Origin of the sequence: Nibrella viscosa (assembly GCF_039541875.1) — a bacterium.
Classification (GTDB): Bacteria; Bacteroidota; Bacteroidia; order Cytophagales; family Spirosomataceae; genus Nibrella; species Nibrella viscosa.
The window spans coordinates 1,037,216-1,094,886 of the sequence record NZ_BAABHB010000001.1; the positions used below are offsets into that span (position 1 = coordinate 1,037,216).

50 protein-coding genes and 1 other RNA gene (2 of these 51 running past the window's edge) are annotated in these 57,671 nt (G+C 53.3%); 32 read left to right on the forward strand and 19 right to left on the reverse strand.

The window, feature by feature from the left end:
* On the reverse strand, window positions 1–273 hold the beginning of the coding sequence (locus tag ABD931_RS04415; RefSeq protein WP_345264330.1) for an ATP-binding protein. It extends 939 nt beyond the left edge of the window; only the first 273 of its 1,212 coding nucleotides appear in the window; it begins with the start codon at window positions 271–273; its stop codon lies off the left edge, out of view.
* On the reverse strand, window positions 257–1,099 hold the full coding sequence (locus tag ABD931_RS04420; protein WP_345264332.1) for an alpha/beta fold hydrolase: 843 nt from the start codon (window positions 1,097–1,099) through the stop codon (window positions 257–259). Before ABD931_RS04420 ends, ABD931_RS04415 begins: the two co-directional genes overlap by 17 nt.
* 280 nt (window positions 1,100–1,379) lie before the next feature.
* Here ABD931_RS04420 and ABD931_RS04425 point away from each other — a divergent pair, with 280 nt between their 5' ends.
* From ABD931_RS04425 to ABD931_RS04435, 3 genes are all read left to right on the forward strand, one after another.
* Window positions 1,380–2,279, forward strand: coding sequence for an oxygenase MpaB family protein (locus ABD931_RS04425; RefSeq protein ID WP_345264334.1), 900 nt, complete (start codon window positions 1,380–1,382; stop codon window positions 2,277–2,279).
* Window positions 2,280–2,337: 58 nt separating this feature from the next.
* Entirely contained in the window at window positions 2,338–3,900 is a 1,563-nt protein-coding gene (treA, locus tag ABD931_RS04430) for an alpha,alpha-trehalase TreA (protein WP_345264336.1), read from the forward strand.
* 386 nt (window positions 3,901–4,286) lie between these two features.
* On the forward strand, window positions 4,287–5,699 hold the full coding sequence (locus ABD931_RS04435) for a glycoside hydrolase family 30 protein (protein WP_370469308.1): 1,413 nt from the start codon (window positions 4,287–4,289) through the stop codon (window positions 5,697–5,699).
* Between the two features lie 11 nt (window positions 5,700–5,710).
* Here ABD931_RS04435 and ABD931_RS04440 read toward each other — a convergent pair whose 3' ends face one another.
* Window positions 5,711–6,910: an MFS transporter gene (locus ABD931_RS04440; protein ID WP_370469304.1), complete on the reverse strand. Its 1,200-nt coding sequence runs from the start codon at window positions 6,908–6,910 to the stop codon at window positions 5,711–5,713.
* A 268-nt stretch (window positions 6,911–7,178) separates the two neighbouring features.
* Between ABD931_RS04440 and mltG the strand changes: the two genes are divergently transcribed.
* The 6 genes from mltG (at window position 7,179) to ABD931_RS04470 (ending at window position 12,633) form a co-directional block, all read left to right on the forward strand.
* On the forward strand, window positions 7,179–8,216 hold the full coding sequence (mltG, locus tag ABD931_RS04445) for an endolytic transglycosylase MltG (protein WP_345264342.1): 1,038 nt from the start codon (window positions 7,179–7,181) through the stop codon (window positions 8,214–8,216).
* 53 nt (window positions 8,217–8,269) lie between these two features.
* Window positions 8,270–8,677, forward strand: coding sequence for an acyl-CoA thioesterase (locus ABD931_RS04450; RefSeq protein ID WP_345264344.1), 408 nt, complete (start codon window positions 8,270–8,272; stop codon window positions 8,675–8,677).
* Between the two features lie 36 nt (window positions 8,678–8,713).
* The gene (locus ABD931_RS04455; RefSeq protein WP_345264346.1) at window positions 8,714–9,682 is read left to right on the forward strand and encodes a YihY/virulence factor BrkB family protein; all 969 of its coding nucleotides are present in this window, start codon (window positions 8,714–8,716) and stop codon (window positions 9,680–9,682) included.
* A 168-nt stretch (window positions 9,683–9,850) separates the two neighbouring features.
* Window positions 9,851–10,894, forward strand: coding sequence for a glycosyltransferase (locus ABD931_RS04460; protein ID WP_345264348.1), 1,044 nt, complete (start codon window positions 9,851–9,853; stop codon window positions 10,892–10,894).
* A gap of 29 nt (window positions 10,895–10,923) precedes the next feature.
* Window positions 10,924–11,544: an L-threonylcarbamoyladenylate synthase gene (locus ABD931_RS04465; protein WP_345264350.1), complete on the forward strand. Its 621-nt coding sequence runs from the start codon at window positions 10,924–10,926 to the stop codon at window positions 11,542–11,544.
* Between the two features lie 48 nt (window positions 11,545–11,592).
* Window positions 11,593–12,633: a hypothetical protein gene (locus ABD931_RS04470; protein WP_345264352.1), complete on the forward strand. Its 1,041-nt coding sequence runs from the start codon at window positions 11,593–11,595 to the stop codon at window positions 12,631–12,633.
* 79 nt (window positions 12,634–12,712) lie between these two features.
* Here the strand turns inward: ABD931_RS04470 and ABD931_RS04475 are convergent, their stop codons facing one another.
* Window positions 12,713–13,591, reverse strand: a complete 879-nt coding sequence (locus ABD931_RS04475) for a lysophospholipid acyltransferase family protein (RefSeq protein ID WP_345264354.1) — start codon at window positions 13,589–13,591, stop codon at window positions 12,713–12,715.
* 128 nt (window positions 13,592–13,719) lie between these two features.
* Between ABD931_RS04475 and ABD931_RS04480 the strand changes: the two genes are divergently transcribed.
* The 5 genes from ABD931_RS04480 (at window position 13,720) to ABD931_RS04500 (ending at window position 19,687) form a co-directional block, all read left to right on the forward strand.
* The gene (locus ABD931_RS04480) at window positions 13,720–14,382 is read left to right on the forward strand and encodes a WbqC family protein (RefSeq protein WP_345264356.1); all 663 of its coding nucleotides are present in this window, start codon (window positions 13,720–13,722) and stop codon (window positions 14,380–14,382) included.
* Window positions 14,383–14,447: 65 nt separating this feature from the next.
* On the forward strand, window positions 14,448–16,973 hold the full coding sequence (locus tag ABD931_RS04485; RefSeq protein ID WP_345264358.1) for an ATP-dependent Clp protease ATP-binding subunit: 2,526 nt from the start codon (window positions 14,448–14,450) through the stop codon (window positions 16,971–16,973).
* A gap of 142 nt (window positions 16,974–17,115) precedes the next feature.
* Window positions 17,116–18,285, forward strand: a complete 1,170-nt coding sequence (locus ABD931_RS04490) for a hypothetical protein (RefSeq protein WP_345264360.1) — start codon at window positions 17,116–17,118, stop codon at window positions 18,283–18,285.
* 122 nt (window positions 18,286–18,407) lie between these two features.
* Complete coding sequence (locus ABD931_RS04495) at window positions 18,408–18,863, forward strand: hypothetical protein (protein ID WP_345264362.1); 456 nt, start codon at window positions 18,408–18,410, stop codon at window positions 18,861–18,863.
* Window positions 18,812–19,687, forward strand: coding sequence for a hypothetical protein (locus ABD931_RS04500; protein ID WP_345264364.1), 876 nt, complete (start codon window positions 18,812–18,814; stop codon window positions 19,685–19,687). The genes ABD931_RS04495 and ABD931_RS04500 overlap by 52 nt, the downstream gene beginning before the upstream one ends.
* Window position 19,688: 1 nt before the next feature.
* Here ABD931_RS04500 and ABD931_RS04505 read toward each other — a convergent pair whose 3' ends face one another.
* Window positions 19,689–20,435 carry a phosphatidylinositol-specific phospholipase C/glycerophosphodiester phosphodiesterase family protein gene (locus ABD931_RS04505; RefSeq protein ID WP_345264366.1) on the reverse strand — a complete coding sequence of 249 codons (747 nt, stop codon included), beginning with the start codon at window positions 20,433–20,435 and terminating at the stop codon, window positions 19,689–19,691.
* Window positions 20,436–20,595: 160 nt separating this feature from the next.
* Between ABD931_RS04505 and fabG the strand changes: the two genes are divergently transcribed.
* From fabG to ABD931_RS04590, 17 genes are all read left to right on the forward strand, one after another.
* Complete coding sequence (gene fabG, locus ABD931_RS04510; protein ID WP_345264368.1) at window positions 20,596–21,342, forward strand: 3-oxoacyl-[acyl-carrier-protein] reductase; 747 nt, start codon at window positions 20,596–20,598, stop codon at window positions 21,340–21,342.
* Window positions 21,343–21,454: 112 nt separating this feature from the next.
* Window positions 21,455–23,563 (forward strand): VWA domain-containing protein, encoded by a 2,109-nt coding sequence (locus ABD931_RS04515; RefSeq protein WP_345264370.1) that lies wholly within the window; start codon window positions 21,455–21,457, stop codon window positions 23,561–23,563.
* 93 nt (window positions 23,564–23,656) lie between these two features.
* Entirely contained in the window at window positions 23,657–24,637 is a 981-nt protein-coding gene (locus ABD931_RS04520) for a Smr/MutS family protein (RefSeq protein ID WP_345264372.1), read from the forward strand.
* Window positions 24,609–26,090 carry a DUF4403 family protein gene (locus tag ABD931_RS04525; protein WP_345264374.1) on the forward strand — a complete coding sequence of 494 codons (1,482 nt, stop codon included), beginning with the start codon at window positions 24,609–24,611 and terminating at the stop codon, window positions 26,088–26,090. The genes ABD931_RS04520 and ABD931_RS04525 overlap by 29 nt, the downstream gene beginning before the upstream one ends.
* Before the next feature lie 143 nt (window positions 26,091–26,233).
* An RNA gene (gene rnpB / locus ABD931_RS04530) (RNase P RNA component class A) lies at window positions 26,234–26,694 on the forward strand.
* Between the two features lie 79 nt (window positions 26,695–26,773).
* Window positions 26,774–28,282 carry an OmpA family protein gene (locus ABD931_RS04535; RefSeq protein ID WP_345264375.1) on the forward strand — a complete coding sequence of 503 codons (1,509 nt, stop codon included), beginning with the start codon at window positions 26,774–26,776 and terminating at the stop codon, window positions 28,280–28,282.
* A 123-nt stretch (window positions 28,283–28,405) separates the two neighbouring features.
* Window positions 28,406–28,972: a 30S ribosomal protein S16 gene (locus ABD931_RS04540; protein ID WP_345264474.1), complete on the forward strand. Its 567-nt coding sequence runs from the start codon at window positions 28,406–28,408 to the stop codon at window positions 28,970–28,972.
* Between the two features lie 74 nt (window positions 28,973–29,046).
* Window positions 29,047–29,628: a ribosome maturation factor RimM gene (gene rimM, locus ABD931_RS04545; protein WP_345264476.1), complete on the forward strand. Its 582-nt coding sequence runs from the start codon at window positions 29,047–29,049 to the stop codon at window positions 29,626–29,628.
* Window positions 29,618–30,298, forward strand: coding sequence for a tRNA (guanosine(37)-N1)-methyltransferase TrmD (trmD, locus tag ABD931_RS04550; protein WP_345264377.1), 681 nt, complete (start codon window positions 29,618–29,620; stop codon window positions 30,296–30,298). Before rimM ends, trmD begins: the two co-directional genes overlap by 11 nt.
* A gap of 125 nt (window positions 30,299–30,423) precedes the next feature.
* Entirely contained in the window at window positions 30,424–31,869 is a 1,446-nt protein-coding gene (locus ABD931_RS04555) for a carbon starvation CstA family protein (protein WP_345264379.1), read from the forward strand.
* A gap of 91 nt (window positions 31,870–31,960) precedes the next feature.
* Window positions 31,961–32,380 carry an enolase-like domain-containing protein gene (locus ABD931_RS04560; RefSeq protein WP_345264381.1) on the forward strand — a complete coding sequence of 140 codons (420 nt, stop codon included), beginning with the start codon at window positions 31,961–31,963 and terminating at the stop codon, window positions 32,378–32,380.
* The gene (locus tag ABD931_RS04565) at window positions 32,365–32,490 is read left to right on the forward strand and encodes a hypothetical protein (RefSeq protein ID WP_345264383.1); all 126 of its coding nucleotides are present in this window, start codon (window positions 32,365–32,367) and stop codon (window positions 32,488–32,490) included. The genes ABD931_RS04560 and ABD931_RS04565 overlap by 16 nt, the downstream gene beginning before the upstream one ends.
* A gap of 289 nt (window positions 32,491–32,779) precedes the next feature.
* Window positions 32,780–34,492, forward strand: a complete 1,713-nt coding sequence (gene kaiC / locus ABD931_RS04570; RefSeq protein WP_345264385.1) for a circadian clock protein KaiC — start codon at window positions 32,780–32,782, stop codon at window positions 34,490–34,492.
* A 33-nt stretch (window positions 34,493–34,525) separates the two neighbouring features.
* Entirely contained in the window at window positions 34,526–34,819 is a 294-nt protein-coding gene (locus ABD931_RS04575) for a circadian clock KaiB family protein (protein WP_345264389.1), read from the forward strand.
* Between the two features lies 1 nt (window position 34,820).
* Window positions 34,821–35,138, forward strand: coding sequence for a circadian clock KaiB family protein (locus ABD931_RS04580; protein WP_345264391.1), 318 nt, complete (start codon window positions 34,821–34,823; stop codon window positions 35,136–35,138).
* A gap of 5 nt (window positions 35,139–35,143) precedes the next feature.
* Window positions 35,144–36,430, forward strand: a complete 1,287-nt coding sequence (locus ABD931_RS04585; protein WP_345264393.1) for a sensor histidine kinase — start codon at window positions 35,144–35,146, stop codon at window positions 36,428–36,430.
* Window positions 36,431–36,852: 422 nt separating this feature from the next.
* Window positions 36,853–38,214 carry a sensor histidine kinase gene (locus ABD931_RS04590; protein WP_345264395.1) on the forward strand — a complete coding sequence of 454 codons (1,362 nt, stop codon included), beginning with the start codon at window positions 36,853–36,855 and terminating at the stop codon, window positions 38,212–38,214.
* A gap of 30 nt (window positions 38,215–38,244) precedes the next feature.
* On the opposite strand, the gene ABD931_RS04595 is transcribed toward ABD931_RS04590, so the two are convergent.
* The 11 genes from ABD931_RS04595 to ABD931_RS04645 form a co-directional block, all read right to left on the reverse strand.
* Window positions 38,245–39,891, reverse strand: coding sequence for a hypothetical protein (locus ABD931_RS04595; protein ID WP_345264397.1), 1,647 nt, complete (start codon window positions 39,889–39,891; stop codon window positions 38,245–38,247).
* Window positions 39,888–42,071: a hypothetical protein gene (locus ABD931_RS04600; RefSeq protein WP_345264399.1), complete on the reverse strand. Its 2,184-nt coding sequence runs from the start codon at window positions 42,069–42,071 to the stop codon at window positions 39,888–39,890. Before ABD931_RS04600 ends, ABD931_RS04595 begins: the two co-directional genes overlap by 4 nt.
* Window positions 42,068–43,291, reverse strand: a complete 1,224-nt coding sequence (locus tag ABD931_RS04605) for a BatA domain-containing protein (protein WP_345264401.1) — start codon at window positions 43,289–43,291, stop codon at window positions 42,068–42,070. The genes ABD931_RS04600 and ABD931_RS04605 overlap by 4 nt, the downstream gene beginning before the upstream one ends.
* 72 nt (window positions 43,292–43,363) lie before the next feature.
* Window positions 43,364–44,236, reverse strand: a complete 873-nt coding sequence (locus tag ABD931_RS04610) for a DUF58 domain-containing protein (RefSeq protein ID WP_345264403.1) — start codon at window positions 44,234–44,236, stop codon at window positions 43,364–43,366.
* Between the two features lie 62 nt (window positions 44,237–44,298).
* Window positions 44,299–45,273: an AAA family ATPase gene (locus tag ABD931_RS04615; protein WP_345264405.1), complete on the reverse strand. Its 975-nt coding sequence runs from the start codon at window positions 45,271–45,273 to the stop codon at window positions 44,299–44,301.
* Window position 45,274: 1 nt separating this feature from the next.
* Window positions 45,275–45,892 (reverse strand): DUF4159 domain-containing protein, encoded by a 618-nt coding sequence (locus tag ABD931_RS04620; protein ID WP_345264407.1) that lies wholly within the window; start codon window positions 45,890–45,892, stop codon window positions 45,275–45,277.
* 98 nt (window positions 45,893–45,990) lie between these two features.
* Window positions 45,991–47,340 carry a TldD/PmbA family protein gene (locus ABD931_RS04625; RefSeq protein WP_345264409.1) on the reverse strand — a complete coding sequence of 450 codons (1,350 nt, stop codon included), beginning with the start codon at window positions 47,338–47,340 and terminating at the stop codon, window positions 45,991–45,993.
* Window positions 47,341–47,426: 86 nt separating this feature from the next.
* On the reverse strand, window positions 47,427–49,067 hold the full coding sequence (locus ABD931_RS04630; protein WP_345264411.1) for a TldD/PmbA family protein: 1,641 nt from the start codon (window positions 49,065–49,067) through the stop codon (window positions 47,427–47,429).
* Between the two features lie 117 nt (window positions 49,068–49,184).
* Window positions 49,185–50,546: a TldD/PmbA family protein gene (locus ABD931_RS04635; RefSeq protein ID WP_345264413.1), complete on the reverse strand. Its 1,362-nt coding sequence runs from the start codon at window positions 50,544–50,546 to the stop codon at window positions 49,185–49,187.
* 127 nt (window positions 50,547–50,673) lie between these two features.
* On the reverse strand, window positions 50,674–52,314 hold the full coding sequence (locus ABD931_RS04640) for a TldD/PmbA family protein (RefSeq protein WP_345264415.1): 1,641 nt from the start codon (window positions 52,312–52,314) through the stop codon (window positions 50,674–50,676).
* A gap of 131 nt (window positions 52,315–52,445) precedes the next feature.
* Window positions 52,446–54,089 carry a TldD/PmbA family protein gene (locus ABD931_RS04645; RefSeq protein WP_345264416.1) on the reverse strand — a complete coding sequence of 548 codons (1,644 nt, stop codon included), beginning with the start codon at window positions 54,087–54,089 and terminating at the stop codon, window positions 52,446–52,448.
* Window positions 54,090–54,253: 164 nt separating this feature from the next.
* Here ABD931_RS04645 and ABD931_RS04650 point away from each other — a divergent pair, with 164 nt between their 5' ends.
* Window positions 54,254–55,144 carry an N-acetylmuramoyl-L-alanine amidase family protein gene (locus ABD931_RS04650; RefSeq protein WP_345264418.1) on the forward strand — a complete coding sequence of 297 codons (891 nt, stop codon included), beginning with the start codon at window positions 54,254–54,256 and terminating at the stop codon, window positions 55,142–55,144.
* Between the two features lie 27 nt (window positions 55,145–55,171).
* On the opposite strand, the gene ABD931_RS04655 is transcribed toward ABD931_RS04650, so the two are convergent.
* The 3 genes from ABD931_RS04655 to ABD931_RS04665 form a co-directional block, all read right to left on the reverse strand.
* Window positions 55,172–55,648, reverse strand: coding sequence for a response regulator (locus tag ABD931_RS04655; RefSeq protein ID WP_345264420.1), 477 nt, complete (start codon window positions 55,646–55,648; stop codon window positions 55,172–55,174).
* Between the two features lie 62 nt (window positions 55,649–55,710).
* On the reverse strand, window positions 55,711–56,997 hold the full coding sequence (locus ABD931_RS04660) for a sensor histidine kinase (protein ID WP_345264422.1): 1,287 nt from the start codon (window positions 56,995–56,997) through the stop codon (window positions 55,711–55,713).
* Window positions 56,998–57,095: 98 nt separating this feature from the next.
* Window positions 57,096–57,671, reverse strand: the final stretch of a protein-coding gene (locus tag ABD931_RS04665; protein WP_345264424.1) for a sensor histidine kinase. Its footprint extends 1,155 nt past the window's final position; 576 of the gene's 1,731 nt are visible here — the last part of the coding sequence; its start codon lies off the right edge, out of view; its stop codon occupies window positions 57,096–57,098.

The window sequence follows — 57,671 nt, forward strand, 5'->3', positions numbered from 1 at the left end:
CGGCACGTCTGCCTGTGTCTTGGTTTTCAGCGAAATAAATATTTCTTCGGCTGTTCCGTGGAGCTTAATGAGCGGAAAGAAATGAGTCTGGTAGAAAATGCGGCTGGCTATTGTAAGAATCGTTTCTACGTTTCGGCCCACCAGTTCCGAAACGGTAGACCCCAACTGCCGGGCCAGCGTTTGATTGATTTTTACGAGAATCCCCTCATCTGTAAAAGCAAAAAGGCCGCAGGGTATTACATCCAGCAAGTCGTCGTCAGTACTTTCCGTCATAAGTGTCGGCGATATTGGCGTTGGCCGAATGCAAATAGGAAGTAATGACCGCAATGGTTTCTTCCGGCGCACTCATATGCGGGCAGTGTCCGGTTGCCTGCATTACCCGCAGTGTGCTGCCAGGCGTATGTTGATGCATGTAGTTGCCAACCGCCATTGGTGCGATCAGATCATCGGAGCATTGCATAATCAACGACGGTACTTTTAATTTTGCCAGGTCTCTGCGGTTATCCGAAAAAAAGGTTACTTCGGCAAAACGCCGGGCAATGTGCGGATCGGTTGAACAGAAGCTTTCACTCAGCTCCTCACTCAACTCCGGCCGGTCTGTATTTTTCATGATGACCGGGGCCAGAAAGTTAGCCCAGCCGATATAATTTTTCTCCATCGTATCGAGCAGCTCATCAATGTCTTTTCGCTCAAAACCGCCGATATACGCTGTGCCCTCGTTAATGTATCGGGGAGATGGACCCACAAAAATCAGCCGGTCGAACAAGTGCGGTTCTTTTACAGCCGCCAGCAGACCAATCATGCTGCTGACCGAATGACCGACAAAAATAACGTGCCTCAGGTTTAGCGCCTGACAGATATCCAGTACGTCTTGGGTGTAGCCGTTCAGGTTGCTGTAGCGCTCGGCACTGTATGCGCTCAAATCAGATTTGCCGGAGCCTACATAATCAAACAGGACAATTTTGTATTTATTCTGAAACGATGGCGTTACAAACCGCCACATATTCTGGTCGCAGCCAAAACCGTGGGCAAAGAGCATCGGCTGGGAGCCGTTGCCAAACACCTTTACGTTGTTGCGGGCAATTACATCGTTATTCATTTTAGAAACGTGAGTAAGTAAACGAGCCACAATATACGTTTGAATTCAACAAAAGCAGGAACACCTTGTAGCCAACAACATTTTTTCAGGAATAAACTTATTTTGTGGGGTAGCCCGTATTTTTACACCCGATATGATGAACCAGCGATTCAGAACATGGCTCCGGCGGGTTGGCTGGCTCGGCTTTTTGTTCTTTTTGATCAAAGGCCTGCTCTGGCTGATTATACCGTATTTAATAGCGAAGGGCGTTTTATCCCGCTAAGCGTCCTATCGACCCTCTATGATACAGCCCGATTATCGCCGACGATTAGGAGTATTCCGGAACCCGGCGGTCCGGCACGAACTCCGCACCCTTGATCCCACCCGCGATTATGAGCGGATGGTGCAGCTCCTGATTGGGTATGAATTTCCGTTCGACATTAACCGGGCGCTTGAACTGGCCCTGTTTCATACCTACGCCAGTCCGCGGGTCTCGGCTCTTACCAACCGCACGGGCGAGTTTGAACAGCACGGGCAGCGCCGGTACGATGATACGGCTATTTTGATCGCTCGTTTTATTCAGCATGGGCTTGACAGTGATAGGGGCGCGCGGGCCATTGAGCACATAAACCGCATTCATGGGTTCTACCAGATTGCCAACGAGGATTTTTTGTTTGTGCTGGCGACCTTTATCTTTTACCCTATCGACTGGGTAAACCGGTATGGCTGGCGAAAACTAACCTCCAGCGAGGAGCAGGCTTTTTATTATTTTTTTCGGGAGGTGGGCCACCGAATGCACCTGCAGGCAATTCCCGGGAGCCTGGAAGCGTTTCGGGAATTCAACCGGCAGTATGAAGCCAACTATTTCCGGTATGCCGAAAGCAACCGACGGGTAGCCGACGCTACCATCCGGGTGGTGCAGGGCTGGTTTCCGCGTTTCCTGAGGCCGGTAGTGAAACAGGCTGTTGCCGGCCTGATCAGCGATTCGCTGCGGCAGGCGTTTGGGTATCCGCCACCCGCCCGCTTGGTCACGGCCCTCCTGAATGGATTGCTCTGGCTACGCAAATGGCCGCTGCGCTGGATTACGGTTAAGCCTTACCCGACACTGATCGAAAACAGCTACTACCATTCCTATCCAAACGGTGTGCCCGAGGTAGAGGCTATGGGGCCTGAAAAGCTTCTTCGCCGGATAAACAAATGAAGGGGTAAGGGGCTTTAGTAAAAATACTACCTTATTTTCAGCTAACCAGTAGCCCACTATGCGCCGACTCCTGCTTTTCTTTTGGTATCAACTGGCGGTTGGCCTGGTACAGGCTCAGGTCGCCACGCCCGTAGCGCCCGACAAAGTGTATGGGGAGCTGTTTGTGGATGTGCAGATGGCCAGAATCTTCCCCGACAGCAAGACCTTTGTCGACTGCATTCCCAAACGAGCCCCCATTGATATTATAAACGACTATCGGCAAATCAAAGCTAACCCGGCCATCCGCTTTTCGCTGGAGCGCTTTGTCCAGGAAAACTTTGAGCTGCCGGCACAGGTGGGTACTACCTATCAGTCTGACCGGAACGAGGATGTAAAAAGCCATATCCGGGAGCTTTGGGCGGTACTCAAGCGCACCCCTGACCAAATCAGCCCCGGCAGTTCCCTGTTGCCGTTACCGAATGCCTACATTGTACCCGGAGGGCGCTTTCGCGAAGTGTACTATTGGGATAGTTACTTTACCATGCTGGGCCTGCAGGAGAGTGGTGAGGAGGCTGTGGTCGAAAATATGATCCGCAACTTTGCCTATCTTATCAGCACCTATAACCATATTCCGAACGGGAACCGGACCTATTACCTCTCGCGGTCGCAGCCGCCGTTCTTCTCCCTGATGGTAGAGTTGCTGGCTGCCCGAAAAGGTGAAGGCGTGTACCAGGAATTCCTGCCGGCGCTGCGGCAGGAGTACGACTACTGGATGGATAATACCAAACTTACCAAACACGTGGTGCGAATGCCCAACGGTAGTCTGCTCAACCGCTACTATGACCAGGATGTAATTCCCCGGCAGGAGTCGTTCTACGAAGATTCCGTGCTGGCCCGAGAGAGTAATCCGGCCGACCGGGCGGCCCTGTACCGGCACCTTCGCTCCGGTGCCGAGAGCGGCTGGGATTTCAGCACCCGCTGGTTTGCCGACGGCGAAAACCTGGCTACCATTCGGACCACAGACATCGTCCCCGTTGATCTGAACGGCCTGCTCTATCATTTGGAGGTGACGCTCAGCCGGGCCTACGCACAAACGGGCAACAGCCGGGAGGCCCGGAATTTTCGCCGGCTCGCCTATAGCCGCCAAAAAGCCATCAACAAATACTGCTGGAATCCGCAGGATGGCTGGTACTACGATTATGTGCTGCCCAACCGTAGCCGCTCCCGCGAAATGACCATCGCCGGTATGTCGCCCTTCTTTTTTCGGATTGCCCCCCACAATCGAATAGGAACCGTTACGGCTGTGCTGGAGCAGAATTTCCTGAAACCGGGTGGAGTGGTTACTACCCTGAAAACATCAGGGCAGCAGTGGGATGCGCCCAACGGCTGGGCACCCTTGCAGTGGATGACCGTTCAGGGCCTGGAAAACTACGGCCGCAGTGATCTGGCCCGCGAAATAGCCCGGCGCTGGGCCGGCCTGAACATCCGGGTGTACAAAGCCACCGGTAAACTGATGGAGAAGTACAACGTCATCGACACCAACCTGGAAGCCGGTGGTGGCGAGTACCCCTCTCAGGACGGCTTTGGCTGGACCAACGGCGTGTTGCTGAAGCTTATGAACACGTATAAAGTAGGGGAGTGAGGAGACAGGAGTAACGGCCCGGTGGGTTTTGGTTCGTCATGGGCTTTCTGAACATGCCTGCCGGGTAGTGGTACAGGTCAAACACTTCCTGTTGACCAGGATTACACTTATTCGACAGAACTCGGTACAGCATAGAACAGGTAACCAGATACCATGCACCGAATACCGGCGAAGGTGGTCGGGGCGGTACCATCAACAATGCAGTATCGGATCCAGTCAGTAGAACCACCCAGGACATTGGATGGATACGTTCTGAAAACAGAGCTGGTTTTTGGTAAATGCCGCAGAAAGCCTACCTTTCGCCCACAAAATCCTATTAAATCGTGCACTTTATTCTCACCAGCTATTCTCTGGTGGCACTGCTGGCTGGTATCCTAACCAGCGGAATGACCAGTTGCCGCTTAAACCCGGAAAGCCTCGGTTTTCGGGACACCAATGCGGGTGGCCGGCAGGCGGCTCCTGCCCCAACCCTGGGCAATGTGGAATATTGGCTGACAAAGCCTGACAAATCAGCCCTGTTTACGAAGCAATCCTCTACTTTGGCCTTCAGCAACACCACCACTAAGGACCTGACCATCGACGTGGATACCACCCAGACCTTTCAGCCGATCGACGGATTTGGGTATACGCTCACCGGCGGCAGTGCCTATGTGCTTAACCGGATGACTGCGGCCAGCCGCGATGCGCTGCTAACCGAATTATTCGCTACTACGGGCAACGCAATCGGGGTAAGCTACCTGCGTCTGAGTATCGGCGCTTCGGATCTCAGCCAGTCGGTATTTTCGTACGACGATATGCCGGCCGGGCAGACCGACCCGAACCTCACCAATTTCAATATCAGTCCGGAGCGGGCAGACCTGCTGCCGGTACTGAAACAGATTCTGACCCTAAACCCGGCCCTTAAAATTGTGGCAACGCCCTGGTCTCCGCCAGGGTGGATGAAAACCAATATCAGCTCTGTCGGTGGGAGTCTCAAACCTGAATACTACCTGGCCTACGCCAATTATTTTGTGAAGTATATCCAGGCTATGAAAGCCGAAGGGGTTTCTATTGACGCAATCACTGTGCAGAATGAGCCGTTGAACCCCAACAATAATCCCAGCATGGTTATGACGGCTGCCGAGCAGGGCAGCTTTATCAAAAATAACCTCGGCCCCGCGCTGCGGAATGCCGGGCTGACAACCAAAATCATTTTGTACGACCACAACTGCGATAATCCGAATTATCCCATTTCAATTCTGAACGATCCGGCAGCCAAACAATACATCGATGGATCTGCCTTTCACCTCTACGCCGGAGACATAAGTGCCATGTCGCAGGTTCGTGCGGCCCACCCCGACCGGAACCTGTACTTCACCGAGCAGTATACCGGTACCAATGGTAATTTTGGTGGAGATCTGAACTGGCACCTGAAAAACGTACTCATTGGCGCTACCCGCAACGGGAGCCGCAACGTGCTGGAGTGGAACCTGGCTACCGATGCCAGTTACGGCCCCCGTACACCGGGTGGTTGTTCTACCTGCCTGGGTGCCCTGACTATCGGCACCGGCGTCACCCGTAATGTGTCGTATTATATCATTGCCCATGCCGCCAGATTCGTACGGCCCGGGTCGGTGCGTATTGCGTCCAACATTCCCGGTGCGCTACAGAATGTAGCGTTCAGAACATCGGACGGGACGAAAGTGCTAATCGTTTTGAACGAGGCCCGCAACACACAGACGTTTGCTATTCGGTTTCGGGGTAAAATTGTGTCGACCACCCTACCCAGTGGTGCCGTCGGTACCTATGTATGGAAGTAAGAGAAGCCGGCTTATTGCAAAACCCCGGCCACGCGATTTTTCTGCCACAGCCATAGCAGATACAGCGTAGCTACCAGCGCCAGCACCGCCGAGAGGGCAAAAGAGGCTTCCATGCCCAGGTCGAGATGATTGAACAGATACCCCGACAGTACCGCACCAATGCCGATACCCGCTTCGAGCGCAATGTACATGGTAGCCATGGCCCGGCCGCGGGTGTGTTCATCGCTTAAATCGGCGGTCCAGGCCTGAACCGTGGGGCTGTTCATTCCCCACGACATCCCGAACAGAATAGCGGCAGTGTAAAACAAAACCGGCGTATGCGCTATTGTCAGCACGGCCATACCCGCCACCAGCACCGCCGTAGAAATAGCCAGGACGGGTACCCGCCCGTAGCGGTCAGACGAACGCCGGAACAGGAGCCTGATCACCAGCGACGCAATAGTATATACGGTAAAAAACAGGCCTTTGTTGGTAATTCCCAGCGAACTGCTCAGGGCCGGAGCCAGCGTCAGCACTGCTCCTGAGGAAAACGATTGCAGCAGCAACACAAAGAACGGTTTGGTAGCCTGCCGGTCGAAGATCTCTTCCCGCTTCAGCTTAAACAAACGCAGGCGGAATGGCTGCTGATTGTCCAGCGTTTCGGGCATCCGCAACAAAATCAGGATCGACATCAGGGCAAACACAGAGGATACGTGAAACAGCGCGTCCATGGAGTAAGCGTCTGCCAGCCAGCTACCAATGGCCGGCCCCAGCGACATACCGGTGGCGGTAAACAGACCTAAAGCTCCCATAGCTTCACCCCGGCGCTCGACCGGCACTACATCGGCCACATACGCAGCGGTGGCGGTAGGCTTCGTGCCGGTCGAAAAGCCGTGAATCAGGCGGAGCATCAGAAAGCCCCAGACTGTAAGCAGATACGGATACAGGAACCCGCACAGAAAGCAGACGACCGAGCCAAACGCCATTACGGGTACCCGCCCGATGGTATCGGTAAGTTTGCCGCTGAACGGCCGGGAAATACCGGCCGTGAAGGTAAACAACGCAATTATCAACCCCACGTATTCCTGGCCGCCCAGCCTGGTCAGGTAATCCGGGAGTTCCGGGATAAGCATCTGAAAACTGGCCGAAAATAGAAAGTTACTCAAACATAGTAGCCAGAACGGAAGCGTATAGAGCGTCGAACGAGTGGTCGTAGAAGTAGTTGTAATCATTGTTCCCTGCAAAGCCAAAGCAGCATCATACGTACTATGGTTGGTCAACTTTACCCGAATAGCTTTAGTTTCCGGTTTGCCGCTGCTGTTTAGGAAACGGACAAAAAGTTTAGAAAAATCCAGCTCTATCTTTCGGTAATGCTATACGTTGGCCGGAAAGCAGAAATACCGATCGAGTCATTACCGGCGTTAGTCGGAAAGGAAGTATACCGTTTGGGTTTCCATTCCGGTGGGTTTACCGTACTTTTGTGCTCGAAATGTAAACTGTATGTCCCGTAATATTAAGATTGGCCTGTTTATTTTTGTTTGTGTGCTTGCGGCTTCGTTTTCATTTTACGCCTGGCAGGTATTTAAAACCCCTAACCTGCAGGTAGGTGAAAACGACCAAGCCTTTGAGTTATATATTCCCCGCGGTGCAACGTATCAGACGGTACTGGACACCATCAAAAAGCACGACGTTGTTCACGATGAGTTGTCATTTCGCTTTCTGGCCAAGCTGATGAAGTACCCGCAAAGTGTCAAATACGGCCGGTATGTGATCCAGCCGAAAACGGGTAACTATGCCGCGCTTGTCAAACTCCGCAGTGGCGACCAGGACCCCGTAAAGCTGACCTTCAACAGCATTCGCCTGAAAGACGACCTCATCAGACGCATAGGCAGCAAACTGGAGTTTGGCACCGACACGCTGGCCGACCTGCTGAATGATCCGGCCGTGACACAGCAATACGGTTTTGATACCACCACCATTGTCTGCATGTTTATTCCGGATACATACGAGTTTTTCTGGACCGTGAAGCCAAAGGATTTTCTCGACCGCATGGCGAAAGAATACAAAGGCTTCTGGACTGAAGAGCGCAAACGGAAAGCGGCTGCCTTGGGCCTGTCGCAAACCCAGGTGCAGATTCTGGCCTCCATCGTGGAAGGCGAAACCAAAAAGAACGACGAGAAACCCCGCGTAGCCGGCGTGTACCTGAACCGCCTGAAACGGGGAATGCGGCTGGAAGCCGACCCGACGCTGATCTTTGCTGCCCGTGATTTCACCATCCGCCGGGTGCTGAACGTTCACAAAGCCATCGACTCACCGTACAATACCTACCGCTATGCCGGCCTGCCGCCCGGCCCCATTTACCTGCCGCAGGAATCATCTATTGATGCCGTGCTGAACGCCGAGAATCACGATTACCTGTACTTTGTAGCCAAAGAAGACTTCTCCGGCTATCATAATTTTGCCCGCACCTATGCCGAGCATCTGGCCAACGCCCGCCTTTACCAGCGCGCCCTGAACCAACGGAAGATTATGAAATGAGTTAAGAGTTAAGAGGATGCGTAAGTAATAACTCTTAACTCATCACTGACCTTATGTTCACTTACACAGTCACCAATCTCCGCGTGCGGTATGCCGATACCGACCAGATGGGGTATGTCTATTACGGCAATTATGCCCGTTTTTACGAAATCGGGCGTGTGGAGTCGCTGCGAAGTGTAGGGGTGAGCTACAAAGAACTGGAAGCCTCGGGCGTGATGATGCCGGTATACGAAATGAAAACCCGCTACATCCGGCCCGCCCGTTACGATGATCTGCTGACCGTGCAGGTTAGCATTCCGCACCTCCCCGGTGCCCGTATTCTGTTTCAGTACGAAATTTTCAATCAGGAAGGCATTTTGCTCAATACCGGCGAAACGACGCTGGTCTTTCAACGGGCCGATACGGGACGCCTTTGTACGATGCCGGCCGAATGGCTCAGCAAGATAAAACCTTTTTTTTGAGGGATTAGTTAACCTCTATAGGTAAGGTACCGTACTATGTTAGATAAGCTGAAGAACCTGGAGTGGGTGCAGCGGATCATTCATCAGTTGAAGCACACCTATGCATTAAACTCCAGAACTACCTGGTATGATTTCCTGAAAGGAATGTCCAATAAAATTGTGGACAATGATACCAGCGAACGGGCATCGTCGGCTGCTTTCAACTTATTTCTCGCCATTTTTCCGTCCATTATTTTCCTTTTTACCCTAATTCCCTACATCCCCATCGAGAATTTTGAAACCGAGATATTTCTGTTTCTGGCCGAAGTGATTCCGGCACCTACATTTCAGGTGGTAGATACCACGATTCATGATATAATAAGCCGGCCGCGGGGCGGAGTGCTGTCATTTGGTTTTTTGTTTGCTCTCTTTGCGGCAACCAACGGCGTAATGGCGCTGATGAATGCCTTTAATTCATCGCACAAAATTGTTGAACACCGAAGCTTTTTAAAACGACGGCTGGTGGCCCTGGCCCTGACGTTTACGCTCACATTTGCCTTGTTTCTGGCCATAATGGTATTGGTGATCGGAGGGGTAGTCACCAGCTATCTTCAACGATTAGGTATCATTAGCGACGTGCTGAACCGAATCGTCACGCTGGGTAGCTACCTGGTTGTATTTGCTGTTTTTGTAGGTGTAGTAGCGGTCATGTACCGGTTTGGCCCTGACGTAAACATGAAATGGCGGCTTATTACGCCCGGTTGTCTGACGGCCTCAACATTGATTGTGCTGACGACCTACGGGTTTTCCTATTATGTTTCCAACTTCAGTTCGTATAACAAAGTATACGGGTCTATCGGAACGCTGATCGCGCTGATGATCTGGGTCAATGTCGTATCCATGATCCTGATTATTGGCTTTGAAATTAACGACTGCCTGTATAACCTGGAAGGCGAGCGGGATCCGCAGGTAGAAGAAAAGATCAGCCAGCCGAAAGAACCGGCCAGTATGGCAACGTCAGGCTAACACAAGCTGGCCATTGATTATTGGCTCATACTTAACGGTTTAGTTTTCCGTTTGCTAAAAAGATTGCGGGTAACTGGGTAAAATACTCTTACTTTTACCTGGAATTTATACGAACGCATATGAGAAATCACCGGAGCCGTTCGTTAGCAGCATGAGTCACAGAATCTGATGCAGTCAATCACCGGAAAAGTTAATAACCTGCCCATGTCGCCTTATCTAAACCAGATAAAACCATGGGTTTCCGTTATTTGTACCAGTTACAATCACGAATCCTATATTGCCGAAACGCTTCAGTCGGTTGTTTCCCAGAGCTACCCGAATGTAGAGCTAATTGTCATCGATAATGGGAGTACCGATCGCACCCCGGACCGCATCAGGGCATTTCTTAAAGAGCATCCGGACGTTGAGTTTATTCAGAATACCGAAAATGCCGGCTTATGCCAGGCGTTCAATCAGGGGCTTAAACGAGCCGGTGGCCGTTACGTCATCGACCTGGCAGGGGATGACATTTTACTGCCGGACCGCATAGCCCGACAAGTCGATTTTTTTGATCGCCTGCCGGATTCCTATGCCGTGGTTTTCTCCAATGCCCGGTACATCTGTCCGGGGGGTACGCTGCTCAACTACCATTATCCAATCAACGAAAAAGGGCAGGCGAAGATGAAGGTGCCTTCCGGCGATGTATTTCGGCATGTGCTGGAATCGTACTTTATCTGCACCCCTACCATGATGATGCGTAAAGAAGTTTTGGACAGCATCGGCGGTTACGACGAATCACTTTGGTTTGAAGACTTCGATTTCTGGGTACGTACATCGCGACTCTACCAGTACGCGTATATCGATGAGGTGCTGACCTACAAACGCATGCTGGCAGACTCACTGTCGCAGCAGGTAGTGCTAACCGATAACCGGCTTTTACAATCGACGCTCCAGGTTTGTCTTAAAGCGTTTGACCAGTGCGCCACCGCCGACGAATACCAGGCCCTCGCCGGCCGTATCCGGCAGTTTGTTCGCAAATGCTTTTATGCGGAGCAGTTTGACCTTGCTCTAAAATTTGGTGAACTACTACGTTATGTAGAGGCTCCCGGCCCGCTGACCACCGCTATTCTGATACTGTGCCGGATGCGCTTACCGGTCAATGCGGCTTATCGGCGGTATATTCACTGGCATCGGCAACGCCGTACGCTCAGTCTGCCAGCTAAAAAGCCCTGAGCATAGTTATATGATAAAAGACTGATGGTATGCCGGCCGAGTTTATTCGAATACACCCCCAAAATCCCGAAGAACGTAAAATACTGCATGTAGTGAATGCCCTCCGGGATGGAGCTGTAATTATTTACCCGACGGATACCGTGTATGGTATGGGCTGCGATATCCATAACACCCGGTCGGTAGAGCGCGTTGCCCGCGTAAAAGGTATTAAGCCGACTAAAAATGATTTTTCGTTTATCTGCTATGATTTAAGCCATATCGCCGATTACGCCAGGGTGGGTAACCAGACGTTTAAACTGATGAAGCGGCTTCTGCCAGGACCGTTTACGTTTATTCTTGATGCCAGCAACCGGGTTCCCAAAATTCTTAACGCCAATAAAAAAACAGTCGGTATTCGGGTTCCCAGCTGCGCTATCCCCCGGCAGCTCGTCTTTGAATTAGGCAATCCGATCATTACGACTTCCATCAAGGATGACGATGAAATTCTGGAGTATCCTACTGATCCAGAAGAGATTTTCGAACGATTTCAGCATCAGGTCGATATCGTGATTGACGGTGGCCCTGGTGGAAATATACCATCTACGGTGATTGACGCCACCACCGATGCTTTTGAAATTATCCGCGAAGGGCTGGGGGATTACTCGCTTTAAGTGTGACATTTTTTGTAAGTTTATCGCTCAACGGTTCTATTAATTCATATGATTTTTTCGAAATCCTTCCATTTACTCGTACTCTCAGCCCTGCTAGCCGGGGGCTGTCAATCCCGCTCAGCGCAGGAAACGGCACAGTCGGACCCCAACACATCGGCTGAAGCCGCTCCCGAAACCAGTAATACCAAATTGGCAGTAACCAAAGACACCGCCATTACTACTGCCGCAGCGACTACGGCAGCTACTGCGGGTAAAGAATTAACACCGTTGGATTCGCTGCGGATGATGGCTCCTAAAGTACCCGATCCTATTTTGCCCGATCGGCGAATTCTGGCTTACTACGGAAACCCGCATTCAAAGAAAATGGGCGTGTTGGGCGAGTACCCCAAAGATGAAATGCTTCGGCGACTGGACCGGGAAGCGGAAAACTGGCGAAAAGCTGATCCCTCAAAACCCATCCAGAAGGCGCTTCACTTAGTATCCATTACTGCCCAGGGCGCACCCGGCAAAGATGGAAAGTACCGTCTCCGAATGAGCGATTACACCATTCGGAAAGTAATTAAATGGGCAGCTGAGCATAACGCTATCTGTTTCCTGGACGTACAGGTTGGTCTGTCTACCCTACAGCAGGAATTGCCTTATCTGGAAAAATACCTGACGTTACCGTATGTCCATTTGGGTATTGATCCTGAGTTTTCGATGAAAACCGGTGCCCGGCCCGGCACAAAGATCGGAACCTACGATGCGGCCGACATCAATTATGCCGTAAACTTCCTGAGCCGCATTAAGCAGGAGCATAATTTGCCTACCAAGATTCTGGTGGTGCACCGGTTCACCCAGCGCATGGTGACAAACTACAAAAATATTAAACTTAACCCTAATGTGCAGATCGTCATGCACATGGATGGCTGGGGCGAGCCCGTGCTGAAACGAGATAGCTACCGCGACTACATCAAAAAAGAAATGGTGCAGTACACTGGTTTCAAGCTGTTCTACCACAACGATGTAAAGAAGGCCCCTCACCACCTGATGACGGCAGAAGAGGTGCTGACTGAAGACCCCAAGCCGATTTATATTCAGTACCAGTAAGAAAAGGCAATGCATAATGATGAATGATAAACGATAAACGACAGGATGAGCCAGTACATTTATCGTTTATCATTCATCATTATGCATTAATTTTCCCCCTAATCCTCCCCTCATACTCTTCCCGCTTGTGTTTCCAGCGTTTGTGTGACCAGAGCCAGTCGGCCGGGTTGCGGTGGATTGATTGTTCCAGCAGCAGGCGGTAACGTTCCAGAATAGCTCCGTTTGGCAGGTTATCGTACGGGGGCTCGGCAACAGGGTAGAAGGTTGCCCGGTAGTAGCCTCGGCCTATGCGTACCGTTTCCAGAAAAAAGACCGGCAGGTTAAAGCTGCGGGCAAGTCGTTCGGTGCCGGGGTAAAATGGCGTATCGCGGTGCAGAAACGGCATCCAGTACCCGTATTCGGGTTGGTCGGGAACCTGGTCGGCCACCAGGGCGACAATGCGGGGGGTATGTCGGCGGGCCGCCATTTCCCTCGGTATTTTTGTCATGGGTAGAGGATGGGCTCCAAACCGGGAGCGGATCAGCCGCATCAACTGCTCGAAAAATTCACTTTTCAGGGGTTTATACACACTGTCTGTTGGCATACCGTTCAGCACCGAAGCGGGCGGAATCCATTCCCAATTGCACTGGTGCGAAGCCATGCCGATAACAGCCCGACCCTGCCGAAGATACTTTTTTACCGGTTCATCGTTATAAAATACAACCCGGCGGGATAGTTCTTCGGCCGGCAGGCTGGGGAGTTTAATGGTTTCTACGATCAGGTCGGTAAGATTCCGGTAAAATCCCTTGACCAGTCGATTTATCCGGGTGGCCGGCAAGTCGGGAAACGAAGCCCTCAGGTTCTCGCGAATAGTCTTTCGCCGGTAGCGGATCAGGTAGGCAAGCAGTACGTAAAGAACATCGGCCAGGCGGTAGAGAACCGGAAGTGGCAGCCGCGACAGGAATCGAAAAAATACCATTTATAGGGCGATGAGGTGGCAACGAAGGAATCAAATCCGGCGAACGTCACCCAATAATTAATTTTTATTAAAAAAATTTGACTATACTACTTTTTTCCGTTACTTGGTAACCATTAACCCACTCATTATTGGAAAAATACCAAATAGAGCATAAACCGAATGAGCTGCTGATTGAACTTCATTTCCTGCCCTGTCTGGATTATATAGCGGGCCTGCTGATGTTTAATCGCGTTCGCATTGAAGCAAACGAACATTACCAGAAGCAAAGTTACAGAAATCGCTGCTACGTTCTGACGTCGAATAAGATTGATTGTTTGACGGTCCCGGTCCAGAATGGTACCCATAAGCAGCTTATTCGGGATGTCCGAATTGATAATGGACAGTCCTGGCAGGATCGGCACTGGCGTTGCCTGTGCGCGGCATACGGCAAAGCACCATTTTTCGAGTATTACGCACCGTACCTGGAGCCGGTTATCCGGAGAAAATCAGCATTTTTATTCGACCTGAATCTTGAGCTACTGACAATATGTCTGCATTTGGTAGGGGCATCGGTTCAGGTAAAACTGACAGAATGTTACCAAAAGCAACCTGATCCGGGGGTGATTGATGCCCGATCCCGGATAAGTGCCCATCTTGCCGGTGAGGGCCCTTTATTTTACCGGGAACGGGTGTATGCCCAAAATTTTGGCAACGTATTTGTGCCTAATCTAAGCATTATTGATCTCTTATTCTGCCAGGGACCAAGCGCTCTGGATGTGCTGAAAGAAAGCAAAATCCGGGTAGTATCCTGAATGAACAAACCTAAAAAAATTTGTGTTACGCTATTGTAACGCTTACGACTGGAGACCCAAAGCGAATGGAAGCAAAATTTTCAAACCGCGTTAAAGAAGTTATATCGCTGAGCCGGGAAGAGGCTCTGCGGCTGGGGCACGATTATATCGGTACAGAGCACCTGCTGCTGGGCATGATCCGGGAAGGCGAGGGCGTAGCTGTTGGCTTGCTGAAGAAACTGGGCATCTCGCTGGATGAACTGCGGGTGACTATCGAACAGGCAACCAAGGGAACGGCTACCAACAACGTAAAAAATCTGGCGAATATTCCCCTGACGCGGCAGTCGGAAAAAACGCTGAAGATTACCTACCTGGAAGCTAAGATTTTTAAAAGCCCACTGATCGGTACAGAACATCTGTTGCTTTCGATTCTGCGTGATGAAGATAATGTTGCTACGCAGATCTTGAATAAATTCAACGTTAACTACGAAGTCATAAAAGAGATGTTAGAGTACCAATCCTCGGGCTCCCGTCCGCACATGGGTCCCGAAACAGACGATGACGGCGACGACACCCGCAGCATGTTTGGTGGTGGATCAGGCTCTGGTAAGGATCCGAAGGGCGCTGAGAAATCACGGACCCCGGTGCTGGACAATTTTGGTCGGGATCTGACCAAACTGGCCGAACTGGGTAAGCTGGATCCAATTGTTGGCCGTGAAAAAGAAATTGAGCGCGTGGCGCAGATCCTGAGCCGCCGGAAGAAAAACAACCCGATCCTGATTGGTGAGCCGGGTGTTGGTAAAACGGCGATTGCGGAAGGTCTGGCCCTGCGTATTGTTCAGAAGAAAGTATCCCGTGTGCTGTTCGGCAAGCGGGTGGTGACCCTTGACCTCGCGTCGCTGGTGGCCGGTACCAAATACCGCGGCCAGTTTGAAGAGCGGATGAAGGCGGTCATGAACGAGCTGGAAAAATCGCCGGAAGTGATCCTGTTTATCGACGAGTTACATACCATCGTAGGTGCCGGTGGCGCTTCTGGTTCGCTCGACGCATCCAACATGTTCAAGCCGGCCCTGGCGCGGGGTGATATTCAATGTATTGGTGCCACTACGCTCGACGAGTACCGCCAGTACATCGAAAAGGATGGTGCCCTGGCCCGTCGTTTCCAGGTTGTAATGGTTGATGCTACCTCGGTTGAAGAAACCATTGAGATCCTGAACAACATTAAAGATAAGTACGAAGATCACCACCACGTCAACTACACCCCGCAGGCGGTAGAGGCAGCCGTGAAACTCTCGGAGCGCTACATCAGCGACCGCTTCCTGCCGGATAAGGCTATTGACGTTCTCGACGAAGTGGGTGCCCGTGTTCACATCAGCAACATTACTGTTCCCGACGATATTCTGAAGCTCGAAGAGCAGATCGAGAATATTAAGAAAGAGAAGAATCAGGTAGTGAAGAGCCAGAAATACGAAGAAGCGGCTCAGCTGCGGGATAAGGAAAAGCGCCTGATCGATCAACTGGAGCGGGCCAAGCAGGCCTGGGAGGAAGATACCAAAAAGCGTCGCTACACGGTGAACGAAGACAACGTTGCCGAAGTGGTAGCCATGATGACCGGCATTCCGGTAACCAGTGTATCCAACGACGAAGGCAGGAAACTTATCAACATGGCCGACGAACTGAAAGGCCGGGTGATCGGGCAGAATGCCGCCATTGAGAAGCTGGTGAAAGCTATTCAGCGGACTCGTGTTGGGCTGAAAGATCCGAAGAAGCCGATAGGTTCCTTTATCTTCTTAGGGCCTACGGGTGTTGGTAAAACGGAACTGGCAAAGGTGCTGGCAACCTATCTCTTCGATAAAGAAGACGCGCTGGTTCGGATCGATATGTCGGAGTATATGGAGAAGTTCTCCGTAAGCCGGCTGGTCGGTGCTCCTCCGGGTTATGTCGGGTACGAAGAAGGAGGACAGTTGACGGAAAAGATACGTCGCAAGCCTTACAGTGTGGTGCTGCTCGACGAAATTGAGAAAGCTCACCCGGATGTATTCAACATCCTGCTGCAGGTACTCGACGATGGTATCCTGACCGACGGTCTGGGCCGCCGGGTCGACTTCCGCAACACCATTATCATCATGACCTCCAACATTGGGGTTCGTGACCTGAAAGACTTTGGCTCCGGTATCGGTTTCGCTACCCGGTCTAAGTCAGAAAGTCAGGACGACCTGATGAAGAGTACGATTCAGAATGCACTTCGCAAGGCCTTCTCGCCGGAGTTCCTGAACCGTCTGGACGATGTAATCGTGTTCAACTCACTACAGCGTGAAGACATCCACCGGATCATCGATCTGATGCTGGGCAAACTGCTGGGTCGGGTAACCAGCCTGGGCTACAATGTTGAGTTGACCGATAAGGCCAAAGACTTTCTGGCTGAGAAGGGATACGATCCGCAGTACGGTGCCCGTCCGCTGAGCCGCGCTATTCAGAAGTACCTTGAAGACCCAGTCGCAGAGGAAATCCTGAAAGGCGAACTGGTCGATGGTGACGTCATCCTGGCCGATCACGATGGCAGCAGCGACCAGCTCACCATTACGACAGAAAGTCAGAAAGTGGTTGAATGATAATATAATAATTTGTAAGTTAGCCCCTATAGCACTGCTATAGGGGCTTTTTTTTAGGGCATTAAATAAATATACGTGAAGAACTAAATCCGCTTCCATACTTAAATCGTTCATTTATAAATTAGTTAACAAAACCAAGCGCATGAGAGCTATCACTACCTTTGTTAGCCTCACCTTAAGTTTGGGTACATTACTGGCCCAAACAGAGAAAGGTCGGGGTTTATGGTCTGGCGGCATTGGTGGTCAGTTGACAACAACGGAGAAATACCTGGAGCGTGGTCGGGATGCCAGCGTGCAGGTATTTATTAACAAAGGGTGTTTTGTGCGGCAGAGTGTGCTTCTGGGAATGGAAGTAGCGGCCTCTGGCAGTACCCTACACAATGAAGTAGGTATTGGGTACGACACTAAGAATGAGAAACTTGCTTTTACCTCGACCGTATCGCCGTATATCCGCCGGTACTGGGGCCGCCAGAACTGGCGGGTGTATCTGGGAGGGGGTCTTTTGTTTGGCTACGATAGGGCAAAGACCCAATCGCTTTCGACCGCAAACCGGGTAACGCAACAGCGCGAGCACCGGCTCCGGCTCAGCCCGGAAGTGCAGGCTGGGTTTGTTTATTTCGTCAATGACCGCTGGGGGGTAGAGGCTACCACCCGATCAACTGCTTTTCCGCTCACGATCAGCAACCTGGGCGTAGGTGTTGTAATGGTTACCGGTGGGCGTTTGCCCGCCCGCCCGCTTAAGGTACTGCCTACCCAAAACCAAGTGCTGGCTACCAACTGGATACTGGCCGGGGGCTTTGTGCTCAACGACAACTTGCGGCAACTTATCCCGAGTGAAAGCAAAGCAGAGGTGTTCAGGCAGGAGGTAAGCCGGGGAGTTTCGGTTAGTCCGTCCATAGGGTATCTCATAGCTGATCGGCTGATTATCGGAGTAGCGGCTCCTTTCTCGTACAATATTCTCACTGACGCTTACGTAAATACGCCTGGGCAGGCACAGGTCCGGGTCGAACGGCGGACCGCCGGTGTTCAGCCGTTTGTTAAGAAATACTTCACCACGCAGAAGCTGACACCCTATGCCGGGCTTCAGGCGTCCTGGCAGTGGCAGGAAGATGGCACCACTACTGATACCTACGGGCTTACCTTCAGCGCGGGTCTGGCCTATATGATCGGCACCCGGTTTATTCTGGAGGGTGAGTTGGGCCGAATTGGGGGTGGCTGGTCAAAAACCCGCGATGGCGAAATCAGGCAGCATTTTGGCGATATACGGGCAACTTTACGGCCAGGTTTTTCCCTTTCATATGCGTTTCTGTAAACGGCTGGGCGTTTATGGTGCCGTTGCCAAAGGAACCGGATGTTTTAACAAAATTTAAGGAACCCAATTGTTACTAATTTATCCTGAAGTGTTAGCTTACTGCAAACTTAACAACACTTCATATGAGGAGAATTCTGGTAGCTTCGTTACTGCTATCGGGCCTGCCGACTCTGGCTCAGACCGAGAAAGGGAGGGGGCTGCTTACGGGCAGTATCAATCTGACCTACACCCACCTGGAGCAGGGTACTCAGAGTACCCTTTCTGGGCGGGCACCGGCGCTGACTATAGCGTTGTCAAAAGGCTGGTTCGTGCGTGACAATTTTCTGTTTGGCGTTTCTGCCAGTTCGCGGAGCCAATGGAATCATTCGAATACCATCAATACGCTGGTTTCTGCTACTCCGGCTTACCAGTATTTTTCCGGGATTACACCTACGGGCTCAACGCCTTTGTGCGAAAGTACTGGGGCCGGCAGCAATGGCGGGTATTTGCGGGCGGAGGAGTTGGCGCTACCTATTCCCGATCCGACATGTTTAGTCAATCCGTTGAGGGGCAGCCCGGTTCCAGCAATTATCACCTGAACCGGTATACGAACTACAGTACGTCAACTACAGTAAATCCGTTCACCCAGGTCGGTGCGGTGTATTTTGTTACAGACCGGTTAGCGGTCGAAGCCTTTTCGCAATCGATAGCCTTTCCGTTTTCCTTTGGCGGCTTCAATCTAGGGTTGTCTTTACTTACGGGTGGTACCGCTTACAATCCGGCAGTTACGCAGGAGGTGAGTCCGCAAACCGAGCGCGGCCACTGGGTGCTTAGCGGCAGTTTTCGAGTTGCGGGTAATCAGCAGGGGAGTAGTCAGGATGTTGGTACGGCCGGCAGTGGCTCAAACAGCTATTCTTCCGACTCAAGGGCCAGCGTGTTTACTACCGCCCCGTCTGTTGGCGTATTTATCCGGAACAACCGGCTGTTGGGTGTAGCCATACCGGTGTCTTTTCAAAAGAGCAGGGTAATTAACCGTTCTGGCATAGCGGTTGCCGAAGAAAGCGAAACAAGTATTGGTGTTCAGCCGTATCTGAAGCAGTATGCAGGCACCCGACGGCTTCGGCCTTTTGTAGAAGGGCATGTCGGGTACCGGCAGGGAACCCTCCGCCGGGATAATACCGGGCAGGGTTTGCCTTCGTTCCGCATCGATCAGCGCTCCATTGAGGTAGGAGGCTCGGCGGGCCTGGCTTACATGCTGCGGGAGCGGTTTATTGTCGAGGCTACCCTGGGCAGTGCTGCGGCCACGCGTTTCACGAATGCTCCGCAGCAGGCCGATCCGGAAAACAGAAAGGCTGAAGGCTGGACCTTAACGGTTACGGCTACGCTGCAACCAGCTTTTTCACTGGTATATATTTTCCGGTGAGCTACCGCAGAAAGGCGGTAGCCTCGGCCACCTTATCGGTATTTATTACGTCAACGCCGAGTTTGCGGAGCTGTTTCCAGGCATTGGCATTGTCGGGAATAGCCCAAAACCGGATGGGTTTACCCTGGTCGTGGGCTCGTTTGATAATCCGTTTGAGCTTATTGCGATCGTCATCGGGTAAGTCACCGGTGCCGTTCCAGCGGGAGTAGTTGCTAAAATTATCGCTGATCAGCGCTACGTGCCGGAGGGTTTCGTCGTCGTACACCTCGCCCGGCCGGCCGTCAAATAGGATAAAGTGAGGGTAGTCGACATACTCATTAACCTTCGGCCGGTTTCCGCTGATGATCATCTGCACCGCGTTTGGGTTAACCTGCCGGTTAAAAACATCCATATTCTGGTGAATGATGCCAACCAGTATAGGCATGACGTCTTCGGCTTTATCTTTTATGTCGATGACCAGGTTAAAGGAGTACTTCCGGTCGGAGCTGACGCGTCCTTTATGCTGCTCAAATAAACGGAGAATGGGAGTGATATACAATCTTTCCAGGGTGCGGCTGGTGTCGATTTCGCTGCGGGTATGCGCCACAACCAGCTTACCGTTTACCAGGTAAACATCCGCTTCTATGTAATCGGCACGCTGCTCATACGCGTCGGTAAAAGGGCGCTGCTTTTCGTAATCGTTATGGGCGTGAATCTGCTGGCCAAAGCAGCAGGCGGGCAGGAGCAAAAAAAGCAGAAATCGAATCATGGTTGAGTTTGTTATCTTACTATATCCGGAAAGCAGAACTAAACAAATGTAACACGATCCGGTAATATATACTATGGTACCTGGTTTTTGTCTTACACCGGCAAAGGATTAATTTTGGGCCTTTCTAACAAATGATCTACCTTACCAGACAATTGATTCAATGAGTTTACTGCAAGGAAAAGTTGCGTTGATTACCGGTGCCTCACGGGGTATCGGGCGGGCCATGGCCCGGCGTTTTGCCGAAGAAGGTGCGCAGGTGGCCTTTACCTACCTGTCGAGCGTGGAAAAAGGCCAGGCGCTGGAAGAAGAACTGAGCGCGTTTGGGGGCAAGGTAAAAGGCTACCGCTCCGATGCCTCGGAGTATAAAGCCGCTGAAGAACTGGTGAACCAGGTACTAACCGATTTCGGTTCGCTCGATGTGCTGGTTAATAATGCCGGCATTACCCGCGATGGTCTGCTGATGCGGATGTCGGAAGAACAATGGGACGCCGTTATCAACGTTAACTTAAAGTCGGTGTTTAACCTGACCAAAGCGGCTATCCGGCCGATGATGAAAGCCAAAGCAGGCTCAATTATTAACCTGACGTCGGTGGTAGGTATCCGGGGGAATGCCGGACAGGCCAATTATGCCGCTTCCAAGGCAGGAATCATCGGGTTTACCAAATCGGTAGCGCTCGAACTGGGTTCTCGGAATATCCGCTCCAACGCGATTGCCCCCGGCTTTATCGAAACCGAAATGACGGGTGAAATCAACGAAAAGGCCCTTGAGGAGTGGAAACAATCCATTCCGATGAAGCGCGGAGGTCAGCCCGACGAAGTAGCCGATTGTGCTTTGTTCCTGGCTTCCGACCTGTCGAGGTACATCACCGGTCAGGTTCTACAGGTCGACGGCGGTATGCTAACTTAGAATAGTTTGAAGTTTGAGGTTTAAAGTTTGAGGTTTTGCGGGACTGCCTAACACCCGCTGTTGCCCTCTAACCAACCCCAAACTTTAAACCTCAAACCTCAAACGGACTTTAATGCGTTCTGATCTGTTTTTACAATCATCACCCTGGTGGATCGTGGTCTGCCTGCTGGTTGGCGCGGCCTACGCGGCTGCGATGTACCAGCCTTTGCCAGGTCGTTCAGTTCCTGGCGGATGGGGGAAGACGGCTAACTATGCCCTGGCTGCCCTACGGTTTGTCGTCGTTTCGGTGCTTTGCCTGCTGCTGCTGAATCCGCTGGTGCGGAGTATCCGATCGACAACCGAAAAGCCAAAGGTGGTGCTGGCGGTCGACAATTCGGAGTCGATGGTAGCCGGCGGGCGTGCCAAACTGGATCAGGCGCTCAGCACGCTGGAAACACTCCGCCGGCAGCTTACCGATCAGGGCCTGGAGGTGGCCGTACGGGTTCTGAGGGATACGGCAACCGATGCCAACCTTTCTCAATTGACATTTACCCAGCGCACCACCGATCTGGCGGACTTGCTCACGGGTATCCGCAACGATTACGAAGGCCGGCACCTGACTGATGTGGTGCTGGTATCCGACGGGATATTTAACCAGGGACTCTCGCCAACGTTCGGGCAGTATCCGTTTGCCGTGCATACGGTGGGTGTGGGGGATACCATACCCAAGCGGGATGTGCAGTTAAAGGCGGCATTGGCAAATAGGGTGGCGTATCTGGGCAACCGCTTTCCCGTTCAGGCCGAAATTGTCAGCAATGGCTATGCGGGTCAAAATGGGGTTGTGGTCCTGCGGCAGGGTGGGCGCGAAGTAGGCCGTCAAACGGTCAGCTTCAGTCGGACGGAAACCTTCAGCCAGGTAACGTTTCAGGCCTCAGCTAACCAGAAGGGTGTTCAGCATTTCGTGGTGGAGGTGCTGCCGCTGCCTGGTGAGTTCAGCACCCGGAATAACCGGCAGGATGTGTATATCGACGTAATTGACGGCAAAGAAAAAATTCTGCTGCTCGGTTTAGCTCCTCATCCCGATATTAAGGCGTTGCGGTCTATTTTGGAACGCAACCAGAATTACGAACTGGACATCCGCCTGCTGACCGGCTCGACGGACCCCAGTCCGCCGGCTGATAAAGTCTACGATTTGATAATTCTGCACCAGATTCCTGATAATAGTGGGCTAAGCAGTGGCATGGTGCAGAAGGTGCTGGCCCGTAATACGCCAGTATTGTTTGTACTGGGCAACCAGTCGGCTCCATCGGTGGTCAATACCCTCAACCCGGTGATGCAGATTACGGCGCAGGGGAACCAGACCGATAAGACCACGGCCCGGTTCGAAACCAATTTCCGGCAGGTGAACCTGGACCCGATCAAACTGGAGATGCTGGAAAAACTGCCTCCGCTGCTGGTCCCCTACGGCGATTATAAACTACAGCCCGGCAGTGAAGTGGTGCTGTGGCAGCAGGTGGGCTCCGTAAAGACGAGCAAACCCCTGCTGGCGCTCAATGTGACCGGTACCCGCAAAGCCGCTGTACTGGCCGGAGAGGGGCTGTGGCAGTGGCGACTGGAAGAATACGCCCTGACAGAAAAGCAGGAAACCGTTGATGAACTGCTGCAAAAGGTAATCCAGTTCATTTCGGTCAAAGAAGACCGGAGAAAGCTACGCGTGTATCCGATCCGGAACGAGTTCGTGGCCGGCGAGAAAGTGATTTTTGAAACCGAGCTGTACAACAACATTTACGAACGCATCTTCGACCAGCCTATCCGCCTGGAGATTACCGACGAAAAGAGTATAACGCGTACCTTCAACTATACGCCTACTTCGACCAACAGCCGCTTCGAAATCAGCCGCCTGCCGGAGGGTGTGTACCGGTACCGGGCAACGTCGACCATCAATAACCGATCTGAACAGGCTACAGGGCAGTTTATTGTGCGTGATTTGCAACTGGAAGCGGTAAACACCACCGCCGACCATGCCATGCTGCGGCAGTTGGCCCAACAAACGGGCGGTCGTTTTTACGGCCCTAACAATCTGGCTTCCCTGGCGAGTACCTTTACCAGTCAGCAAACACCCGACCGGCTCACCAGCACCGAAGAGATGAACGAACTCATCAACTGGCGGTGGCTGTTCTTTGTTGTACTGGTACTCATCGGGGCCGAATGGGGCCTGCGCAAGTTTTACGGGGGCTATTAAGGTAGTGATGAGTGATGAGTGATGAGTTGAGGAACTACGTTTTGGATGGTTCTCAGCTCTCCTGATTCATCGCTCATCACTCATCACTAAAAAATGAATATAGGCGATAGAGTACGGATGCTGAGGGCAAAGGAAGAAGGGGTTGTAACCCGATTTTTGTCCGGCAACCAGGTAGAAATTGAAATTGAAGATGGCTTTCGGATACCGGTCATGCGGTCGGAATTGGTGGTGGTGTCTCCGCTCGAAGCGGAGCGTTTGCTGAAACGCAATACGCCCGAACCACAGAAAGCTACTGCACCCTCTATTCTTTCCAATCAGGGTATTTATCTGGCTTTTATTCCGCAGAACGACCGGGAAATGTCGCTGCATTTTGTTAATAATACCGATTGGGATCTGCCGTTTACCATTGGCGAAGAGCGGGGAAATCAGGTGCGTGGCCTGCAAAGCGGGGTGCTGAAACCGAAATCGCAGGTGAAACTAAACGAACTGTATACCGTGGCTGGTTTTGAAAACTGGCCGACATTTCTGGTGCAGGCACTCTGGTTCCGGGCGGCATCTGTGGCGTTGCGTCCACCACTGGTAAAGCGACTGAAATGCCGGGCCGCTACCTTTTACAAGAGCAAACAGACCGTACCGGTGCTAAACCAGTCGGGGCATTTGTTTCAGTTGGATACGGATGAATCGCCCCCCGACGATGCCGGAGCGATTAAAAAGACGGTAGCGCCAGACGCCCTTAAACAAGAAATGCTTACCCCAAAAAGCGAACCTGTAGCGCTGGCAATTGAGCGCCCATCGGCGGTGGTTGATCTGCACATAGAGGCCCTGCTACCCGGCGGACCTGGTAAGCGCTCAAATAGTGAACTGCTGGAGATACAATTGCAGGCATTTGAAAAAAGTCTGGAAAACGCCATTGCCAGTGGCATGAGTGATATTACATTTATCCACGGCGTTGGTAGTGGAGCCCTGCGGAATGAATTACACCGCCGGCTGGGGCGGCATCCGCATGTTCGCTATTACGAAGATGCGCAAAAACAAAAATTTGGCTATGGCGCGACGAAAGTCACCATTCGATAATATATTACCCCCGAAAATCGGCCCATCGGCCGGTGTTCTCCTGTACCTGCTGCTGGTAACCGCCTGCCAGCCGTCAGGAACCCGCATTAACCCCCAGGCTCCCAAAGCCGCTTATTCCCGAACCACCATGGAGGTCCGTAACGAACAGTTTCTGTCGACCGTTAATGTCCCCGTTTCGATTTCTATTGCCGACATTGAACGTCAGATCAACAATCAGGTAAGCGGACTGGTTTTTGAAGACAATCAGCTGGACGGCTCCTCGCAACAGGGTAGCGGGAGCACACCCTACTGGATGAAAGTCTGGAAGCGGGGGAACATTGCCGTTAGGGCTGGTGTAGCCGGTACGCAGGACAGCCTGTTCCATTTTACCGTACCCCTGCGTATATGGGCAAAAGCCGGCATCAAGGTCTTAGGCTTTACCCGTTATCAGGAGACAGAATTTGAGCTGAATATGCGCTTTGCTACCCGGTTCAGTATTGATCCGGACTGGACTGTAACTACCCGGACGCAGGCCGATGGCTACGAGTGGGTAAAACGGCCGTCTACCAGTATCGCCGGCTTTGCTATACCCATTACCAGTATTGTCGGCCGGCTGATCGATCAGAACCTGGGGACTATGAGCCAGGCACTCGATCAGCAGGTTCATAAAAACGTCGACCTGCAAACGCCCGTGCTAAAAGCCTGGAACACAGTTCGGGAACCGTATCTGCTATCCGAAAAGTACCGCACCTGGCTGATGGTGGTACCCCGGCGAATCCTGATTACCCCGTTTCGCTTTGAGGGTAACCAGATACGGGCAACGATTGGCATGGAAGGGCATACGCTGACCACTACAGGCTCGAAGCCCGATGTAAGGCCGGCGGTAACCCTGCCGAATCTGGTTGTGGTGAAACAGATACCGGATAATTTCCAGATTGGTATCCTGAGCGAAGCAACCTACGAAGAAGCGGCAAAAATTGCCGCCGGCGAGTTTGTCGGCAAAACGTTTTCGTTCAGCAACGACAAGTACACTATTGCTATTTCCGACATTGATCTGTACGGGCAGAACGACAACCTCATCATCAAAGCCGGCCTAACGGGGAGTATTACCGGTAATATTTACCTGCGGGGAAAACCGTATTATGATGCCCAGACTAAAACCGTCTCGTTAAAAGACCTAACGTATGATCTGGATACCCGTAGCCTGCTGCAGCGGGCGGCCAACTGGCTGTTACAGGGTACATTTGCCCGGATGATGGAGAAGCAGTTTACCATTCCGGTGGGGGGGCAGATCGATGAAGTCCGGAACGCGGTTCAGGCCCGGTTAAGAAACAATCAATTAACGAAAGGCGTTATTATGAGCGGTAACATTGAGGACATCAGGCCTGATCAGGTATACCTGACACCAACCGCCCTGCTCGCCGTGGTGTATGCCCAAGGCCGCGTGAGCGTGAAAGTAGATGGATTGCAATAAAAATAGATGATAATTTTTGCGTTTGCTGGATTTTACTCAATAAATGCTAATTTTCTCCTGGTTTCATTTTTTGAGAAAGTAAGTATTTATAGATTTGCGGCAACCGCGTTGCAGCAACGCAAACCGAATTGTGCCAACCTAACGGTACAGGTTGTCTTATCGCTTCCCGGGTAACCGGGAGGAGGAAAGTCCGGACAGCACAGAGCACCATACTTCCTAACGGGAAGGCAGCCGTCTGGGAACGGGAGGCTGACAGACAGTGTCACAGAAAATATACCGCCTTGTTCAGTCAGCAGTGGGCAGTATACAGTAGGCAGAAACAGTCTGCAAACTGCCAGATGCCTACTGCTGACTGAACAGGGTAAGGGTGAAAAGGTGGAGTAAGAGCCCACCGCCCGGCTGGTAACAGACGGGGCACGACAAACCTTATGGGCTGAAAGACCAAATAGGCATTGGATGTGAGGCTGCTCGTCTCCGTACCCCCCGGGGGATGCCAATGCGGGTAGGTCGATAGAGGTTGCCGGTGACGGCAATCCCAGATAAATGATAAGAGTCCTGAACCTGTTTCAGGAAACAGAATCCGGCTTATAGGCCTGTACCGTTCGGGTTGTCACAACTCATTATCCTGGCACCATTAACTTATAGCACGGCAAAAGGCTTATGTCATTTAACCTTGTTTTCTCATGAAGAAAAAATCTATTCACGCTTCCCTGCTCTTTTTGCTGACGTTCACCTGCACGTACGCCCAAAACCGATCGTACGAAGGGGAGTACAAAATGAATACCTGGTCGATAACCCTGAGCCCGGCAATTACTCAGTTTTACGGCGATCTGCGGGAAACCAACGCGGGAATTTTTGCCCGCAAACCAGCTAATGCCACCGAATGGGTATTTCCGGCCGGTGTTGGCGTGTCAATCAATAAGCAGCTCACACATTTGTTCGGTTTGCAAACCGACTTCTGGACCGGCCGGCTCAACGGTTCCAAGAAAGATATTTACAATGCTTATTTCCAGACGTATTTTCTCCAGGGTACGCTCCAGGGAACGGTGAACCTGAAGTCGCTGCTGATGGGGACACAAAAGTTACGCCGGTGGAAAACCGATCTGCACGGTGGTATTGGGTATATGTGGTTTTATGCCAATGTGTTCGACCTAAACTCAAACCGGCTGCTGCGCTACAGCAACAACCCTATTAATTACAGTTCAATTACCTCCGGCGAGTGGGAAGGGAACGGGTCGACGTTTACCCGCGAACTGGTATTTCCGGTCGGGCTGGCCGTTCATTACGAATTGACCCGCCGGCTGGATCTGGGCTTCGATGTGACCCTGAACTATGTGAATACCGAAAAGCTGGATATGACGGTCGGTGGGGTAGACAATTCTATCCCGTCTAATATTTACACCTTTAAAAAAGGAGAAAGTGCGCTCGATAAATGGGGTTCCGCAGCGCTTACCCTAACGTATAAAATTGGCAAAAATGCCATTAAGGTCGGCAAAGACGGCAGGTACGATGCATCGCTGGGCCGGTACCATCTGCGTTGGGCTGATCCTAAAGATCTCATCAAAGCGCCGTACAATCCAACCCTGGCCGATGCTGACTCCATTGCCAAGGCGAACATGCCTAAGCCGGTCGATCCGCGCCTGTATACCGACTCAGACAATGATGGGGTAGCCGATCTGTTCGACAAGGAACCCAACACACCCGACGGTAGCGTAGTATCCGGAGCCGGGGTAGCCATGAATCTCGATAGTATCATCACATCGCTGCTGCGGTCGAAGTTTGCGCCGGAGTGCGAAGCGTTGCTGAGCAATATTGAATTTGACACCGATAAGTCGACCATCCGGCCGGCTTCGCAGGAGACCCTGCGGAAACTGGTAGAACTGTTAAATGTGAAAACGAATTGCCGGATTGTGCTGACGGGCCATGCCGATGCACGGGCTTCCTACAGCTACAACATGCAGTTGTCGAAACGCCGGGTAGATGCCGCCAAGCGATTCCTGGTACGGGCAGGTCTGACAGACCCGAGCCGTGTAACGGTTGAATACTATGGTGAGTACCGGCCCATTGCGCCCAACACGACGGTGTCCGGTTTGCAATCGAACCGGCGGGTCGAGATCAAGGTCGAGCCGCTGAATACGCTTCGGTCTAAATACCCGGCCGGGTTCCGATTGGATGGGGTCAAAAAACCATAAGTGGTTTACTGGGAAATAGAAGCCGGACTTTACAGGTCCGGCTTTTTTATTGGGGGCTTTTTTACTATCTTTGCGGACAATTTCAACAGAAGGACGGGTTCCTTCACCGAAAACCATAAAGCAATGGCTGTTAAAATTCGTTTATCGCGTCGTGGACGCAAAAAAATGGCGATGTACGACATCATAGTCGCGGATTCACGCTCTCCGCGCGATGGCCGATTCATTGAAAAGATCGGTTCGTACAACCCCAACACCGACCCCTCAACGGTCGTCATCAAGTCAGACCGGGCTGTACATTGGCTCATGGTTGGCGCACAACCAACCGACACCACCCGCTCGATTCTGTCGCATGAAGGCGTGATGCTGCGTAAGCACCTCCAGGTAGGCGTTCAGAAGGGTGCTATCACCCAGGAGCAGGCCGATGAGAAGTTTACGCAGTGGAAAGAAGGCAAAGAAGGGCGTATTGCCGGTACCGTAGAAACCAAGCAGCAGCAAAAAGAGACCGAGCGTCAGGCTCGTATGGAAGCTGAGCGCAAGGTGAACGAGGCCCGTGCGGAAGCCATCGCCAAAAAGAATAAAGTAGAAGAGCCTGCGGCAGAAGCACCTGCAGCAGAGGCTACCGAAGGCGAAGCAACTGCTGAGGAAACTCCGGCGGCTGACGCAACTGCCGAAACTCCCGCTGCTGAATAACTTTCGCCGGAAAATTGTTATCTATGAGCCTGTTCATCCGGACAGGCTCATTGTTTTTACAAACTAATATTCACGTGACTAAAGACGATTGTTTTCAACTGGGCCACATCACCCGCACACACGGTACGCAGGGTGAACTGGTCTTTTACCTGGACGTAGATGAACCCTCGGCCTACGAAGAACTGGAATCAGTGCTGATCGAGGTCAAGGGCGAACTGCTGCCGTATTTTATCGAATCCATTGCCATCATCAACAAAAGCCGGGCAATTGTTGCGCTGGAAGAGGTAGAAACAATTGACCAGGCCGAAAAACTGATCAATTGTGCCCTGTACCTGCCACTGGACAACCTGGAGCCGATTGAGGACGAAACCCGGTTTTATTATCACGAAATTATCGGCTACCGCGTGGTCGATGCTGAGCAGGGGGAACTCGGCACCGTAACGGCCGTGTACACCATGCCGACGCAGGACCTGATCTCAATGGAGTACCAGGGTAAGGAAGTACTCATTCCGATCAACAGCGCCATTGTGCCCTCGGTAGACCGGACCAGGCAGCAACTGAACGTGGTGCTGCCTGATGGCCTGCTGGATGTGTACATGACCGAAACGGATAAAGAGAAGCCGGAGATAAACGGTGATGTGGAGCATGAGGATTGATATTATTACCTGCCTGCCGAAATTGCTCGACAGTTTTTTTGCCCACTCCATTTTACAGCGGGCGCAGCAGGGCGGCTATGTTGAGGTGGTGGTGCATGATCTGCGCGACTACTCCACCGATAAGCACCGGCGTGTCGATGATTACGCCTTCGGCGGGGGAGCCGGCATGGTGATGCAGATCGAACCCATTGCCCGCTGCATCCGGGCGCTCCAGGCGGAACGTACCTACGACGAGGTTATTTACATGACGCCCGACGGCGAACGTCTAACGCAGAAAACCGCCAATGGCCTATCGATGAAACAGAACCTGATCGTTCTCTGCGGTCACTATAAAGGCGTGGATGAGCGCGTTCGGGAGCATTTTATCACCAGGGAGATTACCATCGGCGATTACGTTTTATCGGGAGGGGAGCTACCGGCGGCTGTGCTTTGCGACGCTATTATCCGGCTGCTCCCCGGCGTTCTCAACGACGAAACCTCGGCCCTGACCGACTCGTTTCAGGACAATTTGCTGGCTCCGCCGGTATACACCCGTCCGGCCACGTTTGAAGGCTGGTCGGTACCCGACGTGCTGCTGTCCGGTCACGAAGCTAACATTGACGAGTGGCGGTTTCAGCAGGCGCTGGCCCGCACCCGCGAGCGCCGGCCCGATCTGCTGGGGGAGAATTAATGTACAATGGCTTTATTATATAGGCACACAAACTCTTTACCAATAAGTTGTGGCTACATTTGCAAAAAAAGTTAGAGTGAGGTAGTATTACATGGAAGTCCCAAGTTATTCCCTTACCCGCTCTTATGATAACCTTCTGCCTGTCAGTACTTGCTCTCTTTTTAGGCTATACCTTTTACGCCCGCTTCGTTGATCGGGTGTTTGGCATTGAGCCCGACCGGACAACACCGGCGCTGGCCCAGGCCGACGGTGTCGACTACGTTGCCTTACCAGGCTGGCGTATTTTTCTGATTCAGTTTTTGAACATTGCCGGGCTGGGCCCCATCTTTGGGGCCGTTGCCGGAGCTATGTGGGGGCCGGTGGCATTTCTCTGGATTGTGCTGGGTTCCATTTTTGCCGGTGGGGTACACGATTACTTTTCCGGGATGCTGTCGGTAAGACACCGGGGGGAGAGTATGCCGGAGATTTCAGGCTACTATCTGGGCAATGGGGTAAAGCAGTTCATGCGCTATTTCTCTGTGGTGCTGATGATTGTGGTCGGGGCGGTGTTCATCATGGGACCGGCTAAGATCCTGGCTGGCTTGACCGGTTTTGGGGGTGATAACTTCTGGGTCTGGATTATTTTCGTGTATTATGTCGTAGCCACCGTATTGCCGATTGATAAAGTAATTGGCCGCATTTACCCGCTGTTTGGGTTTGCGTTGCTGTTTATGGCAGTCGGTATTCTGGTGATGATGTTCGCCAATCGACTACCCATACCGGAACTGACAATTTCCAATCTGGCGAATCTGCACACCCAGCCGGCGAAGTTTCCGGTGTTTCCTATGCTGTTTGTGACCATTGCCTGCGGAGCCATCTCCGGTTTCCACGCGACGCAGTCGCCGATGATGGCCCGCTGCCTAACCAGTGAGCGGCAGGGGCGGAGCATTTTCTACGGCGCGATGGTGACCGAAGGGGTTGTGGCCCTGATCTGGGCGGCCATTGGCATGAGCTTTTACGGGAGCGTGGGAGGGCTGAACGACGTAATGACCCAGCACCAGGGTAATGCGGCCTTTGTCGTCAACGAAATCTCCAACTCGCTGCTTGGGAAAATCGGTGGAGCCCTGGCTATTCTTGGCGTAGTAGCGGCACCCATTACCTCGGGCGACACCGCTTTCCGGAGCGCCCGGCTGATTGTCGCCGATTTTCTGCGCTACCAGCAGGGACCTATCCAGAATCGCCTGCTGCTGAGTTTACCTCTTTTCGGAGCCGGATTTCTGTTGACCCTGATCGATTTTGCGGTGATCTGGCGCTATTTTGCCTGGACCAATCAGACGCTGGCTACCGTAGTGTTGTGGACCATTACCGCTTACCTGATCCGCGAGCGGAAGCCTTACTGGGTTGGCCTGGTGCCGGCGGTATTTATGACGGCCGTTATTACAGCTTACCTGCTGGTGGCCCCCGAAGGTTTTGGTCTCCCCGTTACCATTGCCTATCTGGCGGGTGTCGGGCTGGCTGCGGTGCTGCTGGGGTACACCTGGCTCTACGCCGAGCGGAGCCGCAAGTCATCTACGCTGGTTCCTCAGGCCTGAGGAAATTTTATACGGATACCCACTACTCATACTGCTCATTTCGGCGGACTCACCCGAAGGGGGCTGACAAGTGTACCCATAAAATTCCCTAATGGATAGGAGAACTTTTCTTCAGCGGGCAGCTACCGGAACCCTCGACTTATGGAGCCTGAACGGCATAGCGCCCAGTGTGGCCGGTGTGCTTTCCGATGCATCGGACATTACGATCACCAACGTGGAGACGGTCCGGTTCCATCCTTCCCTGCGGGCTGCCGGTCAGCGTGCCCACTGGATGTGGGTACGGCTTCATACCAATACGGGGATTGTGGGTACCGGCGAAACATACCCGTTCAACGAAGCTAGTTCTTCGGTAATCAAAGATTTGGAATGGCACAGTTGGGCTGGTAAGCTCCTGGGCACCAACCCCCTCGAAATCGAGCAGACATGGGAGCGCATTTTCCGTCAGAATGCTTTCCACGTAACCGGTGGGGCAGAAAGGCGGGCGCTCTCGGCCAGGTGGCCGACCGGCTGATGCAGGTCTATGCCGACTACGGCAAAGCGCAGCGTAACGTAGCGGAGGCCCTCAAAAAAGTAGACAAGCAGTACGATGCCTCCTTCCGGATTATCCGGAGCAACCTGTAAGGGTACAGTCCTCAGGCATCGGCTGAGGACTACTTTTTCAGCTTATTTTTCTGATTCTGAAAACCACCCGGCCACTACGCTGTAGTCTGCTCCAATACAGGCAGTCAGCTACAGTTACCCCTGGTCATCGTCAGTCTTTCGGCAATTCCTTTCCGCGATCAGGCGGCATTTACCCAAACTTAATCTGTGCGTACCCTGGGTGGAGAAGTGCTAACCGCCCTGGGCCGTTGGCTCTTGTTTTTTGGTGAAAAGCTCATAATTTCTTTCTTTTGAGAAAGCCCAATTGACAATGAGTCCCCAGCCCCCGGAAAAAAACAGTTCCCATCTTCCAGCCCTGCCTAAATCCCCAACCGGTATTCCGGGCCTCGATGAGATCACCGAAGGCGGTTTACCCAAAGGCCGGCCCACCCTGGTTTGCGGAGGTGCCGGCTGCGGTAAAACCCTGCTATCCATTGAGTTCATTGTGCGAGGAGCGCTGCAGTTCGGCGAACCCGGTGTGTTCATGGCGTTTGAAGAAAAAGCCGACGAACTTACCCAGAATGTAGCCTCACTTGGGTATAACCTGGAGCAGATGCAGCAGGAAAAGCGCATCAAGCTCGATCATGTTCATATCGCCCGCAGTGAAATCGAAGAGACCGGGGAGTACAACCTTGATGGCCTGTTTATCCGCCTGGGGTACGCTATTGATACCATCGGGGCTAAACGGGTGGTGCTCGATACCATCGAAAATCTGTTCTCCGGCCTGGACAATCAGGGAATCCTGCGGGCTGAACTCCGGCGGCTGTTCGACTGGCTAAAAGAGAAAAAGGTAACCACGATCATCACAGGCGAACGCGGAGATGGCACCCTGACCCGGCATGGCCTGGAGGAGTACGTATCCGATTGCGTGATTCTGCTCGAACACCGGGTAAGCAATCAGATATCGACCCGGCTGATGCGCATTGTCAAGTATCGGGGCTCCGTGCACGGCACCAACGAATATCCGTTTCTGATCGACAAAGAAGGAATTTCGGTGTTGCCTGTTACCTCGCTGACTCTCGATCATCCTGTGTCCTCCGATACTGTGTCGTCGGGCATTCCGGCACTGGATAAAATGCTGGGCGGGAATGGCTTCTACCGGGGCAGCAGTATCCTGGTTTCCGGGACCGCCGGAACCGGTAAAACCAGCATCGCGGCTACCTTTGCGCACGCAGCCTGTCTGCGGCAGGAACGGTGTCTGTATTTTGCCTTCGAGGAGTCGCCCCAGCAGATTATTCGCAACATGCGTTCTATCGGCATCGATCTCCAGTCGCACGTTGCCAGTGGGCTGCTGAAGTTTCACGCAGCCCGGCCCACGCTGAACGGCCTGGAAATGCACCTGGTCGCAATCAACAAGCTCATAACAGAATTTAAACCTCAGGTGGTTATTCTGGACCCGATAACCAATCTGATAACCGTAGGGTCCGTCAGCGAAGTGAAGTCCATGTTGATCCGGCTTATCGATTTTTTGCAGGCGAAGCAGGTTACCGTGCTCTTTACAGCGCTGACCTTAAACAATATCGTGAATGAACAGACCGACGAAGGTGTATCATCGTTGGTGGATGCCTGGCTGCTGGTCCGCGATATTGAGTTTAACGGGGAGCGGAACCGGGGCATGTACGTCATGAAATCCCGGGGCATGCAGCATTCCAAACAGGTTCGAGAGTTCGTTATATCCGACAACGGTTTAACGCTGGTCGACGTTTACCTGGGTCCCGGGGGGGTATTGACCGGTTCGGCCCGCGAAGCGCAGCAATTGCAGGAGGTTACAGGCCTGGCGTTGCGGGATCATGCCCTCGGCCGGAAAGATCGGGAGATCGAGCGGAAACGCCTGGTGCTGGAAGCAAAAATTCAAAGCCTGAGGGAAGAATTTGAATCTGTACAGGAAGAACTGAATAAAAACTATATTGAGGAAGAGCTCCGGAAAGAAGTCATGGAAAAGAACCGCGAGCAGCAAATACGCCAACGGCATAACGAATCCTGATCAGAGGCTGTTAGGAAAGGGCATCGACTTTACATGGAAACAAACGACGATATCTGGGAGTTACGGCTGTACATTGCCGGTAAAACGGCCAAGTCTGTCTTGGCCCTATCCAATCTGCGGAAATATTGTGAAGAGCATTTGAAGGACAAATACGTCATTGAGGTTGTTGATTTACTGGTGAATCCGCAGTTGGCGGAAGGCGACCAGATACTGGCCATTCCGACGCTCGTTAAAAAAGTGCCCGAACCCATCCGTAAGATCATCGGTGATCTGTCGAATGAAGAAAAAGTGTTGGTGGGTTTAGACATCCGTCCGGCCAGAAAATAACATGGATAAGCCATCAAAAGCAGAAGATACGGTGTCGGATGGCGAAGACGGAATCTATGTGTTGCATTTATTTGTAACCGGGGCATCGATCAACTCCACCCGGGCCATTTCAAACCTGAAGCAGCTTTGTGAGACGTACCTGCCCAACAAATACAGCTTGGAAATATTCGACGTTTATCAGGAAAAGCGGCTCGCTGAACAGGACCAGATCATTGCCCTGCCGCTATTAATTAAGCGGTTGCCATTGCCCGAGCGGAGGCTGATCGGGGACTTGTCGGACACCGAAAAGGTACTGAAAGGATTAGATATTTCCTATTGACTGGAATGAAGCCGGTAAAAACCTACGAACAACTGGTAGCGGAAAACGAAAAACTTCAGCGCCAACTGGAGGAAGCCACCGAAACCATTCAGGCAATTCGGACAGGCCAGGTCGACGCCCTGGTTATTCAGGGGAAAGAAGGGCATGAGCTGTATACCCTGAAAACGGCGGATCAGACGTACCGGGTCTTTATCGAAACTATGAACGAGGGCGCGGTCACCCTCAACGACCAGGGGCTTATCCTTTACAGCAACTCTATGTTTGCCTCTCTGGTCGACATGCCGTTGTCCAGAGTAACCGGGCTGTTTTTTGACACCCTGGTGGCACCCGAATCGAAGACGGTTTACCACGATTTGTTCACAACCAGCTGGTCGCAGGACACCAAGGCCGAAATCACCATCTGTAGCAGCCACCGGCTGGTGCCCTGCCTGTTCTCGGTGAAACTACTCGCCCTGGATGAAGGCATGTGCCTCAGCGTAATCGTAACCGACCTCACCGGCCCGAAAGAAACCCAGAAACAGCTGGAAGAAACCATTACCGCTCTGGAACTCAGTAACCATGCCCTGAACCGCTCCAACGAAAACCTGCAGCAGTTTGCCTATGTGGCCAGCCATGACTTGCAGGAGCCCCTGCGAAAAATTCAATCGTTCGGCAGTATCCTGAAGAGCAGTTACGAAACAGCGCTGGAGACTACGGGCCTGGACCTCCTCTCCCGGATGGAAGCGGCCGCCGAGCGGATGTCGTTTCTGATTCGTGATCTGCTGGCGTATTCTCGCTTGACCACTTCTGGCCAGCGCCTGGAATCCCAGAACCTGAATGAGGTATTGGCCGGGGTGCTGGCGGTGCTGGAAATTATCATTCAGGAAAAAGAGGCCGACTTTGAAATTGAAGACCTGGGCAGTGTGCCGGGCGACAAAACGCAGTTGGCCCAACTGTTTCAGAACCTGCTGACCAATGCGCTTAAGTTTACCAGACCGGGTATCGCCCCGCATATTCAGATCCGAAGCCATGAGGTAAGCCGGACCGAATTGCCGCCCACTTTTCAGGTCCTGGACGCGCAAACCGCGAGGTTCAGGGTTATTCAGGTAAGCGATAACGGCATCGGCTTTGCCCCCAGTCAGGCGGAGCGGATCTTCGGGACGTTTCAGCGCCTGCACGGAAAAAACGAATATCCCGGCACGGGTATCGGGCTGGCTATTGCCCGTAAAGTAGTAGAAAACCACCGCGGCTTCATTGAAGCCGAGAGCCAGCCGGAACAGGGAGCTACCTTCCGGTTTTATCTGCCCGTTTAACGTTTCGCTTCACGTACCAGATTCTGTTAACTACCCTGATTAGTCGTTTCATAGGGATCTATTGCTGTTTCGGGCAGCGCTGTCTTCCCTTTTTCGGGGGTGCTGCGCACCTTTGTGGTGTTCTTAACGAACAAATCAGTAAACAACCACACCATAAATCGATGAAACAGTTAATCAGTAGGCTGGCGTGCCTGTTTGGACGGTCCAGGCAGGTCCAGGTTCAGCGCCCCCACCAATCGTGGTGGGGCATGGAGTAAACGCTTCCACAAATCACTATAGCCGGCAACCTCCACAGGTTGCCGGCTATAGTGATTTGTGGCCAGATTGGTTGCCGCCCACTAACTCAGCCGATGGCGGTCGTGGCAATCCAGGTAAATTGCCTACATTTGAAGGCACAACAGGTTCGTTTTCATTTCGTTGGTATGAGTTTCCAGATTTGGGACGCGGCAATTTCCGGCATGATCTCCTCGATCCTGCTGCTGAACGTGGTCCAGTGGATCACCTTCCGGGGCCGTATTTATGCCCTGTATACGTTCTATATGCTGGCCTGGCTGGCTTATTTCAGCCTGCGTATTCCGGAGATTAAAGACTGGTTCTCGTCGGAAACCTACTATTTCGTCCGGGGCATAGGGGCCGTGGCGGCTTATTTCTTTTACTTCGATTTCTCCGACATTCTCCTCAATCTCAAACGACGGCTGCCGCACCTGGTCCGGTTGTTTACCTATACCAAAGTTCTGATTGTCGCTTACATCGCCTACCAGTTTACCTTTTGCTACCTGCTGCCTGAGTTTGATCGATACGCCTACGAAACGGCTTATACCTTTATCCGGCTGTACATGCTGACATTTGGTGTTTACGGTATTTACCAGTTGATGGGCCTGCGGAGTCCCGCTTCGCACTATCTGGTTACCGGAACGTCGTTGCTGCTGGTGGGGGGGCTTATCTCAATGGCGCTGGCCTTTCTCCGACCGGAGGGTGGCCCGCTTCGGCCGTTCTGGGAATCGTCAATCGCCTACATGCAGATGGGCGTCATCCTGGAACTGATCTGTTTTTCGGTGGCCCTGGGCTTCCGGCAGCGCCGGTCGGCCATCCGGAATGCTGTGATGGAGCAGGACCTGGCCCGCGAGCGTGAAAAAAGACAGCGTGAGCATCTGGAGTCGGAACTGGCCGTACAGCAACTGAAGCAGCAAATGTCGGAAGTGCAGATGCGGGCGTTACAGGCTCAGCTTAATCCGCATTTTTTGTTTAACTCCCTCAACTCCCTGTCATCGCTGATTGCCGACGAACCGCAGAAAGCGGAAGTGTTTGTCGATGAGATGGCAACCGTGTACCGCTACCTGCTGCAGAACAACGAGGCTGGTCTGACAAACCTAAGTCGTGAACTAGGCTTTATCAACTCCTTTTACCACCTGCTGAAGACCCGCTACGGGCGAGGAGTCGATTTGACAATAAGCGTCGATGAGAAGTATTTGTCGTATCGATTGCCCCCCCTGACGCTTCAGCTACTGGTAGAGAATGCTGTTAAGCACAACATCGTTTCGGCCGACCAGCCTCTGAACATCGAAATCTGCACCGATGTGAAAGGTTGGCTGGTGGTGTGCAACAATCTTCAGCGAAAACCGAGTGGCCAGGTAAAATCGACGGGTAAGGGCCTGCTCCATATCATGACCAAATACCAGATGCTGAACCAGCCCGAACCCGTTGTGCAGGATACCGACGGAAATTTTATGGTGGTGCTCCCGCTGCTGGAACCCGAGAAAAAGTCAGCCCCGGCAGCGTCCTGACCAGTTGGCGTTCCCGCTTAAATACCTCTCCTAACCAATTTTAGGCTCTACCCAAAGCGCAGTAAAAACCATCAGGAACAGCATTAACCAAACCCAACCCGGTACTTTTTTGTCGGCCCAGGGTGCTACTGCTGTTGCGGGAACCGGGTAGCGGGTGTGGGCGGCTATGTAGCGGCTAATCAGGGTCGGCTGATACACTGAGGCCGGTCGGTTACCGGCTTCTGCATACACCTCAAGCGTGTCCTGCCATCGGTGCCAGCCGGGTTGAGCAAGTCGGTACCTGGTCCGGAAGGTGCGCTCATTCAGGGGCGAGGGTAGTACCGCGACTGTATCGGCAGCGATACGTACCGCAGCAACCGGTGTTGCCGGGTTGTTGATGCGGAGTGAGGTTGCTAATCCGGCGAATAGGGGGGCTTCTACCTGCACATTATTTTGCTGCGAAGGTCGTAGTGGATTTAGTATGGTGGTCCAGATGCGGTCGTAGGCGATACTATCGCCACCGAGCCGTAGCGGAAACGTTTCACTGACCAGGCTAAGCCCCACCTTGCCGCCCATTTGCTGGACCGCAGCCGGATAGCCGGGAATCGGAACCTGATTCAACGCACCGGCTATTGTGTACGGCAGGGCCTGAAGACCATTGCCAATGGAAACGGTCTGTTCGCTGGATACTCTGCGCAGTTTCCAGGTACTGCCCAGCGCCCGGTTTATGGCAATACTATTTGCCTCCGGCTCCGCCAGGTTGATGAAAAGCACGCTTTTGCCGTCGGCAATAGCGCGTTTAACCACAGGATGACCGGCATGGTCCGGATCGGTGATGACAATATCGGGCTTGCCGGCTTTAGAATTAATGTGCAGGCTGCTGCTGATGTTTTTGGAGAGGGTAGCCTGTACCTGCACCGAATGCCCCTGCTTGCCCAGCCAGTCGGCCAGCGTTTTGCTTTCAAAATCCGGGCTGCCGAGGATGAACTGGTAGCGCAGCGGCTCAGCCCGTTGGGTGAAAAAGTGCAGGGTATCGACGACCTGTTGATCCAGCACCAGTTCCGTTACGGTTCGGCCGGTGGAGAACGCCGGAAACTGGAGGGTAAACGCTGTATTACCGGCCGGTAATTCCAGGCTGTCGAGGGTCCGGTTGCCGTAGTTGACTTTTAGCCACTGTTGTTTGGATGACCGAATGCGGCCGCTGATCCGCTGCCTGTCTCCTTTCCTGACGACTCCTTTCCAGTGTATATCCTGAATCTGATCGGGAGCATAGTACGGAAACCACCGGAGTTGCTGCCGGCTCAACCGGCTGAGTGTTTCCGCGTCAATATTTTGCCCGATGAGCGTGACCTGATCAAACCGCTGCCCGTCGAACTGTCCGGTTTTAACATCATCCGGGGTGTAGGTTTCCCGGACAGACAGACTATCTCTTACCTGTCGGAGATATGATCTGGGTACATCATCCCCGGCAAGCAGCGCATGGGTAGTGCCGGAGCTGACCGTCCAGCGGGCTTGCAGGACAAAGCCGGCCAGCAGTAACCAGAGTACCAGGTTCAGCACCAGCCGGACGCCTTTTCGTCGGCCGGGTATCATCCTATTCCTGCTAATCAGCCAAATCTGCATCAGCAGCAGGGCGGCCAACGCCAGCAGGGTAAATAGGGTTGAGGTCTCCGACCAGTTAACGGTTAGCTTAATCATTTCAATTTCCCCCAAAACACTCGCTCCAGTTTACGATCACTCGCATATGACTGGGTGCCGGTACGGCCGGAATAGCCGGTTAGCGCATATAATTTAGTTTTTAATTGCCGCTTCTCGGCTACCGGCAGGGCATTACCGCTGGCCAGTTTTTGCAGCGAGCCTAACACCGACCAGTTGGTCAGCCGGCTGTTCATCACCTGATCGGTGAGCAGGGCACTAAGTTGTTGCACCTGCCGCTGCTGCGCCGGATTAAGCGAATTTAGTTCAAGGTAGCCCAGGACATCGCCAACGAGCTGCACTACCCGAGGCTGATCGTACATCCGCTCCTGCTTATAGCCGGGGTTCATGTTTTTCAGTTCACCCGTCAGGCGCTTCTCTTTCTCTTTGATGGGGGGCGGGTCAAAGCCGGTTTTTTTTACAAACGAGCGGGCTTTCTGCTGGGCCGATTTTAGGTATTCGAGGGCTTTTTTCTCGAAGGGCAGGGCCTTTTCGGGCTCGTACAGGCGCAGGTGCAGCTCCGACTGCCACATCTGCTCCAGCGCCATCTTCAGCAGGCTTCGGGTCGATTGCTCGTAAAAAGTATTGACCTCGCCATTATCGTGCGAATGCACATACTGCTCCATCAGTGCCGCCAAAGGGTCTTCATTCTCGCTACCTGCCTTATGGTCGTTGTGTGCGTGGTTATGCTGCGGCTCTGCCGCGTGGTGGTCGTGTTCTTCGCCTTCCTTGTCGTGCTTGTGCATATAGCCGTCCAGCATATCGCCTTCGTCATTATCCGGCAGTGCGTGACCGCCAATGCTGTTTTCAAATTCCTCCCCCAAGTACTGCCCATACCGCAGCCGTAGCAGTTTCTGGTCGTAACCGATTTCGTTGGAGGTGCTGTTGAAGGTTTTTTGCGCGATTTTGTTCCGTTTGGCAATCAGCTTCTCAGTATCGATAATGATTTGCCGCTGGCTGCGGAAGTACTCGGGCATAATGTTGACCGCCATCGTGGCCAGTTCGGCTTCGTCGACTTTAGTGGTGTCTCTGTAGACGATGAAATAGGTATCGGATTTAGAGAAATTGGGTTCCGGCTGCCGGTTGTCCATGGCGGCCCAGTAGTAGTACAGTTCATCGCCCGGCGCAAAGTTGAGCGCCTTCAGATCAAGGCTTTTGGTGATGCGGGCGTCTTTAAAGTTGGCTGGTCCCACCGGAAACCTCACCTCCCGGAACTTTACATTTTCGCCGGAGCCACGGGCAAGGGTAGCTACGATAAACGCCTGACTTACCCGAAAATCATCGGAAATGTGGGCCGCAATGGAAATGGTCTTTGGGTCTTTCAGCGCATGATACCGATACAGTTCCTTCGAATCCGGTTCAATTTTGGGGGCCAGGTCGGGCTGGGCTTCCAGCCGGTAAAAGTCCGACTGATAAACCAGCGAATCCTGGTAGTAGGCTTTGATGGCATAGAGACCGGAGGTAACCAGCCGGTCGGAATAGGTAAATCTATCACCTGTTTTCGTAAAGGGTAACTCGTCGCCCCGGCTGTTGGCCAGACGGACGATTAGTTGCCGGCTATGGCTGAACTGCACCTGCCACTGTAAACCGGAGCCGCTGAGGGCGGTGGCGTTAAGGTCCGACGAGCGCCTTTCGGGTAACTGGGTGTATGCCGGAGGCCGGATCGCTAATGTGGCCGACCGAAAGACCGGAACGGCCGGTTTTTCGTCTGCTGCGCTTACGGCCATATCTGCCTGCTGTTTGGGAGGCTGCGGACTGGTTTGCAGCAGCGGAAACGCAAAATGAACGGCCAGGGATGCCAGCAGCATAACGCCATACAACCCGAGGCTGGACCATACCAGTGCCGGCATCTTTACCTGCTGGACCCGTTCGCCCAGGCGTTCGAGCTGGAGCTGTTCGGCAATGTTGAGGGTTGGCTTATCCAGCAGGTGCAGGCTGTATTCAGCATCATCTACCCGCTGGTGAATCAGGCTGATTGCCTGAGGCTTTTTGTCCTGATAGATTTTTGTCACGAGTAGCCCGGCACTAAAGCCCAGCAGCCCGGCCAGTATGGGTATGAGCGTTGACGGCGTCAGGGTTGCGGTGAGCAGGTAAGCCGACAGTGCCAGCAGCAGGCCTTTCAGCAGCGCGTTGGCGTATAGTTGGTAGATTACCGACGTAATAGTCTGTTTTAAAGCGGTCATGCGTTTCTTCGTAAAGCGAGCCAACGCTCCATACCAATCAAAATCATAAACAACAGCGTCAGGTAGGCGTTTGCGTTGTCGGGCAACTCGCCGGCTTGTGATGCAGACCGGCGAGTCGCGGACCGCACAAACAGATTCGCCCATTCCTGCCGGCCCAGCGGGGCTGCGGCCGGTTGCAGCCCAAACTGCTGCACGAGCAATTCACCCAGCCATTCCGGTAGTTGGCCACCCGCTACCAATTCGGCCGTCTGGGGTGTAAGCACGTCGGCAACATACCGAATATTGGAGGCCGGCAAACTCGTTGCGTAATTTCCGGAGACGACATAGACCGTTTGCGGGGTGGGTGTCGTGACCGGCCGATCGGTTAGTACCCATTGATAGGCTTTGTCCGGCTGTTTTTGTGTATTGATTTCCAAATCAAGCGCATACACCTCGGCCAAAGCTCCGAGTGCAGCCGCAACCGTCTGCCGCTCGGCTGGGTTGCGATAATCCAGCAAAACCGATAGAGGCCCCGTGTGAACTGGTTTTGAACTGAATTGAATCTGGGCTGGTAGGGTAGGGCTGCTGGTGAGTTTGCCCTGGGCGTTGACATACAGATTTTGGTTGTCGGCGGCTACGAGGTACGGCTGAACCGGCCGCCCGACCGTGTCGGTTACGGCGTGTACCTGAAACGGAACCGGCACAAAGATATACGGTGTATCGCGGTACTGCGCGTTGTTGACCAGGTACAACTGGAGGGTATCGGCCGGGCGTAGTGTACCCGCATCGCGAAGCTGGTTAATGGCTGTTTGGACCAGCCGTGGATTGGTGCGCTGCGCAGGCAATGGCGTCAGCGAAGCCGCCGATTCGGGTGTGGGCGCGATCCAGTACACTGTTTCTCCGTTCCGGAGGGCGTTATCCAGCTCAAACCGAACGTTGTTGACCAGCAGGGCATCGGGCTGTACCAGGTGAATTTTCCGGCCGAGGGGTTTCGGGTTCAGCCAATGCATTACCGGCCCGCTAAGCAGGAAAGCCAGAAATAGTACCAGCAGACAGCGAAGCAGCAGCAGCGGCAGGTTCTCCAACTGAATACCCCGGTGCTGTTGCTGATTCTTCTCCGTCAGCCATTGCGTTGCCGCCCAGGTTATGACCTTTCCCCGCTTCTGATGCCAGAAATGGATCACAACCGGAATGGTCACGGCCAATCCTCCCCAAAGCAATAACGGCTCCAAAAACTCCATCCTCTCTGTATATCTCCTTGAAACTCTGTGAATCCGGCAGGCGTCCCGGTCTGTGTAATAACTCTAAAACCTTCACCCCCTGATCTTCGCCCGCAAAAAATCCTGTAGCACCACCGCCACCGGATCACTCAGCCGGGCGCGAATCAGGTGCACATGCGGCATGCGCAAGGCTTCCTCCAGTTTCTGCAAATACTGCGTAGCTGCCTGCAGAAACTGCTCTCGCACGGCTTCCGCCTGTAGTTCAATTTCGCGCCCGGTCTCCAGATCCTTAAACCGGTAAAACCCCTTCAGATCAAAGTCTGTTTCCTGCTTGCCTAGTAGTTGAAAGATCACAATCTCCCGGCGCGGACTGGCAATGCCCTTAATCAGTTGCAGCCACTCATCGCCCACCTGCAAAAAGTCTGACGCCAATACCAGCAGTTCCTTCTGCTTCGGCTGAAACTCCGGAAAGCGGGGCCGCTCGTTCAGCCACTGCCCCGACGCCTGCGCGTTTTGCAAGGCATACAGAATCTTCTGAAACGCCTGTTTACCCGCCGGCACCAGTGTCTGCAAGCCGCCGTTCTGAAGGGTGTACAGACTCATCTGATCGCTTTGCCGGTAGCCCAGGTAGGCCAGCGACGCCAGCAGAATCTTCGCATACTCCAACCGGCTCACACCTTCTTCTTCGTAATTCATCGAGCCTGACAGATCAAGCAGAAACCGGATGTGCAGGTTACTCTCCGTGGCCGACTCCCGCACAAGGTGCCTGTCGGTGCGGGCGAAAAGTTTCCAGTCGATGCGCTTCGGATCATCCCCTGGTTCATAATGGCGGTACTGCTCAAACTCCGTGCCCGCCCCCGACCGTTTACTGGCGTGAATACCCAGCAACAGTTCATCACTGACCAGTTTTCCGGCCAATTGTAAGTTGTTAAGCTTAACGAGTTCGGTGGCTAGTTGCAGGGGCAATGGTTGAGTAGTTGAGTGGTTGATTGGTTTGTTGGTTGCCGGGGGCTATCCGGAATCCCACATCACTTTAAGAGTTCTTTGATGACATCGTCGGTGGTAATGTTTTCGGCTTCGGCGCGGAAGTTGAGGGCGATGCGGTGACGCAGGATCGGGTAGGCCAGCGTCTGAATATCGTCCGGAATCACCGAAAAGCGTCCGTGAAGCACGGCTCTGGCTTTGGCGCAGAGAACCAGCGCCTGACCTGCCCTCGGACCCGCTCCCCAGTCGCACCACTGTCTGACAAAGGCGGACGGGCTACTTTCCGGCCGGGTCGACCGCACCAGTCTGTTAATGTACGAAATAAGCTCGTCGCTGATGTGTACCTGCCGGGTCAGCAGTTGCAGGTCGGCAATATCCTGGTCGGTTAGTATGGTTTGCAGTTGGGGCCGGGCGGTGCCGGTTGTGCTTTTCAGGACATCCAATTCTTCCTGCTCCGAGGGGTAGCTCAGCTTGATATACAGTAGGAAACGGTCAAGCTGAGCCTCCGGCAGCGGATACGTACCCGCCTGCTCAATAGGATTCTGGGTGGCAATGATCAGGAAGGGCCGGGGCAGGGGGTAATCTGTACCGCCGTAGGTGATCTTATACTCTTGCATGGCCTCCAGCAGAGCCGCCTGTGTTTTGGGCGGTGTCCGGTTGATCTCGTCGGCCAGTACCACATTGGCAAAGATGGGGCCGTAATTGAATTTGAAAAACTTGCGGCCGGTCTCGTGGTCCTCTTCCAGAATCTCGGTACCGACAATATCCCCCGGCATCAGGTCGGGGGTGAACTGGATGCGTTTGAATCGCATGTCCAGCGCATCGGCCATCGTTTTGACCATCAGCGTTTTGGCGAGGCCCGGTACGCCTTCCAGCAGGCAGTGGCCGCCCGCCAGCAGGGCGATGAGGACTTCCTGAATGGCTTCCTGCTGACCTACGATCACTTTGCCGATCTCTTTTTTTAAGAGGGGGAGCTTGGCAACAAGGGCTTTGTAGTGGGTTAATTCCTGCGTTTCCAAATTAAGTCGTTAAAGCGTATGTAACAATATTGACCCCGAACTTAGTATTGTCTTCGGCCAGAAAGCGTTTGTTGCGGAAGTCGTAATCCCACTCGCAACCATAATCTTTGTTGCTGTACAGTACCCCGATGCGGCCGTTGACGGTGATGGCTTTGAGGTAATCATGCACCAGGTCATCGCCCCAGCCGTTCAGTTCAAACGAGGTCGTTGGCGGACCTTCCTCAAAGCGGAAAAAGCAGGTATAGAGCGGGTGGCTGTTTGGGATCTTCTGCAACGCCTTCGGCCCGAAGGTACGTGCCATTTCCTGCTCAAACGATTTGGCAAACAGTCCGTCGATGTCGTGGTTGCAATCATCGACAAAAATAAAGCCGCCGTTCTGCACATACCGCCGGAAGTGGTCCCGCTCCTGTGCCGAAAACTCCACCAGTTTATGCCCGCTGAGGTAACAGAACGGACTCCGGAAAATCTCGTTGCTGCTCAACTGCACCACCTTCTCTTTCTGGTCGACCGGTATCGTGGTATACTCCACCAGCGAATGCAGCAGATTAACCGGCATACGCTGGTCGGTATCCCAATCTCCGGAGGTGTACTGTATGCGGGTGAAAAAGAAAGGCTTCATAAATTAGTTGTTAGTCAATAGTCGATAGTCAATACAGGGCCGCCCGGCAGTTGTTAGTATATCTGGCGTCAGCACTTTTGACTATCGACTAATGACTATTACACCGCATCCGACAAACTGGTAAACGTAAATTCCCGGATTTTCATCGGCGGAATCAGGTAGTTATTGTCGGTTTCGGTGCTGACGACCCGCTCCGGTTTTCCCAACGCTTCCAGGTTATTGAGCATGATGATCGGGCTTTCGTTGAAGCGGAAGTTCTTCACCGGGTGCTTGATCTTGCCGTTCTCGATGTAAAAGGTTCCGTCGCGGGTGAGGCCGGTCAGCAGCAGCGTCTGCGGGTCTACGGAGCGGATGTACCACAACTTGGTGACGAGAATACCGCGCTGGGTACTCTTAATCATGTCTTCCAGTGAAGCCATGCCCCCCGCCATGATGGCGTTGTTGGGGAAGGGCACCGCTTTGACCCCCTGCTTCTGCGCCCAGAAGCGGGAATACGGCATGTTTTTCACAACACCTTTGTCAATCCAGTTAACTTTTTCCTGTGGCCGACCATCGCCCGACCAGGGAGAAGCGGGCAGTTCGGGGTTGGCTGGGTCTGAATAGATGGTAACGCGCTCATCGACGATCTTTTCGCCCAGCTTGGTTTTGCCACCAGGTTTGCTCAGGAACGACCGGCCTTCATCGGCGTTGCGGGCGTCCATGTTAAAGAAGATATTCTCCAGCAGAACGGCAGCCGCCGTTGGCTCCAGAATGACCGTGTACTTGCCCGGCTCCAGTGCTCTCGCCCCGACCGACCCCAGGCACTTCTGAGTGGCAATTCGGGTATCGGCAGCCGTATCCAGTTTAGAGAAATCACTATAGCCTCGGGTAATGTATCCGGAGCCAGTACCATCCTCGGTTCTAACTGTCAACGAGAAATTTACATTGGTGCTGGGGTAGTAGGCAAACAGGCCTTTAGAATTCATTATGGCGTTATAGCCCCGCTGATCTTCCATAAACCCAGCGGCTGATAAGGCCGGGCCTCCCCTGGTATTGCGCGTCAGTTCCAGGCTTTTAGCAACCGCGTCGGCGCGGGCAGCCGGATTGATTTTGGCGGTAGATTCAAAAAAGCCGTTCGTCTTCAGGTATTGCTGAGGGCCAAGCACACCGACATACTCCGGGTTTTCGGGAGCCAGCCGGGCCAGTTCCTCTGACCGACGCACAACCTTTTCGATAGAAGCATCATCAAACTCATCAATGGTGGCCACGCCTACTTTCTTGCCAAATGCCGACTGAACCGCCAGGTTTTGGTTGATTACCGAGCCGCTGGTCGAGACTTCGTTCCGGGCGTACCGGATGTTGCCGCGCTCTTCGCCCAGCAGATTTACTTCACATTCATCCGCTTTTGAGTAGTTCAGCACCTTTTGCAGCAGCGCCTTGGCTTCGGATTCTGATAGTATGATGGACATGATTTGTTTCAGGTTTCAGGTTTCAGGTCTCAGGTTTCAAGTTGCCAGGACTCTAAACCTGAAACTTGAAACCTGTAACAATAAAACTATATCTTTCTTGCCGTATTAATGACGTTGACGCCGTTGAAGCGGGCGGTAGAACTACCGTGCGAAACAGCACTTACCTGCTCAGGCTGCCCTTTGCCGTCGAAGAACGAGCCGCCTAAACGATAGTCTTTTTCGTCGCAGATCTGTACGCAGGAATTCCAGAATTCCTGCGTATTCGACTGGTAAGCTACATCTTTCAGCATGCCGGCAATCTGCCCGTCTTTAATCTCGTAGTACAACTGCCCGCCAAACTGGAAGTTATATCGCTGCTGGTCGATGGAGAACGAACCATCGCCAATGATGTAAATGCCTTTCTTGACATCTTTGATGAGGTCATTAACCGAAAGCGCTTGCCGGCCGGGTGCCAGTGACACGTTCGGCATCCGCTGAAACTGCACCTTGCCCCAGGAGTCGGCATAGCAGCAGCCATGCGACTCATTTTCACCCAGGATGTGTACCTGGTCGCGAATGGCCTGGTAATTAACCAGCGTTCCCTCTTTAACCAGATCCCAGCGTTTGGTCTTAACCCCCTCATCATCCCAGCCGACGGCACCCAGAGAGCCGGGTTGCGTTTTATCGGCCACCAGGTTGACCTGTTTGCTGCCGTACTGGAAATTGCCGCTCTTCAGTTTGTCCAGGGTAGCAAAGGAGGTACCGGCAAAGTTAGCTTCGTAGCCCAGCACCCGGTCCAGTTCCAGCGGGTGCCCTACCGACTCGTGGATGGTCAGCCACAGGTGGGAAGGGTCCAGGATCAGGTCGTATTTGCCGGCTTCAACCGATTTAGCCGTGAGCTTCTCTTTGGCCTGTTTGGCGGCAGCGGTCATGTCCTCCAGCATATCGTAGCCTTTGTTGTAGCGGGTGGTGATGCCCGTTACCTTATCGGCGGGGTTGGTTTGAAGATACTCGTAACTCATCCCCATGGGCGAGCTCAGCGACTGCCGGGTCTCAAACTTACCCGATTTGGGATCGATGGCCGTGACGGTCGAAACAGGCCAGATGCGGTGAATGTCCTGGTCGATGTAGGAGCCGTCGGTGGAGGCAAAGTACTTCTGCTCGTTGACCATGAACAGGAACGAGTTGACGTAGTTGGCACCGTTCTTCATAGCCGCATCGTTCACACTCAGCAGCAGGTCTACTTTCTCCTGAATGGGGACTTCGAATGCGTTTTTCTGGATGGGCGCCTTCCAGCTAACCTCGCCAAAGCCTTTCTGGGGAGCCAGTTGTACCGGCTGCTTCATCAGTTTGGCGTTGGCTTTGGCAATGGCTACGGCTTCTTCGGCCGCTTTGGCAGTCTGGGCTTCGTTTTTAGCATCGACAACGGCAGCAAAGCCCCAGCAGCCATCGGCAATCACGCGAACGCCTACCCCGTAGGATTCGGTATTGACAATGTTCTGCACCTTGTCTTCGCGGGTGATGACAAACTGGCGCAGGTAGCGGCCAATGCGCACATCGGTGTATGAAGCGCCTTCGGCTTTGGCGGCATTCAGGGCGGCATCGGCCAGGCGTTTTTTTACGCCTACATCCAGGCCGGGTTCGAGCAGGGCTGCCGGGTCTACGGGCCTACCCAGTGAGGGAAGAGTAGGGAGCATCAGCGCTCCAGTGCCCATTCCCAGCAGTTGATTGAAGTGTCGACGGTTCAAGTTTTTAAGAGGTTTGTAGTCTGAAGTTTCAGGTTCCAAGTTTCAGCGGGGCCGCCCGGCGGTTGCTCCGCTACAGGCTAAACGTGAAGCCTGAAACTTGAAACCTGAAACAATAATTCAAACAGCGTCTGACAAACTCGTAAACGTAAAGTCCCGAATCTTCATCGGCGGAATCAGATTGCCCCCCGCCCGAACCGGCTTGCCCAGGGCTTCCAGGTTGTTGAGCATGATGACCGGACTTTCGTTAAAGCGGAAATTTTTTACGGGGAACTTGATCTGCCCGTTCTCAATGTAGAACGTTCCGTCGCGGGTCAGGCCAGTATACAGTAGCGTTTGCGGATCAACGGCCCGGATATACCAGAGACGTGTCACCAGAATACCTTTGTCGGTGGTTTTGATTAAATCGGCCAGCGACTGGTTGCCGCCCAGCATGATAAAGCCACCGGGGGCGGGTATTGGTTGAACGCCCTTCTTGTCGGCCCAGTACCGCGAGTAGAACATATTCTTCACCACGCCATTCTCGATCCAGGTTCGTTTTTCCTGGGGCAAGCCGTCACCTCCTCCGCCCCCAAAGCGCCCTTGTCCACCACCGCCACCTCCTCCGCCAAAGGGCGAAAGGGGTAAGTCGGCGTTCATGGGATCAGTAATGATGGTAACCCGTTCGTCGAAAAGCTTTTCGCCTAAGCGGGTGCCGCCCCCCTTCTTGCTGAGGAAGCTGCGCCCTTCGTCGGCGTTCCGGGCGTCCATGCTCCGCATCATGTTCTGCAGCAGTTCGACCGACGCCGTTGGTTCCAGAATAACGGTGTACTTACCCGGCTCCAGGGCTCGCGCATTGACCGACGCCAGGGCCTTTTGCATAGCAATCTGCGTGGTGGCTTTGGTGTCGAGTTTCGATACATCGGTAACGTCGGGGTTGGCGTAACCCGAGCCTAAGCCGTCGGCGGTGCGGACGGTAATCGAGAAGTCAACGCCCGTCGACCGGTTATACCCGAAGAGTCCCTTACTGTTGCCGATACAGGCGAACGACGTAGTGTCTTCCATGTAGCCGGCCGCTGTCAGGTTTTTCTGCCGGCAGGGATCAATACTGTCAAAAGCCGCCTGTGCCCGGAAATCCGGGTTTATCTTGGCCGTACTTTCGGCGTAGGTTTTCGGGTCCAGGTAGGTTTGTGGCCCGAGCATTGGCATATATTCCGGGTTTTCGGGGGCCAGCCGGGCAATTTCTTCGGCCCGACGCACGGTTTTCTCCAGCGAGGCATCATCAAACTCGTTGATAGTAGCCGTACCCGACCGTTTGCCAAATACGGCCGTGACAGCCAGGGCAATATTGTCGGACTCCCCACTGGTTGAGACTGAGTTGCGGGCGTACCGAATGTTACCGGTACGCCCGCCAGTCAGGCTCACACTCATTTCATCAGCTTTCGAATAAGCCAGTACTTTATCGATGATCTTCTTTGCTTCTTCTTTGGTTAGAATGGCCATGGTTGTTTGAAGTTTGAAGGTTGAAGTTCGAGGTTTGAAGTTTGGCGATGCCACCAAATGGCTGAATAGCCGAAGCAACCGCCGGGCGGCCCCGTACAGACTTCAAACCTCGAACCTCGAACTAAAATTATATCTTCCTCGCTGTATTAATCACATTGACACCGTTGAAGCGGGCTGTGGCGCTACCGTGCGATACGGCACTCGATTGGGCCGGCTGCCCCTTACCGTCGTTGAAGGCACCCCCAAGCCGGTAGTCGCGCTCATCACAAACGGCAACGCAGGAATTCCAGAATTCGCGGGTGTTGGCCTGATACGCCACGTCTTTCAGCATACCGGCGATCTGACCGTCTTTAATTTCGTAGAACAACTGCCCGCCGAACTGGAAGTTATACCGTTGCTGGTCGATGGAGAACGAGCCGTCGCCGATGATGTAAATGCCTTTTTGAACGTCCTTAATCATGTCCTGCACCGATAAAGGGGTTTTTCCGGCTTCCAGCGATACGTTTGGCATTCGCTGGAACTGTACGGTGCCCCAGGAGTCGGCGTAGCAGCAGCCATGCGATTCTTTTTCGCCCAGAATGTGTACCTGATCCCGAATGGCCTGGTAGTTGACCAGAATACCGTTTCTGACCAGATCCCAGCGTTTGGTATTGACGCCTTCATCGTCCCAGCCGACAGCCCCCAGCGAGCCCACCTGCGTTTTGTCGGCCACCAGGTTGACCTGTTTGCTGCCGTACTGGAAATTTCCGCTTTTGAGCTTGTCCAGGGTGGCAAAGGAGGTACCGGCATAATTGGCCTCGTAACCCAGCACCCGGTCCAGTTCCAGCGGGTGACCCACCGACTCGTGAATGGTCAGCCACAGGTGCGAGGGGTCTAGAACAAGGTCGTATTTGCCGGCCTCCACCGATTTGGCCGACAGCTTTTCTTTCGCTTGTTTGGCGGCAGCGGTAATATCTTCCAGCATGTCGTACCCCTTGTTGTAACGGGTGGTAACGCCGGTAAGTTTGTCGGCCGGATTCGTTTGCAAATACTCGTAGCCCATGCCCATCGGCGCACTCAGCGAGTTGCGGGTGGCAAACCGCCCGTTTTGCGGATCAACCGCCGTGACGGTGAAGCTGGGGCCAATGCGGTGGATGTCCTGATCGGCATAGGTGCCGTCGGTGGAGGCAAAATACTTCTGCTCGTTGACCTGGAACAGGACGTTGTTGACAAAGTTGGCCCCGTTTTGCATAGCGGCCGCGTTGCACGACAGCAGCAGATCCACCTTCTCTTTGATGGGCACCTCAAAGGCGTTTCGTTTGACAGGTGCTTTCCAGCTAACCTCGCCAAAGCCTTTCTGCGGAGCCAGTTGCACCGGCTCGGCTTGCAGGCGGGCATTTGCTTTGGCAATGGCTACAGCTTTTTCGGCTGCTTTGGCGACCACGGCTTCATCGCGGGCATCACCTACCGCAGCAAAGCCCCAGCAGCCGTTGGCAATGACCCGAACGCCCACACCGAATGATTCCGAGTTGATAATGCCCTGCACCTTGTTTTCGCGGGTGAGGACAAACTGGTTCAGGTAGCGGCCAATCCGAACGTCGGCGTAGGTGGCCCCCTTCGATTTGGCTGCGTTCAGGGCGGCATCGGCCAGGCGTTTCTTCACCGACACATCCAGGCCGGGTTCGAGCAGCGCTTCGGCGTCGACGGTGCGGGAGAAGGCGGGCAGGGCGGGCATGAGGATGCCCGCTGCGCCCATACTCAGGAGTTGATTAAAATCTCGACGGTTCAAGATGGTTTGAGGTTTGAGGTTTGACGTTTGAGCGGGGCCGCCCGGCGGTTTGTAGTTTGTAGATAAAAAATGCGTCAGCCAACCTCAAACTTTAAACCGCCGGGCGGCTCCGCTCAAACCTTAAATTAAAATTATATCTTTCGCCCCGTATTAATTACGTTCACCCCGTTGAAACGCGTGGTAGGGCAGCCGTGTGAAACGGCACTGACCTGTGACGGTTGCCCTTTGCCGTCGAAGAACGAGCCGAAGGTGCGGTAATCGTCTTTGTCGCAGAGCTGGGCGCAGGAATTCCAGAATTCCTGGGTGTTCGACTGGTAGGCCACATCGTCGAGCATACCGGCGATCTCCCCGTTCCTGATCTCGTAGAACAACTGCCCGCCAAACTGGAAATTATACCGCTGCTGATCGATGGAGTAGGAGCCCCGGCCGAGGATGTAGATGCCTTTGTCGACGCCCCTGATCATGTCCTGAACACTCCGCTTCTCAGTGCCGGGCTTTAGCGATACGTTCGGCATGCGCTGGAACTGAATGGTATTCCAGCTGTCGGCATAGCAGCAGCCGTGCGATTCGTTCTGGCCGAGGATCTGCACCTGATCCCGAATGGCCTGGTAGTTGACCAGGATACCGTCTTTGATCAGATCCCATTCTTTGGTCGGTACGCCCTCATCATCGTAGCCAACGGTGCCCAATGTGTTGGGCTGCGTTTTATCGGCCACGATATTGACCAGTTTGCTGCCGTAGTTGAAGCTTTTGGTTTTCCATTTATCCAGCGTCGCAAAAGACGTACCGGCGTAGTTGGCTTCGTAGCCCAGCACCCGGTCAAGTTCGGTGGGGTGCCCAACGGATTCATGAATGGTCAGGCCGAGGTGGTTCGGGTCCAGCACCAGGTCGTATTTGCCCGGCTGCACCGTTTTGGCCGTCAGCTTCTCTTTGGCCTGCTTAGCGGCTGCGGTCGCATCTTCGACCATATCGTACGAGTTGCGGTAGCTGACCAGACCGTTGGGGCCGGCGATCTTCTCGGAAGCAATGCCATCCAGGTACTCGTAGCCCATACCCATCGGAGAACTGAGGGCGTCGCGGGTCTTAAATTTGCCGGCCTGCTTATCCACCGCCGTTACCGTAAACGTAGGCCAGATGCGGTGAATATCCTGATCGATGTACGAGCCGTCGGTGGAGGCAAAGTATTTCTGCTCGTTGATGAAAAAGAGGTTGGAGGTAACAAAGCCCGCTCCGTTGGCCATAGCCGCCCCGTTTACCCGCATCAGCAGATCAATTTTGTCTTTAACGGGAATTTCAAAAGCGTTTTTCCGGATAGGTGTCTGCCAGCTTACCTCACCTACGCCTTTTTGCGGAGCCAGTTGAACCGGTTCTTTCTGTAGTTTTGAGTTGGCCTTGGCAATGGCTACAGCTGTTACGGCGCATTTGGCAATGCCGTCGGCCGATACGTCGCTGGTAGCTGCAAACCCCCAGGTGCCATTGGCAATGACCCGGATACCAATGCCATAGGATTCGGCGTTGACGATATTCTGCACCTGCTTCTCCCGCGTAAACAGGTATTGCTGCAGATAGCGGCCGATGCGAACGTCGGTGTAGGAGGCTCCTTTACTGCGGGCTGCGTTGAGGGCAATGTCGGCCATTTTCTTTTTGGTAGCCGCATCGGCACCGGGTTCCAGCAGTTGGGCGGCCGAAACCTCGTCGCCCAGCACGGGCACGGAAGGGATCAGTATGGCCCCTAGTCCCAGCCCCGATAACTGGATAAAATCTCTTCTTCGCATAGTGTGTTGACGGATGTCTTAGGTTGGTTTGTCCAGGTGAAGTTTCAAAAATAACCATAAATCTAATGATATACGATAGAAAAATAACCGTTTACTCGCAAATTCCGCCTAAAATGGTAAAAAATGGTAGTCAGGCCAACGTGAGGTACTAGTTTTGTAGGAATATGAAGAACATTATCGTACCTGCCGTTTTGTCGCTCATCTGTTTACTGGTCTGCTCCTCTACCGCCGATGGCCAGCGTGCCTACGGCATGGGCGTTAAACCCGCCAAAAAATTGGCCCGTCCTACGAAACCCGCCACAAAACCGGAGGCATCGGCAATACGGACGGTATCATTATTCGGGCCGAGGTATGCGCGGGTAGCAGTAAAAAGCAATCAGCTTCGGGGGGCGGTCTATTACCTGTCGCCGGGTCATGGCGGCCCAGACCCCGGCGCCGTCGGTCAGTATGGGCGGTACAGTCTGGCCGAAGATGAATACGCTTACGATGTAACCCTAAGGCTGGCCCGCAACCTGATGGAACACAGAGCCAACGTGTATATGCTGGTGCAGGATCGCAACGACGGCATTCGGGATGAGGCTGTGCTGCGCATGGATACCGATGAAGTGACGTATCCGAACCTGCCGATTCCCCTGAACCAGGTTGCCCGGCTGCGGCAGCGGGTGCAGGCGGGCAACCGGCTCCATGCGCAACACCGGGGTGCCTACCAGCGGCTGCTGATTATTCACGTTGATAGCCGGAGCGTGAGCCAGAACATAGATGTCTTTTTTTATCACCACGAAAAGAGTGCTGCCGGCAAAAAATTGGCCAAAACGCTACAGCGAACCTTTAGTGCCCGATACCACCAAAACCAGCCAGGCCGTGGTTACGTCGGTAGCGTATCTACCCGCAGCAGCCTCTACGAAGTTCGAAACAGCCACCCGGCGAGCGTCTTTATCGAGCTAGGCAATATCCGGAACGACAAAGACCAGCGTCGGTTTGTGATTGCCGATAACCGGCAGGCTCTAGCCAACTGGATCTGCCAGGGGCTTATCCAGGAGTATAAGGCAAGGTAATGGTGCCGCAGGGAGCAGGTGCGCCATTTACCCCGGCTGACCGGGCAGAGTAACCACATTCCACCAGTAGTTGCGCAAGGCGGTCAGCGAATTGATCCACTGGTCGTAATCGAGGGGTTTTACCACGTAGGATGTCAGCCAGAAATCGTACGCTTCTTCCACATCTTCCGGTTGGCTGGAGTGGCTCAGCACCACCACCGGCAAGAGGGAAAAACCCGATTCAGGCTCTTTCAATTGTTTCAGCAGTTTCCAGCCATCCTCGCGATGGGGTAAGTACAGATCCAGGAATATCAGTTTAGGCATTCGGCCTCCTCCCGCTCTGGCTTCCTGCAAGTATGCCAGGGCCTGACCGGCATTGCTGACCCAAATCGGTTCCGCTTCCGGAAAACATTCTTTCAGCGCTTCCCGAATAATGGTCCACTGGTCTGCATTATCTTCAACCACCAGAACGGGTGTTTGGCCAACACCCTGCCTGTTTCCGGCTATATACGCGTTTTTTGCCATTCGCTTAGGAGTTGGAAGTCACTATACATTTAACAGGAGGCCGCCCTACGCAAATATATCAGTTAATAGTTTGTTGGGAAAGAGATGGTTACTAAAGAGCCCACACCAGGATTGGATTCAAGTTCCAGACTGGCACCGAGCAACTCGCACAACCGTTTGACGATGAACAGACCAACGCCTTCGCCCCCGGCTAATAGGGAGGGATGGGAAACAGCGTCGGGGGCTGGTTCATTCGGCTCCGCGTCATAGTCTGTCGCAGGCCGTTCAACGATGGGCCGGCTGGAAACAGAGCCGCCTTTTAATTTATTGACCAGAATAGCTACTGATCCGGGCGACACACCGGGGCCGGTATCTTTGACGCTGAACAGCCAGCGGCCCGCCCGTTCATCTACCGACCAGGTTAATACCACCCCGCCGGTCTTGGTAAAGCGGAGGGCATTTAACAACAAATTCTGAGCAATCCGCTGTAGCTTAATGGCGTCACCCTGCACCATCAAGTGCTCGGGTCCCTCGGCATGCCAGAACAGGCCCCGCTCCTGGGCAACGGGCTGGAGGCTTTCGCTGAGCCGGCGCAGCATACCGGCCGCGTCGAATGACGCTAACTGTACCTGTTCGTAGCCGGCCTCCAGCCGCGACAGGTCCATAAGCTGGGCTACCATCTGCCGCACCTGCCTCAGGTTTCGCTGCAGCATTTCGGTGGTATGGTTTCGCTGCGGATCGCCTGAGGTAATATTCAGCATTTGGGCAGCACCCTGAACAACGCCGAACGTTCCCCGCAGGTCGTGAGACGCCATCCGGAGCATTTCGCCCCGTTGTTTGGTCAGTTCATTTAACTGGTCCAGCGCTTTTTCCAGTTCATAGACACGCCCGGCAGCTTCGGCCTGCTTCAGCTCATCATACCGGGCTATGCTGCCGACAATGCCTTCATGTAGTAACTGACCGGCAATCAGGCGGGCGTGGGCACATTCGGCTAACGAAGGGCTGGGTAACTGGCTTTGAAAATTGTCGATTTCCCGAAGTATAGAAACCTGTAGGTGGCTCCATTCTGTGAGCACCTCGCTTAGTTTGTAGCCTTTCTGCCAGCGGTGTAACCCATGTTCGGCGGCCAGATTTTTTTCCTCCTCCTGAACTGATTTCTCCTGATAGCCCTGCCGGATCTGCGTTTCCATATGCTCCAGAATCTTAGGGATCTGGTTGTTGAACTCCGTGCGGGTGAGGGAAGTAGCCATCTGAAGTTTGGGGTCACTTTGGACCAGGGAGCGCCACGTACTGAGGATGGCTTCCCGGCGCACAAACAAAAAGGTGGCCAGTTCTTCGAATACCTTTGTTGTTGGTTGGTTGCTTATCATGCCAGGCCGGGTTGCTCCGGTATTTACGTAAACAGCAGCATACGACCACCCAGAGAGCCGGTTGGGTAGAAAACGCATTGCCGAACCCTCGTGTTTGGTTAAATACTGGAATTTTCAGGCAGATAAACGGTAAATGTAGTGCCCTTACCCGGTCGGCTGTTTACGCGGATATATCCCTGATGATTGTCAATCACTTTCCGGCAAACCGCCAGACCGATTCCGGTGCCTTCGTACTGACTTCTGCCGTGCAGTCGCTGAAACAATTGAAATATACGTTCCTGATATTTGAGATCAAAGCCAATACCATTGTCATGTACCTCAATGGCAATGTACCGTTTCGGCTTGTTATGGTCGTACTGCGGCAGCTCATCTGCTTTCACCAGGGGCCGCGCTTTTATGTTTACCCTGGGCTTTACATCGGGAGCCACAAATTTCAGGGCGTTCGACAGCAGGTTCTGAAACAATTGCCGCAACTGTACCGCATCACCGTCAACAACCGGTAGTGAGTCAATAATAATGTCGGCCTGCTTTTCCTGGATAATCACCTCCAGGTCACTCACCACCTCCGACAGGACCGCCGACAAGTTGACGGGAGCCATTCGCAGCGGCTGGGTGGTTAGGCGGGAATACGTCAGCAGGCCCTGCACCAGCCGTTGCATCCGCTCGGCCGAGTG

Excerpts from the sequence above, each read along its gene's own strand:
- ABD931_RS04450 (WP_345264344.1), top strand. The coding sequence starts at position 8,270 with ATGTTCACTTACACAGTCACCAATCTCCGCGTGCGGTATGCCGATACC.
- ABD931_RS04605 (WP_345264401.1), bottom strand. The coding sequence starts at position 43,291 with ATGGAGTTTTTGGAGCCGTTATTGCTTTGGGGAGGATTGGCCGTGACC.
- ABD931_RS04425 (WP_345264334.1), top strand. The coding sequence starts at position 1,380 with ATGATACAGCCCGATTATCGCCGACGATTAGGAGTATTCCGGAACCCG.
- ABD931_RS04595 (WP_345264397.1), bottom strand. The coding sequence starts at position 39,891 with ATGATTAAGCTAACCGTTAACTGGTCGGAGACCTCAACCCTATTTACC.
- ABD931_RS04440 (WP_370469304.1), bottom strand. The coding sequence starts at position 6,910 with ATGATTACAACTACTTCTACGACCACTCGTTCGACGCTCTATACGCTT.
- ABD931_RS04660 (WP_345264422.1), bottom strand. The coding sequence starts at position 56,997 with ATGATAAGCAACCAACCAACAACAAAGGTATTCGAAGAACTGGCCACC.
- ABD931_RS04435 (WP_370469308.1), top strand. The coding sequence starts at position 4,287 with ATGACCAGTTGCCGCTTAAACCCGGAAAGCCTCGGTTTTCGGGACACC.
- ABD931_RS04620 (WP_345264407.1), bottom strand. The coding sequence starts at position 45,892 with ATGAAGCCTTTCTTTTTCACCCGCATACAGTACACCTCCGGAGATTGG.
- ABD931_RS04540 (WP_345264474.1), top strand. The coding sequence starts at position 28,406 with ATGGCTGTTAAAATTCGTTTATCGCGTCGTGGACGCAAAAAAATGGCG.
- ABD931_RS04505 (WP_345264366.1), bottom strand. The coding sequence starts at position 20,435 with ATGATTCGATTTCTGCTTTTTTTGCTCCTGCCCGCCTGCTGCTTTGGC.
- fabG (WP_345264368.1), top strand. The coding sequence starts at position 20,596 with ATGAGTTTACTGCAAGGAAAAGTTGCGTTGATTACCGGTGCCTCACGG.
- ABD931_RS04560 (WP_345264381.1), top strand. The coding sequence starts at position 31,961 with ATGGATAGGAGAACTTTTCTTCAGCGGGCAGCTACCGGAACCCTCGAC.
- ABD931_RS04460 (WP_345264348.1), top strand. The coding sequence starts at position 9,851 with ATGCAGTCAATCACCGGAAAAGTTAATAACCTGCCCATGTCGCCTTAT.
- mltG (WP_345264342.1), top strand. The coding sequence starts at position 7,179 with ATGTCCCGTAATATTAAGATTGGCCTGTTTATTTTTGTTTGTGTGCTT.
- ABD931_RS04580 (WP_345264391.1), top strand. The coding sequence starts at position 34,821 with ATGGATAAGCCATCAAAAGCAGAAGATACGGTGTCGGATGGCGAAGAC.
- ABD931_RS04535 (WP_345264375.1), top strand. The coding sequence starts at position 26,774 with ATGAAGAAAAAATCTATTCACGCTTCCCTGCTCTTTTTGCTGACGTTC.
- ABD931_RS04500 (WP_345264364.1), top strand. The coding sequence starts at position 18,812 with ATGTTTAGTCAATCCGTTGAGGGGCAGCCCGGTTCCAGCAATTATCAC.
- ABD931_RS04520 (WP_345264372.1), top strand. The coding sequence starts at position 23,657 with ATGAATATAGGCGATAGAGTACGGATGCTGAGGGCAAAGGAAGAAGGG.
- ABD931_RS04455 (WP_345264346.1), top strand. The coding sequence starts at position 8,714 with ATGTTAGATAAGCTGAAGAACCTGGAGTGGGTGCAGCGGATCATTCAT.
- ABD931_RS04585 (WP_345264393.1), top strand. The coding sequence starts at position 35,144 with ATGAAGCCGGTAAAAACCTACGAACAACTGGTAGCGGAAAACGAAAAA.
- ABD931_RS04600 (WP_345264399.1), bottom strand. The coding sequence starts at position 42,071 with ATGACCGCTTTAAAACAGACTATTACGTCGGTAATCTACCAACTATAC.
- ABD931_RS04420 (WP_345264332.1), bottom strand. The coding sequence starts at position 1,099 with ATGAATAACGATGTAATTGCCCGCAACAACGTAAAGGTGTTTGGCAAC.
- ABD931_RS04645 (WP_345264416.1), bottom strand. The coding sequence starts at position 54,089 with ATGCGAAGAAGAGATTTTATCCAGTTATCGGGGCTGGGACTAGGGGCC.
- trmD (WP_345264377.1), top strand. The coding sequence starts at position 29,618 with ATGAGGATTGATATTATTACCTGCCTGCCGAAATTGCTCGACAGTTTT.
- kaiC (WP_345264385.1), top strand. The coding sequence starts at position 32,780 with ATGAGTCCCCAGCCCCCGGAAAAAAACAGTTCCCATCTTCCAGCCCTG.
- ABD931_RS04465 (WP_345264350.1), top strand. The coding sequence starts at position 10,924 with ATGCCGGCCGAGTTTATTCGAATACACCCCCAAAATCCCGAAGAACGT.
- ABD931_RS04625 (WP_345264409.1), bottom strand. The coding sequence starts at position 47,340 with ATGTCCATCATACTATCAGAATCCGAAGCCAAGGCGCTGCTGCAAAAG.
- treA (WP_345264336.1), top strand. The coding sequence starts at position 2,338 with ATGCGCCGACTCCTGCTTTTCTTTTGGTATCAACTGGCGGTTGGCCTG.
- ABD931_RS04490 (WP_345264360.1), top strand. The coding sequence starts at position 17,116 with ATGAGAGCTATCACTACCTTTGTTAGCCTCACCTTAAGTTTGGGTACA.
- ABD931_RS04470 (WP_345264352.1), top strand. The coding sequence starts at position 11,593 with ATGATTTTTTCGAAATCCTTCCATTTACTCGTACTCTCAGCCCTGCTA.
- ABD931_RS04575 (WP_345264389.1), top strand. The coding sequence starts at position 34,526 with ATGGAAACAAACGACGATATCTGGGAGTTACGGCTGTACATTGCCGGT.
- ABD931_RS04525 (WP_345264374.1), top strand. The coding sequence starts at position 24,609 with ATGGCGCGACGAAAGTCACCATTCGATAATATATTACCCCCGAAAATC.
- ABD931_RS04495 (WP_345264362.1), top strand. The coding sequence starts at position 18,408 with ATGAGGAGAATTCTGGTAGCTTCGTTACTGCTATCGGGCCTGCCGACT.
- ABD931_RS04485 (WP_345264358.1), top strand. The coding sequence starts at position 14,448 with ATGGAAGCAAAATTTTCAAACCGCGTTAAAGAAGTTATATCGCTGAGC.
- ABD931_RS04655 (WP_345264420.1), bottom strand. The coding sequence starts at position 55,648 with ATGGCAAAAAACGCGTATATAGCCGGAAACAGGCAGGGTGTTGGCCAA.
- ABD931_RS04650 (WP_345264418.1), top strand. The coding sequence starts at position 54,254 with ATGAAGAACATTATCGTACCTGCCGTTTTGTCGCTCATCTGTTTACTG.
- ABD931_RS04555 (WP_345264379.1), top strand. The coding sequence starts at position 30,424 with ATGATAACCTTCTGCCTGTCAGTACTTGCTCTCTTTTTAGGCTATACC.
- ABD931_RS04590 (WP_345264395.1), top strand. The coding sequence starts at position 36,853 with ATGAGTTTCCAGATTTGGGACGCGGCAATTTCCGGCATGATCTCCTCG.
- ABD931_RS04635 (WP_345264413.1), bottom strand. The coding sequence starts at position 50,546 with ATGGCCATTCTAACCAAAGAAGAAGCAAAGAAGATCATCGATAAAGTA.
- ABD931_RS04515 (WP_345264370.1), top strand. The coding sequence starts at position 21,455 with ATGCGTTCTGATCTGTTTTTACAATCATCACCCTGGTGGATCGTGGTC.
- ABD931_RS04475 (WP_345264354.1), bottom strand. The coding sequence starts at position 13,591 with ATGGTATTTTTTCGATTCCTGTCGCGGCTGCCACTTCCGGTTCTCTAC.